Source organism: Achromobacter sp. UBA2119 (assembly GCF_002331005.1).
GTDB lineage: Bacteria > Pseudomonadota > Gammaproteobacteria > Burkholderiales > Burkholderiaceae_B > Achromobacter > Achromobacter animicus.
Window position 1 is genome coordinate 54,537 of sequence record NZ_DCYD01000002.1, and the last position, 55,683, is coordinate 110,219.

Annotated in this window: 51 protein-coding genes (2 of these 51 running past the window's edge); 29 read left to right on the forward strand and 22 right to left on the reverse strand. The window is 67.0% G+C overall.

The genetic code is table 11. The features are described 5' to 3' along the window. From B3098_RS00515 to B3098_RS00525, 3 genes are all read left to right on the forward strand, one after another. Positions 1-566: the 3' portion of a Bug family tripartite tricarboxylate transporter substrate binding protein gene (locus tag B3098_RS00515; RefSeq protein WP_286890055.1), read on the forward strand. 424 nt of this gene lie to the left of the window's left edge; 566 of the gene's 990 nt are visible here — the last part of the coding sequence; its start codon lies beyond the left edge, outside the window; it ends in the stop codon at positions 564-566. A gap of 2 nt (positions 567-568) precedes the next feature. Beyond that, on the forward strand, positions 569-1,447 hold the full coding sequence (locus B3098_RS00520) for an N-formylglutamate amidohydrolase (protein ID WP_279973403.1): 879 nt from the start codon (positions 569-571) through the stop codon (positions 1,445-1,447). Between the two features lie 122 nt (positions 1,448-1,569). Next, entirely contained in the window at positions 1,570-1,896 is a 327-nt protein-coding gene (locus B3098_RS00525) for a hypothetical protein (protein WP_175138530.1), read from the forward strand. 109 nt (positions 1,897-2,005) lie between these two features. Here the strand turns inward: B3098_RS00525 and B3098_RS00530 are convergent, their stop codons facing one another. Continuing rightward, positions 2,006-2,848, reverse strand: a complete 843-nt coding sequence (locus tag B3098_RS00530) for a LysR substrate-binding domain-containing protein (RefSeq protein ID WP_175124042.1) — start codon at positions 2,846-2,848, stop codon at positions 2,006-2,008. A 111-nt stretch (positions 2,849-2,959) separates the two neighbouring features. Here B3098_RS00530 and B3098_RS00535 point away from each other — a divergent pair, with 111 nt between their 5' ends. After that, the gene (locus tag B3098_RS00535; RefSeq protein WP_286890056.1) at positions 2,960-3,943 is read left to right on the forward strand and encodes a bile acid:sodium symporter family protein; all 984 of its coding nucleotides are present in this window, start codon (positions 2,960-2,962) and stop codon (positions 3,941-3,943) included. Positions 3,944-4,033: 90 nt separating this feature from the next. Here B3098_RS00535 and B3098_RS00540 read toward each other — a convergent pair whose 3' ends face one another. Together B3098_RS00540 and B3098_RS00545 are read right to left on the reverse strand one after the other, a co-directional pair. Then, on the reverse strand, positions 4,034-4,420 hold the full coding sequence (locus B3098_RS00540; protein WP_175124044.1) for a Rieske (2Fe-2S) protein: 387 nt from the start codon (positions 4,418-4,420) through the stop codon (positions 4,034-4,036). Between the two features lie 51 nt (positions 4,421-4,471). Next, positions 4,472-6,277, reverse strand: coding sequence for an ABCB family ABC transporter ATP-binding protein/permease (locus B3098_RS00545; RefSeq protein WP_286890058.1), 1,806 nt, complete (start codon positions 6,275-6,277; stop codon positions 4,472-4,474). Positions 6,278-6,547: 270 nt separating this feature from the next. Here B3098_RS00545 and B3098_RS00550 point away from each other — a divergent pair, with 270 nt between their 5' ends. After that, positions 6,548-7,372, forward strand: a complete 825-nt coding sequence (locus B3098_RS00550) for an aldo/keto reductase (protein ID WP_175124046.1) — start codon at positions 6,548-6,550, stop codon at positions 7,370-7,372. A gap of 164 nt (positions 7,373-7,536) precedes the next feature. On the opposite strand, the gene B3098_RS00555 is transcribed toward B3098_RS00550, so the two are convergent. Together B3098_RS00555 and B3098_RS00560 are read right to left on the reverse strand one after the other, a co-directional pair. Then, complete coding sequence (locus B3098_RS00555) at positions 7,537-7,734, reverse strand: hypothetical protein (protein ID WP_175138522.1); 198 nt, start codon at positions 7,732-7,734, stop codon at positions 7,537-7,539. Continuing rightward, on the reverse strand, positions 7,731-8,903 hold the full coding sequence (locus tag B3098_RS00560; RefSeq protein ID WP_286890061.1) for a PepSY-associated TM helix domain-containing protein: 1,173 nt from the start codon (positions 8,901-8,903) through the stop codon (positions 7,731-7,733). The genes B3098_RS00555 and B3098_RS00560 overlap by 4 nt, the downstream gene beginning before the upstream one ends. 191 nt (positions 8,904-9,094) lie before the next feature. On the opposite strand from B3098_RS00560, the gene B3098_RS00565 reads away from it, so the two are divergent. After that, positions 9,095-9,808: a metallophosphoesterase gene (locus tag B3098_RS00565; RefSeq protein ID WP_286890062.1), complete on the forward strand. Its 714-nt coding sequence runs from the start codon at positions 9,095-9,097 to the stop codon at positions 9,806-9,808. 58 nt (positions 9,809-9,866) lie between these two features. Here B3098_RS00565 and B3098_RS00570 read toward each other — a convergent pair whose 3' ends face one another. Both B3098_RS00570 and B3098_RS00575 read right to left on the reverse strand, forming a co-directional pair. Next, complete coding sequence (locus tag B3098_RS00570; protein WP_286890063.1) at positions 9,867-12,485, reverse strand: penicillin-binding protein 1A; 2,619 nt, start codon at positions 12,483-12,485, stop codon at positions 9,867-9,869. A gap of 97 nt (positions 12,486-12,582) precedes the next feature. Next, a complete protein-coding gene (locus tag B3098_RS00575) occupies positions 12,583-13,398 on the reverse strand; it encodes an AraC family transcriptional regulator (RefSeq protein WP_286890065.1) in 816 nt (271 codons plus the stop codon). A 184-nt stretch (positions 13,399-13,582) separates the two neighbouring features. Between B3098_RS00575 and B3098_RS00580 the strand changes: the two genes are divergently transcribed. Then, a complete protein-coding gene (locus tag B3098_RS00580) occupies positions 13,583-14,839 on the forward strand; it encodes an MFS transporter (RefSeq protein WP_286890067.1) in 1,257 nt (418 codons plus the stop codon). A gap of 13 nt (positions 14,840-14,852) precedes the next feature. Here B3098_RS00580 and pgaD read toward each other — a convergent pair whose 3' ends face one another. Genes pgaD through pgaA form a run of 4 tightly spaced genes read right to left on the reverse strand, consistent with a single transcriptional unit; the run spans position 14,853 to position 21,102 of the window. Beyond that, positions 14,853-15,299: a poly-beta-1,6-N-acetyl-D-glucosamine biosynthesis protein PgaD gene (gene pgaD, locus B3098_RS00585; RefSeq protein ID WP_286890069.1), complete on the reverse strand. Its 447-nt coding sequence runs from the start codon at positions 15,297-15,299 to the stop codon at positions 14,853-14,855. Further along, positions 15,296-16,633 carry a poly-beta-1,6-N-acetyl-D-glucosamine synthase gene (pgaC, locus tag B3098_RS00590; RefSeq protein WP_286890071.1) on the reverse strand — a complete coding sequence of 446 codons (1,338 nt, stop codon included), beginning with the start codon at positions 16,631-16,633 and terminating at the stop codon, positions 15,296-15,298. Before pgaC ends, pgaD begins: the two co-directional genes overlap by 4 nt. After that, entirely contained in the window at positions 16,630-18,663 is a 2,034-nt protein-coding gene (gene pgaB / locus B3098_RS00595; RefSeq protein WP_286890072.1) for a poly-beta-1,6-N-acetyl-D-glucosamine N-deacetylase PgaB, read from the reverse strand. Before pgaB ends, pgaC begins: the two co-directional genes overlap by 4 nt. Positions 18,664-18,684: 21 nt before the next feature. Further along, the gene (pgaA, locus tag B3098_RS00600; protein ID WP_286890074.1) at positions 18,685-21,102 is read right to left on the reverse strand and encodes a poly-beta-1,6 N-acetyl-D-glucosamine export porin PgaA; all 2,418 of its coding nucleotides are present in this window, start codon (positions 21,100-21,102) and stop codon (positions 18,685-18,687) included. 598 nt (positions 21,103-21,700) lie between these two features. Between pgaA and B3098_RS00605 the strand changes: the two genes are divergently transcribed. Further along, positions 21,701-22,930, forward strand: coding sequence for a GGDEF domain-containing protein (locus B3098_RS00605; RefSeq protein ID WP_175124057.1), 1,230 nt, complete (start codon positions 21,701-21,703; stop codon positions 22,928-22,930). On the opposite strand, the gene B3098_RS00610 is transcribed toward B3098_RS00605, so the two are convergent. Beyond that, positions 22,920-24,836: a S9 family peptidase gene (locus tag B3098_RS00610; RefSeq protein ID WP_175124058.1), complete on the reverse strand. Its 1,917-nt coding sequence runs from the start codon at positions 24,834-24,836 to the stop codon at positions 22,920-22,922. The two genes, B3098_RS00605 and B3098_RS00610, sit on opposite strands and share 11 nt — an antisense overlap. A 155-nt stretch (positions 24,837-24,991) precedes the next feature. Here B3098_RS00610 and B3098_RS00615 point away from each other — a divergent pair, with 155 nt between their 5' ends. Beyond that, complete coding sequence (locus B3098_RS00615) at positions 24,992-25,447, forward strand: BPTD_2524 family lipoprotein (RefSeq protein ID WP_175124059.1); 456 nt, start codon at positions 24,992-24,994, stop codon at positions 25,445-25,447. A gap of 17 nt (positions 25,448-25,464) precedes the next feature. On the opposite strand, the gene B3098_RS00620 is transcribed toward B3098_RS00615, so the two are convergent. Beyond that, positions 25,465-25,887 carry a PaaI family thioesterase gene (locus tag B3098_RS00620; RefSeq protein WP_175124060.1) on the reverse strand — a complete coding sequence of 141 codons (423 nt, stop codon included), beginning with the start codon at positions 25,885-25,887 and terminating at the stop codon, positions 25,465-25,467. A 75-nt stretch (positions 25,888-25,962) separates the two neighbouring features. Here B3098_RS00620 and dinB point away from each other — a divergent pair, with 75 nt between their 5' ends. Continuing rightward, entirely contained in the window at positions 25,963-27,060 is a 1,098-nt protein-coding gene (gene dinB, locus B3098_RS00625; RefSeq protein ID WP_286890078.1) for a DNA polymerase IV, read from the forward strand. A 39-nt stretch (positions 27,061-27,099) separates the two neighbouring features. On the opposite strand, the gene B3098_RS00630 is transcribed toward dinB, so the two are convergent. Then, complete coding sequence (locus B3098_RS00630; protein ID WP_286890080.1) at positions 27,100-27,558, reverse strand: GatB/YqeY domain-containing protein; 459 nt, start codon at positions 27,556-27,558, stop codon at positions 27,100-27,102. 148 nt (positions 27,559-27,706) lie between these two features. Between B3098_RS00630 and hmpA the strand changes: the two genes are divergently transcribed. From hmpA to B3098_RS00660, 6 genes are all read left to right on the forward strand, one after another. Further along, positions 27,707-28,924: an NO-inducible flavohemoprotein gene (gene hmpA, locus B3098_RS00635; protein WP_286890083.1), complete on the forward strand. Its 1,218-nt coding sequence runs from the start codon at positions 27,707-27,709 to the stop codon at positions 28,922-28,924. A 59-nt stretch (positions 28,925-28,983) separates the two neighbouring features. After that, positions 28,984-29,421: an Rrf2 family transcriptional regulator gene (locus B3098_RS00640; RefSeq protein WP_175185039.1), complete on the forward strand. Its 438-nt coding sequence runs from the start codon at positions 28,984-28,986 to the stop codon at positions 29,419-29,421. A 107-nt stretch (positions 29,422-29,528) separates the two neighbouring features. Then, a complete protein-coding gene (locus B3098_RS00645) occupies positions 29,529-30,776 on the forward strand; it encodes a D-amino acid dehydrogenase (protein WP_239213870.1) in 1,248 nt (415 codons plus the stop codon). 206 nt (positions 30,777-30,982) lie between these two features. Further along, entirely contained in the window at positions 30,983-31,891 is a 909-nt protein-coding gene (locus tag B3098_RS00650; RefSeq protein ID WP_286890085.1) for a DMT family transporter, read from the forward strand. Positions 31,892-32,021: 130 nt separating this feature from the next. Further along, positions 32,022-32,981, forward strand: a complete 960-nt coding sequence (locus B3098_RS00655) for a proline dehydrogenase family protein (RefSeq protein WP_286890086.1) — start codon at positions 32,022-32,024, stop codon at positions 32,979-32,981. Positions 32,982-33,001: 20 nt separating this feature from the next. Then, positions 33,002-33,823, forward strand: a complete 822-nt coding sequence (locus B3098_RS00660) for a helix-turn-helix transcriptional regulator (protein WP_286890089.1) — start codon at positions 33,002-33,004, stop codon at positions 33,821-33,823. Here the strand turns inward: B3098_RS00660 and B3098_RS00665 are convergent. After that, positions 33,763-34,437, reverse strand: a complete 675-nt coding sequence (locus B3098_RS00665) for a flavodoxin family protein (protein WP_286890091.1) — start codon at positions 34,435-34,437, stop codon at positions 33,763-33,765. The genes B3098_RS00660 and B3098_RS00665 overlap by 61 nt on opposite strands. 116 nt (positions 34,438-34,553) lie before the next feature. Here B3098_RS00665 and B3098_RS00670 point away from each other — a divergent pair, with 116 nt between their 5' ends. After that, positions 34,554-35,438, forward strand: coding sequence for a LysR substrate-binding domain-containing protein (locus B3098_RS00670; protein ID WP_286890093.1), 885 nt, complete (start codon positions 34,554-34,556; stop codon positions 35,436-35,438). Here the strand turns inward: B3098_RS00670 and B3098_RS00675 are convergent. Then, positions 35,395-36,738 carry an MFS transporter gene (locus tag B3098_RS00675; protein ID WP_286890094.1) on the reverse strand — a complete coding sequence of 448 codons (1,344 nt, stop codon included), beginning with the start codon at positions 36,736-36,738 and terminating at the stop codon, positions 35,395-35,397. The genes B3098_RS00670 and B3098_RS00675 overlap by 44 nt on opposite strands. Positions 36,739-36,842: 104 nt before the next feature. On the opposite strand from B3098_RS00675, the gene B3098_RS00680 reads away from it, so the two are divergent. From B3098_RS00680 to B3098_RS00695, 4 genes are all read left to right on the forward strand, one after another. Then, on the forward strand, positions 36,843-37,760 hold the full coding sequence (locus B3098_RS00680) for a LysR substrate-binding domain-containing protein (protein ID WP_286890096.1): 918 nt from the start codon (positions 36,843-36,845) through the stop codon (positions 37,758-37,760). Further along, complete coding sequence (locus B3098_RS00685) at positions 37,757-38,662, forward strand: LysR family transcriptional regulator (RefSeq protein ID WP_286890098.1); 906 nt, start codon at positions 37,757-37,759, stop codon at positions 38,660-38,662. Before B3098_RS00680 ends, B3098_RS00685 begins: the two co-directional genes overlap by 4 nt. A gap of 105 nt (positions 38,663-38,767) precedes the next feature. Continuing rightward, positions 38,768-39,421 (forward strand): glutathione S-transferase family protein, encoded by a 654-nt coding sequence (locus B3098_RS00690; protein WP_286890100.1) that lies wholly within the window; start codon positions 38,768-38,770, stop codon positions 39,419-39,421. A gap of 29 nt (positions 39,422-39,450) precedes the next feature. Beyond that, positions 39,451-40,401 carry a pyridoxamine 5'-phosphate oxidase family protein gene (locus tag B3098_RS00695; protein WP_286890102.1) on the forward strand — a complete coding sequence of 317 codons (951 nt, stop codon included), beginning with the start codon at positions 39,451-39,453 and terminating at the stop codon, positions 40,399-40,401. Positions 40,402-40,403: 2 nt separating this feature from the next. Here the strand turns inward: B3098_RS00695 and B3098_RS00700 are convergent, their stop codons facing one another. Continuing rightward, positions 40,404-40,856, reverse strand: coding sequence for a winged helix-turn-helix transcriptional regulator (locus tag B3098_RS00700; RefSeq protein WP_286890104.1), 453 nt, complete (start codon positions 40,854-40,856; stop codon positions 40,404-40,406). Between the two features lie 92 nt (positions 40,857-40,948). Here B3098_RS00700 and B3098_RS00705 point away from each other — a divergent pair, with 92 nt between their 5' ends. After that, on the forward strand, positions 40,949-42,184 hold the full coding sequence (locus B3098_RS00705) for an MFS transporter (protein ID WP_286890106.1): 1,236 nt from the start codon (positions 40,949-40,951) through the stop codon (positions 42,182-42,184). A gap of 19 nt (positions 42,185-42,203) precedes the next feature. On the opposite strand, the gene B3098_RS00710 is transcribed toward B3098_RS00705, so the two are convergent. Further along, positions 42,204-43,973 (reverse strand): acyl-CoA dehydrogenase, encoded by a 1,770-nt coding sequence (locus tag B3098_RS00710; protein WP_286890108.1) that lies wholly within the window; start codon positions 43,971-43,973, stop codon positions 42,204-42,206. 26 nt (positions 43,974-43,999) lie between these two features. Then, positions 44,000-45,664, reverse strand: coding sequence for an acyl-CoA synthetase (locus B3098_RS00715; protein ID WP_286890110.1), 1,665 nt, complete (start codon positions 45,662-45,664; stop codon positions 44,000-44,002). A 160-nt stretch (positions 45,665-45,824) separates the two neighbouring features. Between B3098_RS00715 and B3098_RS00720 the strand changes: the two genes are divergently transcribed. The 3 genes from B3098_RS00720 to B3098_RS00730 all read left to right on the forward strand — a co-directional run bounded on the left by B3098_RS00720 (position 45,825) and on the right by B3098_RS00730 (position 49,975). After that, positions 45,825-46,535 carry a Crp/Fnr family transcriptional regulator gene (locus tag B3098_RS00720; RefSeq protein ID WP_175124084.1) on the forward strand — a complete coding sequence of 237 codons (711 nt, stop codon included), beginning with the start codon at positions 45,825-45,827 and terminating at the stop codon, positions 46,533-46,535. A gap of 203 nt (positions 46,536-46,738) precedes the next feature. After that, a complete protein-coding gene (locus B3098_RS00725) occupies positions 46,739-49,024 on the forward strand; it encodes a nitric-oxide reductase large subunit (RefSeq protein ID WP_286890373.1) in 2,286 nt (761 codons plus the stop codon). A 111-nt stretch (positions 49,025-49,135) separates the two neighbouring features. Continuing rightward, entirely contained in the window at positions 49,136-49,975 is an 840-nt protein-coding gene (locus tag B3098_RS00730) for an SUMF1/EgtB/PvdO family nonheme iron enzyme (RefSeq protein WP_286890113.1), read from the forward strand. On the opposite strand, the gene B3098_RS00735 is transcribed toward B3098_RS00730, so the two are convergent. Beyond that, positions 49,972-50,721, reverse strand: a complete 750-nt coding sequence (locus B3098_RS00735) for a Crp/Fnr family transcriptional regulator (RefSeq protein ID WP_175138490.1) — start codon at positions 50,719-50,721, stop codon at positions 49,972-49,974. The genes B3098_RS00730 and B3098_RS00735 overlap by 4 nt on opposite strands. Positions 50,722-50,912: 191 nt before the next feature. Between B3098_RS00735 and nirK the strand changes: the two genes are divergently transcribed. Both nirK and B3098_RS00745 read left to right on the forward strand, forming a co-directional pair. After that, a complete protein-coding gene (nirK, locus tag B3098_RS00740) occupies positions 50,913-51,995 on the forward strand; it encodes a copper-containing nitrite reductase (protein ID WP_175124087.1) in 1,083 nt (360 codons plus the stop codon). A gap of 71 nt (positions 51,996-52,066) precedes the next feature. Further along, positions 52,067-52,393, forward strand: a complete 327-nt coding sequence (locus tag B3098_RS00745) for a c-type cytochrome (protein ID WP_349677707.1) — start codon at positions 52,067-52,069, stop codon at positions 52,391-52,393. A gap of 73 nt (positions 52,394-52,466) precedes the next feature. Here the strand turns inward: B3098_RS00745 and B3098_RS00750 are convergent, their stop codons facing one another. Beyond that, positions 52,467-53,090 (reverse strand): LysE family translocator, encoded by a 624-nt coding sequence (locus B3098_RS00750; protein ID WP_175124089.1) that lies wholly within the window; start codon positions 53,088-53,090, stop codon positions 52,467-52,469. A 126-nt stretch (positions 53,091-53,216) separates the two neighbouring features. Here B3098_RS00750 and gorA point away from each other — a divergent pair, with 126 nt between their 5' ends. Further along, complete coding sequence (gorA, locus tag B3098_RS00755; protein WP_286890116.1) at positions 53,217-54,575, forward strand: glutathione-disulfide reductase; 1,359 nt, start codon at positions 53,217-53,219, stop codon at positions 54,573-54,575. A 57-nt stretch (positions 54,576-54,632) separates the two neighbouring features. On the opposite strand, the gene B3098_RS00760 is transcribed toward gorA, so the two are convergent. Next, a complete protein-coding gene (locus B3098_RS00760) occupies positions 54,633-55,454 on the reverse strand; it encodes a DUF72 domain-containing protein (protein WP_286890117.1) in 822 nt (273 codons plus the stop codon). Between the two features lie 153 nt (positions 55,455-55,607). Here B3098_RS00760 and B3098_RS00765 point away from each other — a divergent pair, with 153 nt between their 5' ends. After that, positions 55,608-55,683 carry the beginning of a LysE family translocator gene (locus B3098_RS00765; RefSeq protein WP_056569853.1) on the forward strand. It continues 557 nt past the right edge of the window, so 76 of the gene's 633 nt are visible here — the first part of the coding sequence; it begins with the start codon at positions 55,608-55,610; its stop codon lies beyond the right edge, outside the window.

Here is a 55,683-nt window from a genome sequence, read left to right on the forward strand (position 1 = left end):
CCAGGAACATGGCCGAATTCGTGGCGCTGGCCAAAGGCGCGCCCGAGCGCTACAGCTTCGCGTCGCCGGGCGTGGGCTCGCTGGGACACGTGAACATCGAGAATTTCATGATGCTGTCCGGCATCAAGTTGCTGCACGTGCCTTATCGGGGCGCGGGTCCGGCGTTGAACGACGTGATGGGCGGACAAGTGGATGCGATCACGGACAATCTGTCGTCGACGTTGCCGCAGGTGCTGGGCGGCAAGCTGCGTCCGCTGGCCGTGCTAGGCGCCGAACGTTCGCCCTTGCTGCCCGACGTGCCCACGTATATCGAACTTGGCTATCCCGACATGGGCACGGGCGGCTGGTTCGGTCTGGTGGCGCCCGCCGGCACTCCGCAAGCGGTGGTGGAGCGTCTGAACAAGGCCGTTCGCGTGGCGATGGAAAACCCGGAATTCCGCAAGAAGGCCGAAGAGGTGGGTGGTACGCTGATGCCCACGACGCCGCAAGAATTCCAGGTGCAGATCGACCAGGCTTTGGCCCGTTATGCAAAAGTGGCCAAGACCGCCAACATCCAGGCTGATTGACGATGACGACCGCCGACTTCCCCGCTGTTTCCGTTCATGAACCCATCGGGCCCGCGTTGCCGTTGGTCTGTGATTCGCCGCATAGCGGCGAGCGTTATCCCGACGATTTCGGGGCCTCGGCCACGCTGGCGCAATTGCGCCAGGGCGAGGACACGCACGTGGACGCGTTGTGGTCGGCGGCGCCCGCACTGGGCGCCACGCTGGTGGCTGCCAATTTTCCGCGCGTCTACATCGACCCGAATCGCACGTTGCAGGATCTGGATCCGGAACTGCTGGCCGAGCCCTGGCCCGAGCCGCTGGATCCTGGCGAGAAGACGCGGTTGGGCAAGGGACTGATCTGGCGGCGCATGGACAAGGCCACGCCGATCTATGACCGCAAGCTGACGCTGGCGCAGGTGCGCCATCGGATCCAGGCGTACTACGAGCCTTATCACGGGGCGCTGGCCAAGGCGATCCGGCACGTCGAGGAACGTTTTGGTGCCGTGTGGCACCTCAATCTGCATTCGATGCCGAACGATGCCTACGAGCGGCTTGGACGTCACAGCGAGCATCCCCTGGCGGACTTCGTGCTGGGCGATCGGGACGGCACGACGTGCGAGCCCGAGTTCATCGCATTGATCGAGACGGCGCTGCGCGACAAGGGCTACACCGTGGCGCGCAACGATCCGTACAAGGGCGTGCAGCTCATCGCGCAGATCGGCCAGCCCGCGTTGAACCGGCACAGCCTGCAAGTCGAGATCCGGCGTCCGCTCTACATGGACGAGGCAACGCGCGAACGCAATGCCGGCTTCGATTCGCTGCGCGCCGATCTGTCGCACGTGCTGGAACAGGTGGCGGCCTTCGTACGGGTACGCGCACAGGCGATCGCGTCGACAAAATAGAGTCGCTTGCATAACGGCGCGCGGACCGGCATTTTGCGGACGTTGCCCCCTTAAGTTTCCTTGCCGCAGGCCGTTGTGCAACGTGTCGGTGCGCTTGCATGAACGCGCTCAAGGAAACCGCAATGTCCGAGAAGATCATCAATGGATTTTCAGTGGTCGCGTATGCGACCCAGCCCGAGGGGCGCATCCCGCCGCGTGCGTTTCTGGAGACGCGGCGTCTGCCTGTAAAAGCCGCCGCGCCTGCGAACACTTCCGTAACTGCGACGACCGCCGAAGACGCGGATCCCACCGCGGAGCAGGCTGCGCCGGAACCCGAAAGCCTGGCGTTCGAGATTTTCGTGAGCCGGCGTTTTCGCAGCACGATCGAAGCGATGTCGGCTGCGCGCAACGCGCTGGACCGCGTGAAATCCGTTGATGCGGACGGCGTTCCGGAGCCGTTGCCGGAGTAGTTTCTCGACCGCGGCAAGCCGGGGTACTAGGCGGTGCCGTTGCTCAAGCAGCCGCAGGCATTGCACGGCAGCGTCGAGCACACGCGGTCGGCACCGCAATAAGGGTCGGTCAGGTCAGGGTGCTGCGCATCAGGATCTCGGTCAGCGCGCGGGTGGGTTTGCCTGGCGAGGGGGCTGAGATGACGATGAATTCCACGGGCGGCAGCGTGGGCAGATTGGCCGCGCCCGCGGGCGCCGACAGGCCTGCGGTGGACAGGTGCGAGGGCTGCACGGTGATGCCCAGTCCCGCGCGGGCTGCTGCCTGGCAGCCCGCGTAGCTGGTGCTGGTGCAGACGATCTGCCAGCTCCGGCCCGCGCGGGCCAACGCGTCGAGCGCCAGCGTGCGCGTCACGCTGGGCTCGCGCAACAGGATCAACGGCAGGGGCTCGTCGGGATCCACGCGCAGACCTTCCTTCGCGCGCCACAGCAGCGCCTCCTTGTGCAACGTCTGGCCGCGCCGGTCGCCGCGCCGGCGCTTGCCGATCATCACGTCCAGGCGGTTGTCGTCCAGCAGCTTGTAGAGGTCGGTGGTGACGCCGATGGTCAAGTCCAGCTCGACTTCGGGATGCGCCAGGCGAAACGCCGCCAGCACATCGGGCAGGGGACCCATCGCCAGATCGTCGGAAGTGCCCAGCCGGATCCGTCCGCGCAGGCGGGGCGCATCGAAGAGGCGCTCGGCCTTTTCGTGCGCGGCCAGGATGATCTCGGCATGCACGAGCAGGCTGCGGCCGTCGCTGGTCAGCGCGAGTGAATGGGTGTCGCGCTGGAACAGGCGGCGATTCACGGCCTGTTCGAGCTGGCGGATGTGCTCGCTGACGGTGGGCTGGGTCAGGCCCAGCCGGCGCGCGGCTTCGGTGAAGCTGGGCGCGCCTGCGGCGGCGGCGAAGGTCTTGAGCCAGAGCGGGTTCAGCATGGGCGGAATGCGGTCATAGGGATTTCCAATGACAGTTAAAGTACCCAGTGGCCTTCACGATGGCAAGGGCCGCGCCTATAGTGGGCGCAACTTTCTGAACACGCCTTTGCCATGCGCCGCTTCCTGCCCGACCAATTCACCCTCATCCTGATCGCCACGGTGGCGTTCGCCAGCTTTTTTCCGGCGGTGGGCAAGGGCGCCACGTTCATGATGGTGGCGAGCAACGTGGCGATCTCGCTCCTGTTCTTCCTGCATGGTGCGCGGCTGTCCACCGATGCCATCGTGTCCGGCGTGAAGGACGTGCGCCTGCATGGGCTGATCCTAACCTGCACCTTTTTGCTGTTTCCCGCGCTGGGCCTGGGACTGCGCGCGCTGTTTCCCGGGCTGCTGACGCCGTCGCTGTGGATCGGCGTGCTGTTCGTCTGCACGCTGTCGTCCACCGTGCAGTCGTCGATCGCCTTCACGTCGATGGCGCGCGGCAACGTGCCGGGTGCGATCTGCGCGGCGACGGCCTCCAATCTGCTGGGCACCGTGCTGACGCCGCTGCTGGTGGCGGTGCTGCTGCATCGCCAGGGCGGCGGGCATGGCTTGGCCGACGCTGGCCGCATCCTGCTGCAACTGCTGCTGCCGTTCGCGGTGGGCAGCCTGCTGCGGCCTTGGATCGGGGCGTGGGCGCTGCGCAATAGCCGCACGCTGTCCAAGGTGGATCGCAGCTCGATCCTGCTGGCGGTCTACACCGCGTTCAGCGAGGCGGTCGCCCAGGGCATCTGGCATGCGTTCCCGGCCATCGACCTTGCCACGATGGTGCTGGTGAACGCCTTATTGCTGGGATCGGTGCTGTTGATCACGACGTGGGGCAGCCGCAAGCTGGGGCTGAGCAAGGAGAACGAGATCACGCTGGTGTTCTGCGGATCGAAGAAGTCGCTGGCGTCCGGAATTCCGCTTGCGACCGTGCTGTTCGGCACGTCGCAAATGGGCGTGGTGGTGTTGCCGCTGATGATCTTTCACCAGATGCAGCTCATGGTCTGCGCGGTGCTGGCGCGGCGTTATGCCGAGCGGGCGGAGCCGGTGCAGGCGGTGGCGGCGCGGGCGTAAAGCTGGGCGCAAATCGGGGCGCAAATCGGGCCGCAATCCCGGGCGAAAAGCCGGGCGCAATTCCGAACCATTGCGCCGCCCCGAAATCGATCAGGCGGCCGCGTCCGCAGGAAGGATCTTGCCCGCCGGCTGCCAGTAGACGCTGCCGTCGCGCTCGGACACGTCCAGCGCGGTCAGGCGACCGTTTCGACAGGGGCCGCCCACACACAGGCCCGTGTCCGGCTGGTAGGTGGCGCCGTGGCGGGCGCACATGATGAGGTCGCCGGCGCGGGTGAAGAAGCTGCCTTCCCAGTCCAGTTCGACGCCGACGTGGGCGCAGCGGTTCAGGTAGCCATGCACCCGGTCCTGGTAGCGCACAAAGAAGGCGGTGGTGCGGCCCGCGCCATCGGTCACGGGCACCTTCACGCCGAGGCCGCCGTTGACCAGATCGCCGGCGGCGCAGACGCGGACTTCAGGGAGGGTGGGGGAATCCTGCATGGGAGGCCTGGCAATCAAAGGGTGCGATGTTCGGACAGGGGGCGCGGCTTGTCAATCCGCCGGCGCCGACCGGGCGCTTTCCTGCTGGCGGGTCCACATGCCGGCGTAGATGCCGCCTAGGGCCAGCAGTTGCGGATGGCGGCCGCGTTCGACGATGCGGCCATCGGCCAGCACGATGATTTCGTCCGCGTCCGCCACCGTGGACAGGCGGTGCGCGATGATCAGCGTACTACGGCCCTGGCTGACCTCGCGCAGGTTGGCCTGGATCTCGCGTTCGGTATGGGTGTCGAGCGCGCTGGTGGCCTCATCGAAAAGGAAGATGGCCGGATTCTTGAGGATGGTGCGGGCAATCGCCACGCGCTGCTTTTCGCCGCCCGACAGCTTCAGGCCGCGCTCGCCCACCATCGTGCCGTAGCCGTCCGGCATGGTCAGGATCAGGTCGTGGATGTGAGCAAGGCGCGCGGCGGCCTCGATTTCAGCGTCCGTGGCGCCCGGCCGGCCGTAGCCGATGTTGTAGCGGATGGTGTCGTTGAACAGCACGGTGTCCTGCGGCACGACGCCGATGGCCGCGCGCACGCTGGCCTGCGTGACGTCGCGCACGTCCTGGCCGTCGATCAGGATGGCGCCGCTGTCGGTGTCATAGAAACGGAACAGCAGCCGCGCGATCGTGGACTTGCCCGCGCCGGACGTGCCTACCACGGCCACCGTCTTGCCGGCGGGAATCGAGAAACTGACGCCCTTCAGGATGGCGCGACGCGGGTCATAGCCGAAGTGCACGTCGCGGAACTCCACCGCGCCGCCAGAGACTTGGAGCGGCGTGGCTTCGGGGCGGTCCGCCACTTCGCGGTCCTGGCCCAGCAGCTCGAACATGCGCTCCATGTCGATCAGCGCCTGCTTGATTTCGCGGTAGATGAACCCGAAGAAGCTGAGCGGCGTGTAGAGCTGCAAGAGGTACGTGTTGACCAGCACGAAATCGCCCAGGGTATAGCGGCCTTCGGCGATGCCGTTGGCCGCCATCCACATCACCAGCGTCAGTCCGGTGGAAATGATGAGGGCCTGGCCGACGTTCAGGATCGACAGGCTGACCTGGCTGCGCACGGCGGCGCGTTCGTAGCGGGTGAGCGAGGCGTCGTAGCGCCGGGCCTCGTGTTCTTCGTTGCCGAAATACTTGACGGTCTCGTAGTTCAGCAGGCTCTCGATGGCCTTGGTGTTGGCCTCGGAGTCGGTTTCGTTCATCTGGCGCCGGAACTTGGCGCGCCATTCCGTCACGGCAAGCGTGTACGCCATGTACAGCACGACGGTGGCGCCGGTGGCCAGCGCCAGCCAGCCGTCGAACATCTTCCACAGCACGATGCAGACTAGGCTGATTTCGAAGAAGGTCGGCAGAATGTTGAAGAGCAGGAACGACAGCAGGGTCTGGATGCCCTTGGTGCCGCGTTCGATGGCGCGATTCAGCCCGCCGGTCTGGCGCGCCAGGTGAAAGCGCAGCGCCAGCCCATGCAGGTGGCGGAAGATCTGCATGCCGACCGAGCGGATCGCATGCTGGCCGACGCGCGCGAAGATGGCGTCGCGCAGTTCCGAGAACAGCAGCGACAGGACGCGGGCCGTGCCGTAGGCCAGGATCAGGCCGAGCGGCACCGTCACCGTGCCGGGCGCGCCCTTGCCCAGTTCGTCGACCGCCTGCTTGTACAGCAGCGGCACGTAGACGGTTGCGGCCTTGGCGGCGAACAGGCACAGCAGCGCCGCCACGACGCGGACCTTCAAGCCAGTCCTGCCGGGCGGCCACAGGTAGGGAAACAGCGTGCGAAGCGTGGCAAGTCCGCCGCCCTTGGCGGGCCGCGTTTCAGGAGAATTCATGATCGGGATGCTGGGTTTGGGGCCGCCTCCGACAGGGGAGTTAGGCCGTTTGCAGGGCATTATGAGGCACCAGCGGTAATATTTGAGGGATAACCCCTGGTACGGAAGCACCAGCATCGGGGGATTGAAGGCTGTATTGCGACACGGGCGCAGCACGTCGGGCCCGTTTCTTTCTCTTCCAACCGGGGGTCCGGCCGGCTGCTCCCCTGGTTGCGCGACCGGGCGCGTTTTCGCCGCGCCTGGGTCGCGTCGCTTGCTACGGAGGGTCTTATGGCGAAGGTACCCGCAGTGAAATTGAACGACGGAGGCAAGATTCCGCAGTTGGGCCTGGGCGTCTGGCAGGTGCCGGACGATCAGGCAGCCTCCAGCGTGAAGGAAGCGCTGGCGGCAGGTTACCGGTCGGTGGACACGGCGGCGATCTACGGCAACGAGGCGGGCGTGGGCGCGGGCCTGCGGTCGGCCGGCGTGGCGCGCAAGGACCTGTTCATCACCACCAAGCTCTGGAACGACAAGCACGGCTACGACGACGCGCACAAGGCGATGGACGAAAGCCTGGAGAAGCTGGGGCTGGCGTACGTGGACCTGTACCTCATCCACTGGCCGGTCGCGGGCAGCGAGAAGTTCCTGGACGCCTGGCGCGCCATGATCGAGATGAAGGAAGACGGCCGCGCGCGCGCGATCGGCGTGTCGAACTTCACGCAAGCCAATCTGGAACGCCTGATCGACGCGTCCGGCGTCACCCCCGCCGTCAACCAGATCGAGCTGCATCCGGGGTTCACGCAGAATGCGCTGCGGGCCTTTCATGCGCGGCATGGCATCGTGACCGAGTCCTGGAGCCCGCTGGCGCAGGGCAACATCACGAAGGAAAAGGTGATCCTGGACCTGGCGCAAAAGCACGGCAAGTCGCCCGCGCAGGTGACGCTGCGCTGGCACCTGCAGCACAACCTGGTCGTGATACCGAAGTCCGTCACGCCGGAGCGCATCCGCGAGAACATCGACGTGTTCGACTTCGAGCTGTCGGCGGCGGACATGGCGGCCATCGACGGCATCAAGGAAGGTCCGCGCCTGGGCCCGGATCCCGAGAAGTTCGCGTAGGGGAAGCCGCCCCGGCGGGTGGCGCGGCGAGCGGGACCGCGCAGCCGGCCGGGGTAGTGTCCGGGCCTTGATCGGCGGGGCCGTCATTGGCCGAGCCGCGATTGGCGGGGCCGCCATCGGCTAGGCGGCGGTCTGCGGGACCGCCATCGTCGCGATGTGTTCGGCTAGTGCTTGAGCGGGAACACCCAGTACCGCACGATGACCACGAGCAGGATGCTCAGCGCGGTCCAGGACGCCCAATGCCAGGCGCCGGTGCCCAGCAGGGCCGCCAGCAAGCCAAAGATGCTGAGCGCACCCAGCAGGATCGGCACGCCCCACACGAACAGGAAGCCCCGGCTGCCTTTACTCGTTGAGCGGCTCATGCGGGCGTCCTTTGCGGGGCCGCAGCCTGGTGTTTCTTGATGAGTTCGTTGATGCGCGCTTCGGTGGCGCGGCGCCGGGCCAGCCACAGATACAGTCCGCTCACCAGCACCACGATGGTGACGAGATCCAGCAGCGCCCAGATGATCTTGAGCGGCAGGCCGCCGTAGTCGCCGAAATGCAGCGGACGCGAGACTTCCAGCGCGGTCAGATACCACGGCATTTTCGCCACGGTCGTCAGCGCGCCGGTCCGGCCGTCGATCAGTACGGGCGTGTTCAGCTTGGACGTCAGCGGCGAGTCGCCGCGCATCCAGGCGATGAAGTGCTGCGGGCTGCCGAAGGCGTTGCCGGGGAAGGAGATGAAAGATACTTCGTTGCCCGGCATGGCCCTGCGCGCGGTGTCGGCCACCAACTGCGCCGACGCGAGCTGCGTGGGGATGGGCTGACCCTTGTAGGGTTCCAGCACGCGGGGCAGTTCGGTGGATTGCCACAGGCGGAAGAGCGGCGTGGACAGTTCGTTGATGACGCCGGTCAAGCCCACCACCAGCGCCCACACCAGCGTCACGATGCCCAGCAGGTTGTGCAGGTCCAGCCATTTCAGGCGCGTCGAGCGCGTGGCGCGTACCGTACCGAATTCCAGCTTCTTCATGAAGGGGCCGTACAGCACGACGCCGGACACGATGGCCACGCAAAACAGCAGTCCCATGAAGCCGAGGAACAACTCGCCGGTCAGGCCGGCGAACAGGTCCACGTGCAGCGCGAGCATGATGCCCATGAACGAAAACTTGTCTTCGGTATAAAGCGGGCCGTCGAGCAGCACGTCGCCCGTGCGGGCGTCCATGCGGATCGCATGGCCCGAGGCCAGCCCGTCGCCGGGCGTCTTGGCCATGCCGACAAAGACCTGCGGCTCGTCGGGGTCGAAGGACAGGTAGTCGACGACTTCATCCGGGTACATGGCTCGCGCGTTGGCCACGAGCTTGTCGAGGTTGGCGGACGGGGTGTCCGCGGGTACGGCAGACAAGGGCTTGCCGTCGTCGAGCCAATGCTCGATCTCGTGATGGAACACGAGCGGCAAGCCGGTCAGACAGATGATGAGCAGGAAGATCGTGCAAACCAGGCTGGTCCATTTATGGACGAGATACCAGGTTTTGATGGTGGACGCGGCGGTCATGGCGACGGCGGGAAGCGGCTTGGCGCCACTCCTTTTCAGGGCAGTACGGGAAAGGAGAAAACATTATCACGAACAAGTTCGATTCTCGTAACGCTATTTGACCCTTTCGGCGACGAGGCTGGCTGTGGGGACGGACCAAAGCGGGTTAAAAAGAAGGGTCAGATTTTTCCTTGCGGTATTCCCGAATCATCATGGAGCAGCGTTTTCTCAAGGTCCCGCGCAACGAGTCCGGCCGCGATTTCGCGGTGGGCGATGTGCATGGACATTTTTCGCGCCTGCAACAGGCGCTGGATGAATTGGGGTTCGACCCCACCCGCGACCGGCTTTTTTCCGTGGGCGATCTGGTTGACCGCGGACCCGAGAACGAGGCCGCGCTGGACTGGCTGGCCAAGCCCTGGTTCTACGCGGTGCAAGGCAACCACGAGGACTACGCGATTCGGCACGTGCGCACCGGCAAGGTGGATGTGACGAACTGGCGCGGTTATGGCGGCGGATGGTTTCTGGATCTGCCCGCCGAGCGGCAGCAGGTGTTCGCCGAAGCCTTCGCCCAACTGCCGATTGCCATCGAAGTGGAAACGTCGTCCGGCGCGGTCGGACTGCTGCATGCCGACTGTCCGGTGTTGTTCTGGCCCCGGCTGGAGTCCGCGTTGCAGGACCGCTACAAGCGCACCAGCGCGGCGTGCCAGTGGTCGCGCGACCGTCTGCGCCAGATGGATCGGACCGGCATCCTGGGCGTGCGCGCGGTGGTGGCGGGGCACACCCCGGTGGCATCGCCGCTGGCGCTGGGCAACGTGTATCACATCGATACCGAAGGCTGGAACGGCGGCTATTTCACGTTTCTGAATCTTGAATCCCTGCAGGCGTGGCCCCGCGAGGTCGTGACCGAGGCCGCGGCCGCCGAGTAGGACGGACGGCACAAGAAAAACGGGCGCCGAGGCGCCCGTTTTGCGTGATGCGCAGCTTTTACAGCGGCCGGGCGGTCACCGCGCCGGGGGCGGTCACGGCGCTGGCGCTTACGCCGGCCGAGTCGGCTGGCGCGGCTGCGGCAGGGACGGCTGGCGTCTGCACGCCGCCCGCAGCGGGCATGGCCTGCGCCTGCGGGACGGGGACGGCGTCTGCGCGTGGCACGGGGATCGGCATCAGCGGCGGCTGGATCGGACTGCCTTCGGGAGCCGCGGCGCCGCCGGGAGGCAGCGGCTTGACCGAGGTGTCGACGCCGTCGGTCGAGCGGTTGTTGTTCAGGAAGTCGGTCAGCGCGTCGCCGGAAGACAGGTCCAGCGAGGCCACCGCCTGGCCGGGCGGGAATTCGGAGAAATAGTATTCGCCGTTGTCCACCAGCAGGCCGTCCGGGCGCGGCGCCGGCTTGGCTTGCGGCACGTCTTTGAGTACCGGCTGCATGTAGTCGAGCCAGGTGGAGAGTGCCAGGCCGCTGCCGAACTCGTTGGTGCCCAGCGACTTGGGTTGGTCAAAGCCCATCCAGACGGTGGTGGCCAGCGTCTGCGTGAAACCCGAGAACCAGACGTCGACGGCATCGTTCGTGGTGCCGGTCTTGCCGCCGATGTCGTTGCGCTTGAGCACCTGATGCGCGCGGGCGGCGGTGCCGTTGACCGTGACGTCGCGCAGGATGTCGTCCATGACCCAGGCCGTGCGCGGGTCGATGGCGCGCGCCTGCGCGTCGCCGGCCACGACGGGCTGGGTCTTCATCAGCACGTTGCCGGAGCGGTCCGTGACGTGGTCGATGAGGTAGGGCGTGACACGGTAGCCGCCGTTGGCAAACACGCTGTAGCCATTGACAACCTGCAGCGGCGTCGCGCCGCCCGCACCCAGCGCAAGCGGCAACACGGCCGGCCAGCGGGATTTATCGAAGCCGAAGCGCGTCAGGTAGTCCTGCGCGTACTGCGGCGAAATCGCCTGCAGGATGCGGATCGACACCATGTTCTTGGAGCGCATCAACCCCTGGCGCAGGGTCAGCATGGGTTCGTACTTGTTGCCGTCGTTCTTGGGCTGCCAAGCCTTGGAACCGGTCTGCTCGGCCGTCAGCATGAAGGGCTGATCGGAGATCTGCGTGGCGGGCGTCAAGCCCCGCTCCAGGGCGGCCGCATAGACGAACGGCTTGATGTTCGAGCCCGGCTGGCGCCATGCCTGCGTGACGCGGTTGAAGTGGCCGCGGTTGAAGTCGAAGCCGCCGATCATGGCGCGGATGGCGCCATCCTGCGGCACCATCGACACCAGCGCGGCCTGCAGCGCCGGCATGTTGATGATTTCCCAGTTGTCGCCGTTCTTGTGGATGTAGACGACCGAACCGCGGCGGATGCGCTGGGCGTCGCTGGCCTTGGGATTGAGCGCGCGGGCGACCACCGCCAGCGCCTTCTTGTCCGAAATGGTGATGATGTCGCGCCCGCTGCGCGCCACGGTGACTTCGGTGGGGCTGGCGGCCAGCACGACGGCGGCAAGCAGGTCTTCGCTGTCAGGCGACTTTTCCTGCACGCCGTCCAGGATCTCGTCGAGCGCCTGGGGGTCCTGTTCCACGCCGTCGGGCAGCTCGACCTGGTCTTCCGGGCCCGGATAAACGGCGCGGCGGGTGTAGTCGATGATGCCGTCGCGCACGGCGCGGTAAGCCGCTTCCTGCGCTTTGGAATCGATCGTGGTGTAGACGTCGATGCCCGACGAGTAGGTGTTCTCCTGGAACACGCCATACATCAGCTGGCGGGCCAGTTCTGCCGGATAGTCGCCGTGCACCGCAAAGCCGCGCGTGCTGCTGCCGTCCGCGCCGCGGATCGTGATGCGCTGTTGCAGGGCTTCGTCGGTCTGCTCCGGCGTCAGGTAGCCCAGCGTCTTCATGCGGCCCAGCACGTAATGCTGGCGGATCTCGGCGCGCGGGTAATTGGTGATCGGATTGAAACGCGAGGGCGCCTTCGGAATGCCGGCCAGCATGGCGGCTTCGGCGGGCGTGACCTCCGACAGCGGCTTCCCCAGGTACGTGCGCGAGGCGGCCGCGAAACCATAGGCGCGATGGCCCAGGTAGATCTGGTTCATGTAGAGCTCGAGGATCTGGTCCTTGGTGAGCTCGGATTCGATCTTGAACGTCAGCAGCAGTTCATAGAACTTGCGCGAATACGTCTTTTCCGACGACAGATAGAAATTGCGCGCGACCTGCATGGTGATCGTGCTGCCGCCCTGGGACTTGGAACCCTTGACGATGTTGGTCAGCACGGCGCGTGCGACGCCCATCCAGTCGACGCCGCCGTGGCTGTAGAAACGGTCGTCCTCGGCCGCCAGAACGGCCTGCCGCATGACCGGGGGGATCTCGTCGAAACGCAGCACGTTGCGGTGCTCTTCGCCGTATTCGCCGATGAGCACCTTGTCCGCGGTGTAGATGCGCAGGGGCACGCGTGGCCGGTAATCGGTCATCGCGTGCAGGTCGGGCAGGCTGGGCCACGCCAGGGCCAGTGCGAGGCCAAGCACGACGGCGCCGCACACGGCTGCGCCGGCGGCGGCGATGCCCGCTTTGACCAGGAGAGGTTTCCAGGGGAGGCCCGATTTGCCGCCCGGGTTGGCGGAGGATTGCTGGGGATTGCTCATTGCAGGCGATTCTAGGGCAGAACGCTATAGACCGCCCAGGGCGCAATAAGGTTTCGGTAACGAAATCTGCCCATGTGAGCGGATATTCAGCTTTTGTTCAGGTTGGCGAGGCCCCGGGGACGGATTGCAGATAACGCTGGGGTGGGGCGCCCAGTGCCCGATGAAACATGGCGGAGAAGGCGCTGGCGCTGCGGTAGCCGAGGTCCGCCGCAATGCGCGCCACTGGCACGCCCATCGACAGCCGGCACACCGCATCAGCCAGCCGCACCTGCTGCACCCACTGTCTGTAATTCAGTCCAAGTTCGGATTGAAACAATCGGATCAGCGTGCGCGCACTGGCGCCGACTTCGCTGCCCCAGTCCTCGATGCCGCGTTGCAGGCCGGGCTGGTCCAGAATGGCCGCGCAGATGGCTTGCAGGCGCCGGTCGCGCGGCCACGGGATCTGAATGGGCACGATGCGCGCGGCGGCCAGCTCAGCCAGGATCAACCCCGCGATCTGTTCGACCCGTCCCCCGAGCGGGTAGTCGATGGGCTCGGCCGTCAACGCCAGAATCAATTCCCGCAGCAGGCCGCTGACCTCGATCACCTGGCACTCGGGCCAGTAGTCCCGGGCCGCGTCGGCCTGAATGTAAAGGGAACGCATCGAGACCGCGCCAACCATGTCGACGCCGTGCGGCACGCCCGCCGGCACCCATAGCGCGCGCAACGGCGGCAGGGCCCAGAAGCCGCTGGGCGTGGTGACGCGCATCACGCCATCGACGGCATAGATGAGCTGGGCGCGGGGGTGCGTATGGGGACCGGTCTGCGCGCCGGGGGAAAATTCCTTGGCCATCGCCGTGACGACGCGCGGACGATGCTGGTAGTCCTGCGCGTTGATGCTGCGGGCCGGATCGGGGGGAGGGCGGACGACCATGGTGTCACTTCCGACAAAAGGATGAGGAGGCGCCCGGAAGCGCATGGCGCCTATTCTGCCATCGGGTTGGCATAGCGGTTGTCACTTTCTCGACGAAAAATGGCAGATCACGCCGGCGCCGGATTTCTACACTGATGCCTGGTTCCGGCGAGTGGCCGGCTTGTCCATTTTCTTCGTGCGACTCATGAACTCCGCCCAGAATCCCGCTGCCGGCCTGTCTGCCTCGACCTCTGCCGCACCCGCCCCTCCCGCCGCGGGGTCGCCCGCCGCCTCCGATCCCTCCACCGCCTTCAAGGTGCTGGGCGCGATCAGCGTGGCGCACCTGATGAACGACATGATCCAGTCGATCCTGCTCGCCATCTATCCCATGCTCAAGGACTCGTTCAGCCTGACGTTCACGCAGATCGGGCTGATCACGTTGGTCTACCAGCTTGCCGCGTCGCTGCTTCAGCCGTTCATCGGTTTCTATACCGACCGGAACCCCAAGCCGTACTCGCTGCCCGTGGGCATGGGCTTCACGCTGGTGGGCTTGTTGATGCTGTCGATGGCGCCGTCGTTTGGCTGGCTGCTGGTGGCGGCGGTGTTGGTGGGCACGGGCTCGTCGGTGTTCCACCCCGAATCGTCGCGCGTGGCGCGCATGGCGTCGGGCGGGCGGCACGGGCTGGCGCAGTCGCTGTTCCAGGTGGGCGGCAATGTGGGATCGGCGCTGGGGCCCCTCTTGGCCGCGCTGTTCATCATTCCGCACGGGCAGGGCAGCGTGGCGTGGTTCTCGCTGGCGGCGCTGTTCGGCATCGTGGTGCTGATGTGGATCGGGCGCTGGTATGGCGCCAACCGCGTGCTGCTCAAGCCGCGCGCGCGGCGCGAGGGCGCGGGCAACGGCTTGACGCGCAATCAGGTGCTGGGCGCGTTGGGGGTGCTGGGCGTGCTGGTGTTCTCGAAATACTTCTACCTGGCCAGTCTGAACAGCTACTTCACCTTCTACCTGATCGACAAGTTTGCGCTGTCGGTGCGCGAGGCGCAGTTGTATCTCTTCCTGTTCCTGGCCGCCGTCGCGGTGGGCACCGTGGTGGGCGGACCGGTCGGCGACCGGATCGGCCGCAAGATCGTGATCTGGGTGTCGATCCTGGGCGTGGCGCCTTTCACGCTGATGCTGCCGCACGCGAATCTCTTCTGGACGGGCGTGCTCGTCGTCATCATCGGCGTGGTGCTGGCGTCGGCCTTCTCCGCGATCGTGGTCTATGCCCAGGAGCTGGTGCCGGGCAAGGTGGGCATGATCGCGGGCCTGTTCTTCGGCTTTGCCTTCGGCATGGGCGGCCTGGGCGCTGCGGTGCTGGGCAGGGTGGCCGATGCCACCAGCATCGGCTACGTCTATCAGTTGTGTGCGTATCTGCCGCTGCTGGGCGTGGTGGCGATTCTGTTGCCGAAGATGCGGCGGGTGTAGGCCCGCCGTTCCGTCAGCCCGCCCGCAGCGATTGCAGGCGCGGCAGGCGGTGCTCGATGCCGTCGATCTGCCCCGCGCTGCCGTGGTGGATCACGGCGACGCGGGTGGCGCGCAGTTGCGTCAACTGGTCGGCGCTGACTTCAAAGCTCTTGGCCAGGCGCTGGTCGGTCAGCGGGCGGATCGGCTTGCGGCGGTCCTTGCCGCCAAAGCGGCGGTGGTTGTACACGGCCCACGCCACCAGCACCGCCGCGTTGACCACGGCCAGCACGGCGTAGCCCCACAAGGTCTGCACCGTCGGCAGAAAGACGGGCAGCAGCGGCGCGTCCGGGCCGCTGGCGGCCCCGCGCAGAATGGCCAGGATGCCGGCGCCAAACAGGTAGAGGAACGCGAACCAGCCAAAGGCGGTCAGCGCAAAGTCGAACAGATAGCCCGCGCGCGAGCGTTGCGTGGTGATGATCATGATGCCTCCGGTGATTTGATGCCGCGGTCGGGACTGGTCCAGCGGGCGCGCTGGGCCTGCTTGCGCAGCATGACCTTGGGGAAACTGACGAGCGTGGTGAAGAGACTCACCATCCAGTAGGCCAGCGGATACCAGATGACCCAGTAGAGCGCGCGCGCCAGGCCCGGCTCATAGCGGCGGTCGATCAGGATGCTGACGGCGAACTGCAGCAGGCACACGACCGCCAGCATCATGCCGGTGAAGGCTGGCGGCAGCAGGCTGGCGATCTGCATGTTGTTGGGCAGCGCGACGACCTGGCTGACCAGCCACAGCACCACCGACAGCCCGAACGCGAATGCCCAGGCGGTCGACAGGCAGAACTCGGCCATCAGCGGCCACAGCCGGCGGTGGCGCCAGTTCCAGATCGACCGCAGGTTCTTCAGGAACACCTCCGCGCCGCCCTGCGCCCAGCGCAGCCGCTGCTTCCACAATCCGCGCAGGGTCTCGGGCATCAGGATCCAGCACAGCCCGCGCGGCTCGTAGAAGATGGACCAGTGGTCGCGCTGAAGCTTCCAGCTGATGTCGATGTCCTCGGTGATCATGTCCAGGCTCCAGTAGCCCGCGCGGTCCAGCGCCACGCGGCGGAACGCGGCGACGACGCCCGACACCGTGAAGACCTGCCCGTACACGCGCTGCGTGCGCTTGATGAGTCCGATGATCGAAGAGAACTCGCCAACCTGGATGCGCCCGATCAGTGTGGAACGGGTGCGGATGCGCGGGTTGCCGGTGACGGCGCCGACGCGCGGGTTGTCGATCAGCGGCGCCACCAGATAGGCGGCGGCATCGGGATCGAGCAGGGCGTCGCCGTCGATGCACACCAGGTATTCACTGCGGGCCGCCAGTGCGCCCATGCGCAGCGCCATGGCCTTGCCCTGGTTCTGCGCCAGATGCACGACGCGCAGGCGCGCGTGTTCGGCGGCCATGCGGTCCAGCAGCGCGGCCGTGCCGTCGGTCGACCCGTCGTTGATGGCGATGACTTCGATGTGCGGATAGTTCTGGTTCAGCGCCGCAAGCAGGGTTTCTTCGCCGTTGTCGGCTTCGTTGAAGCACGGCACCAGAATCGACACCAGCGGCGAGCCGGCCAGTTCGGGCGGGGTGCGTTCAGCCCCCCATGCCCAGTGGCGCTCCCAGTGCCACCAGAAGTAGATGCCGCCCGCCATCCACATGCCGGACATGAACAGCGGATAGAAGAACACGAAGCCCAGCAGCGCTTCGCCGGTCAGCATCAGGGTGAATCCAAACGGCGCGCCGAGCACCGCGCAAAGAATCAGCAGGGCAATCAATCGATCAGTCATTGGAGGGGATACCAGGCTTCGGAGATGGCGGGCCGGATGCCTTGCAACCGGGGCTGGTCTTGCGAGAAGTCGTCGGGGTAGTAGCCGAAGCTGCGGGCGCCGCGCAGTTGCAGGCGGCGCATCCAGCCGGCCAGCACGTCGGTGTCCACCGGTGTGGCGTCGGGCCGGCCGGGGCCGGTGCGCCAGTCGCGGCTTTGCAGTTCGAACACGGTCCTGGACAGCGCGCCGGGCCGGCGGGCGACGGTGTCGACCAGCGCGTCCAGCCACGCGTTTTCCTTGCCGGGCGCCACGTTTTCCATCAGCGGCATCGCCATCGGCGCGGTCCAGTCGTAGGCGGCCAGAAAGTCGTCCAGGTTCTGCGCGAACCAGGTTTCGCTTTCCGGATTCAGGATGGGCTGCGCGTAGATGTTCCGGGCCGTCTTGATCTGCGGTCCACGCACGGCGCGCACCTTCTCGGCGAGCGCCATGGTGAAGTCCACCAGATGGCGGCTTTTGTAGCGGGTCCAGCGCTGCATCGTTTCCGGATCCGCACGAAGTTCCGCGATGCTGCCCGGCAACCCCGCCGCGCGGTACGCGGCCAGCGCGCCGGGGCTGGCGTCCTCGAAGTCCGACAGCAGCGCGTCGTCGTGGAACAGGATGCCATCGAAGATCGCCTGGCGCGCCAGGTCTTCGTACAGATCGCCGATGCGCGCGCGCACGGTGGCGTCAAAGGGCGACAGGCGGCGGTACTGGTCCGGGTCGGGCGCCACCTGTCCGGTGTCCAGATCCCAGCGCTCGACGCGCGGCAAGGCCGGGTCCATGTCGAAGGCCAGCACGGGCATCCAGGCGTAGACCATCACGTTGGCGCGGTTGTGCAGTTGCCAGGCGGCACGGTTGAAGAGGTCTGCGCGCATCGGCAACCAGCGGTTCGGGAAGTACAGCGACTTCACCAGCCCATCGCCCTGCGGGTCGGAATAGGCCTGCAGGAACACCGTGTTGATCTGCATGTCCAGGATGCGCTGCACCAGCACGCCCAGGTTGCGGTCGGTCTGTTCCGGGTCCGGGTCGTAGACGTAGTCCAGGTCGATGTGCGCGACGCGCATGAAGGGGTCGGCCTCCATGCCCACCACGCTGTTGGCAAAGGACTTGAGCGCCGGATCGCTGGCCAGCAGCATGCGCGGCGTGGACATCAGGCGGGACAGGCGCCCGGGTCCGTCTTCCAGTGTCAGCGCCATCTCGTAGCCGTTCTCGGCGGTGATGCGCAGCGTGGAGCCGCCTTCCGCGCCATAGGGCCAGACCCATACGCGGGGCTTCTTGCCGGTGGCCGCGCGGATCTTTTCCGTGATGGCGGCCACGTCGCGGCCCATGCGGGCGTCAAACTGCGCCTCGGTCTCGTACTGGCCGGTGCGCGCATCAAAGGCGCGGATGGCGGCGGCCGGCTCAGTGTTGCCCTGCGGGTTGGCCAGCGCGCCGTAGTGCGAGGCGTCCGTGTGCGCGGCAATCTCCACCAACCCGGAGCGCGAGATCTCGCGGATCTCGTCCCAGTTCAAAAAGCGGTTGCGGGCCTCGGGCGTGCCGCCGAAATCCACCGGGCGGTCGGACGGGGTGTCCATCCAGACGCCCACGGGCGCCAGCAGCGCCGGCCATCCGTAGGCTTTCAGGATGGGCAGCACGCGGGTATGGAAGCTGCGATAGCCGTCGTCGAACGACAGCAGGACGGCGCGGTCGGGCAGCGGCTTGCCGCCTTGCCGGGCGGCCAGGATCTGATCCACCGACACGGCCTCATAGCCGTTGGCGCGCAGCCAGGCCAGCTGTTCAGCAAGCCGGTCCGTGCGCACGCTGAGAAAGGCCTGATCGGGGTCGTCGTCTTCAACGTCGTGATAGGCCAGGGCCAGGAACTGGCCATTGACCCACGGTTTGTCGATGGCCGCGACCGGGCGTTCGGCGGGCGGCGTATAGACGGGGATGTCCTTGGCGCAGGCGGTCAGCGCCAGGATCATGAGGAACAGGATGCCGGCCAGGAGCAGCCGGGTATGCAGTTTGAGCATCATGTCGTTTCCGGAAAAACCAGGTCAGAAGCGGTAGGCAAGGTCGAAGACGACGCGCAGTTCACGCTCGCGCTCGCCGTCGTAGGGCCGGCTGGTGCCGGTGACCATGAAGCCCATGTCCAGCACGTCGTTCGCGCGGTAGCGCTGGCCGTAGCCCAGCGCGACGACGCCGCCCGTGCCGTAGCCCTGCTGGCTGTAAGTGCCGGCGCCCAGCGTGCCGATCTGTTCCCATGCGGTTTCGTAGCGGCGATGCAGCGTGTGCGTCAGCCGCACGCCGGGCAGGGCCAGGAAATCGGCGCTGGGGTTGAAGTAGGGCGCGTCGTCGCGGTTGTTGTGCTGGGTGGACAGGCCCAATTCCAGGTCGGCCTTCAGGTGCGGCGCGGTGTAGACGCGCTCGCGGCCAGTCAGTCCGAATGCCCAACGGGTGTTGCCGTCGCTGAAACGGGACGGGGCGGCCGACAGGGTCCATTCGCGCCGCTCGTCGGCGCGCCAGCGCACGTACACCGACAGGCCGTTGGACGAGACATCGTTGGTCAGCGCGCGCAGCGGCGTGTCGCGCGACAGGATTTCGGCCGAGCCGCCCACCTGCCAGTGGTCGTTCAGGTCGTAGGCGGCGGACAAGCGCGCACCGGGCTTGACGCCGTGGCCGTAGTCGTTGGTGGAGACTTCGCCTTCCACCGTCAGATCGCGCACGCGCCACTCCACGCCGGTGCGCAGCCAGCGGTAGATGCCGCGGCCTTCCTCGAAGTCACCCGATGCGTAGCCGCCGCCGCCAAAGACGCGCCAGTCGTAGCCCATGGGCGGGGAATACAGCACGGCGTCGATGCCGAAATCGCCATTGCCGGTGACCGGACTGTCCGAGGCCAGGCCGCGGTAGCCGGTGATGCGCAGTTCGGCCTTGCGGTGGACCTCCCACTCGCGGGCCAGCCGCCGGCTGGTCAGGTTTTCGGGCGAGCGGGTCAGCGTGTCGGCGGATAGCGCTTCGGCCTGACGCCATTCCTGCAGGTCCATCGCCGTGAAGCCCTGGCCGTTCTCCACCGCCAGGTCGCGCGGCGCCAGCGTCTCCGCCAGCTTCAGTTCGATTTCCGAGGCTCGTGGTTGCGAGCGGGCGCGATGGACGGTGGCCAGATCGCTGCGCAGCGCGGAATTGTTGGGCGCCTGCTGCACCATCTGCGCCAGGCGCTGGTGGGCCTCGATGGTGTCGTCGGCCTGAAGGTGCGTGGCGGCCAGCGTTTGGCGGCTTTCCAGGTTCAGGTCGTTGGGCATGCGCGTGGCCTGGCCCTTGTAGTAAAGCCAGGGGGCGTAGCCGGCCTGGACGGCGTCCGTGATCGGGGGCGTTTCGTCGAACTGTTCGCCTTCGGCCAGCGCGTAGTACAGGCCGGTCTGCGTGGCCAGACGCTGCGCCGGATCGTCGCCGGGCGCGCTGTCGCTGTTGGCCACCTGCCGGTACAGGTCGCGGGCGCGCTCGGGCTGGCGCAGGTACAGATAGGCGGAGGCCACGTCGCTCAGCGCGTAGCGCGGTACGTCGACGCCTCCGGCCAGGAGCGCCTCGTATTCCTGGATCAGCGTCTGCATCTGCACCCGCGCGTGCAGGGCGTGCAGGCGGTCGATGCGGGCGCGCAGCACGTCGGCGCGGGCGTCTTCGCCCAGTTTGCGCCAATCGGCAATCGCGGCGTCGTAGCCGGCCAGCGCGCGGTCGGCGATGGCAAACCGTTCGGCCTCGCCGCGTGCGGGCATGGCCGCCAGCCGCGCCTCCTGCGCCAGTGCGTCGGCCTGCAGCGTGCGCATCTGGGCCGCGGTAAACAGCGTTTCATGGCGACGCGCCCAGTCCAGCGCCACGTCGGCCATGCGGGCGCCCTGAAGCGCCCGGATGTATTCGCGCAGCACGTAGGGCGTGGCGGGCGCCAGCGCCAGTGCCTGGTCGGCCTGATGCAGGGCTTCAAATGGTTGGGACTGGCGCGCGTAGACGTAGCTGAGGGCCAGCCGGGCGTCGGCGTCGCGCGGCTGACGGGCGATGCGTTTCTCACCTGCGGCGATCGCGGCTGGGAATTGTCCGGCGTCCGCCAGCGTCATGATCTCGCCCGCCGCGAAGGCGGCTTCGCCCGGATGGCGGCGCATCCCCTGGCGGTAGGCGTCGAGCGCCTGCGGCCAGCGCTGCTGGTCGCGGTAAGCCCGCGCCACGGCCAATTGGACGTTGGCCGGCGGCACTGCGCCGGCCGGCAGCGTCTCGTACGCGACGATGGCTTCGTCAGGCTTGCCCGCCCAGCCGGCGATGACGATCCGGTCGTAAACGGGCCGCACGCCCGCGGCGCTGCCCTGCGCGCGCAGCATTTCCAGCGCAGGTTCGTAGTCGCCGGCGCGAGCGCGCTCGATCAGCGCGTCGTAGTGGCTTGACGGGGCGGCCAGCGTCAGCACGGGCGCGAGCATTGCGCTGGCCGCCATCAAGTTCAGTCTGGGTCCAACGGCGTTTGACCGCCTGGTTCGTTCGATTGGCATCTGTATGACATCCGCAGTGGCAATTCGGGGCGTCCATGGCTCCGCCACGCCGGACGGGCGCGAGCACCCGGCAAGGGCGGCCACAGGCGAACCAGGCGCCTGCAGCGCGGAAATGAACGTTTGATTGGGACTTGCGCGGCGCCCGCTACGGGGACCTTCGCACTCGCGCTATCGGAGTGCATGGCTAGTACGCGCCACGCCCGTGGGGCGTGATCGCGGCGCTTGTGCTGCGCCGTCGACGGATGGAACTTTACGGAAAATTGCGCGGGTTAACTGTCAATTACTGCAAAGGGGGCGTCACGGCGAAGGCGCCTTGGCGTATTCTCTCGTCGCAGGCCGTGCAATCGTCTTGGCGCGGCGGTAAAGGTTCTGGTCGGACGGACGCGCGTTGCCCAGCAGGGCAAACGTCATGCGCGTCCTTTCGCCATTCTCGTAACAAAAAGCATCAAGAATGCTGACGTGTAACGCGCTTTGCTTGCGCGAACCCAGTGCAACTGCAGTCCCAACGGCGGGGCGGGCCGACGAGCCTGAGCCCGAGCGAACCATGACGACTAGCTTGTTTTTCCTGATGTGGGGCCTGGCCACGGCGCTGGCGTTGCCGTTGCTGCTGCCCTTTCACGTCCGCGGCGTCGAAGGCGTGCCTGCGTTCATGGCGGCCAACGCGCTGGCCGTGCTGTCCCTGCTGGCCTACGCGTCGGCCGAGATGATCCCGCCCGCCGCCTATGTGATGGTGTCCAACGCCGCTTGGGCCTGTTCCGCCGCGCTGGTGTACATCGGCGTGCGCCAGTTCTTCGGCATGCATCCGCATATCCTGCGCACCACCTTGTTGTGCTCGCTCTGCACCTTCGGCTTTGCCCTGCTGCTGTACCGCAGCGACAGCCTGGTGTGGCGCATGGTGCTGTATTCCGTCTACACCTGCGTGCTGATGGCAGCGACCGGCGCCGTCATCTTCCGGCAGCGCAGGCGCATCAAAACAAAAGGCGTCGTGCTGTATCTGCTGCTGGCATTTTTTGGGGTGGTAGCGTTGCACGCGCTGCGCGGATATGTCTACGGCGCGGGCGTGGAGACGCCGGTGTCGCTGCTGCAGCCCTCGGCCTGGAGCCTCTTTTTCATTGTGTGCGGCTCGGTCACGGTGCCCGGACTCTTCCTGGCGCTGCTCTTCATGATCCAGACCAGCCAGGCCGAAAAGATGCAGGCCGCGCTGACGTTCGACAGCCTGACGCAAGCCTATTCGCGGCGCAGCATCATGGACGAGCTTGAACACGAGCTGCTGCGCTGTGAGCGCACGGGCGGCAAGCTGGCGGTGCTGGTGCTGGACATCGATCACTTCAAATCCATCAACGACCGCTACGGCCACGCGGGCGGCGACACCGCGCTGCGTCACTTCGCGCGCGTGGTGCAGAATGCGGTCCGTTCGAGCGATCGCTTCGGCCGCCTGGGCGGCGAGGAGTTCGTGCTGCTGATGTACGACTGCGATCCGGCGAGCGCGCTGGTGCAGGCGCAGCGCGTCTGCGACGCCTTGCGCGACATGCCGCTCTATCTGCAGGGGTTGGAAGTGCAGCTGACCACCAGCGGCGGGCTGGCGTCCTACCAGCCGGGCGACAGCGCCGACGTCATCCTGGCGCGGGCCGACGTGGCGTTGTACCGGGCCAAGGAGCAGGGGCGGGACCGCGTGGAAATGGCCTGGAGCGGCCGCGGCGTCGTCAAGACAAGCGGCGGCCTGCCGGCCGCCGCGAATGCCCTGGAAGCGGAAACCGCAGGGACTACGGCTTGAGGTGTTCCGTCAGGAACTTCTCCATGGCCTCGTAGAACTCGAACTTGTTCTCGTCGTTGTGAAAGCCATGGCCTTCGTTGTCCTTGACCATGTATTCCACGTCCACACCGCGGGCCTTGAGCGCCGAGACCATCTGGTCGCTCTCGTCCTTGTTCACGCGTGGATCCTTGGCGCCCTGCGCGACGAACAGCGGCGTCTTGATCTTGTCCGCGTGCAGCGCCGGTGAAGTCGCGGTCAGGCGGTCGCGGTCGCGCACCGGGTCGCCCACCATGTCCTGCATTTTGTCCAGCATGGGTTTCCAGTACGGCGGAATGGACTTCATGAACGTGAAGAGGTTCGATACGCCCACGTAGTCCACGGCCGCGGCGTACAGGTCCGGCGTGAAGGCCACGCCGGCCAGCGTGGCGTAGCCGCCGTAGCTGGCGCCATAGATGCCGATGCGCTTGGGGTCGGCGATGCCTTGCTCGACCAGCCATTGCACGCCGTCGGTGATGTCGTCCTGCATCTTCAGGCCCCATTCCCCGAAGCCGGCTTCCCAGAAGTCGCGGCCGTATCCGGTGGAGCCGCGGAAGTTCATCTGCAGCACGCAGAAACCGCGGTTGGCCAGGAATTGCACTTCGGGGTTGTAGCCCCAGCCGTCGCGGGCCCACGGGCCGCCGTGCGGATTGACGACGCAGGCCAGGTTCTTGGGTTCGCGGCCGGCGGGCAGCGTGAGGTAACCGTGGATGGTCCGGCCGTCGCGGCTCTGATAGCTGATGGGCTGCACCCGCGACATGTCAGCCTCGGGGATGGCCGGGTTCAGGTCCGCCAGCTTGGTCAGCGTGCCGGCCACGGCGTCGTAGATGTAGCGCGCGCCGGGCGTGCGGTCGTTGTAGGCCGCCACGATGAATTTGTTCTCGTCGCGGTTGCCGCCCTGGATGACGACGTCGTAGCCCGGCAGGAGATCGGCAAGCGTCTTGTACAGCGCTTCGGTTTCCGCGTCGAAGAACTTGTATTGCGGCTTGTCGGTCTGGTAGGACGCCACGGTCAGCACGCGGCGCTTGCGCGAGAACGCGGCGCCGTCCAGGTCGACGGCCTCGGGCGTGAAGATGACATCCTCGGCGTCCGGCGTGGCCGGGTCGATGACGACCAGCGAGAGCTTGTCGCGATTGCGGTTGCTCAGCGCGTAGAACTTCTTGTCGTCGAACGTGAAGAATGCGGGGCTGACGCTGGTGCGGTAGTCGGTGGTGATGAGCGGGCGGAAGTCGGACGCTTCGTCGTCGCGGTAGAGCAGGGTGGTGTTCAGCCCGTCGCTGGCGACGGCGGCGCGCACCTTGCCCGCGTGGTCGGTCTGCCAGCCGACGATGTTGCCCGGATTCTGCGCCACCAGCACGGCCGCGCCGGTGTGGACGTTGACGCGGTAGACGTCGAAGACCTCGGGGTTGCGCTGGTTGTGGCTGATCAGCACGTGGTCGGGGTCGTCTTCGAGGTCGTCCTCGATGCCGGCGCGCACGCCCTCGTACGGGGTCAGGTCCGTGATCTTGCCGGTCTTGGCGTTGACGGCCAGGACGTGGAAGTTTTCGTCGCCGCCAAAGTCCTTCTGGTACAGCACCACGTCCGGGCCTTTCCAGAAATAGCCGCTGATGTCGCGCGCGGTCTCGCTGGTCAGCTGGCGCGGCTCGCCAACGAGCTGGCTGCCTTGCAGCGGCTGCACGTAGATGTTCATGCGGGCGGGGTTGCCGTCCACGCTGGTCGGCTGCATGAACGATAGCGTCTGGCCGTCGTCGGACAGCCGGAAATAGCCGCGCTCAGGATTGCGGAAGAAATCTTTCAGGGGATAGGCGCGGGGAGGCGGCTGCGTGGCGCAGGCACCCAGGGAGGCGCCGACGATGCCGGCAGCCAGGACGGTGCGCAGAAATGAGAACAAGGGGAAACCTCCGTGATGTCGATCCGCGTTGCAAATAGGCTGGTCGATAATGCCATAGCCGCGCAAGGGGTGTCGAACCGGCCCCGCCGATCCGGCGCCACTTATGCCGCCAGGCGGTTTGCGGGATAATCGCGGCACTTCTTCTGGAGATTTACATGTACAGGAATCTGGTCGCGGCCTCGGCGCTGGCCCTGGGGCTGGCCGGCTGCTCGCTCGGCATTTCGCCGGACAGCGCGTCGCCGCACAGCGAATTCAAGGCGCCAGTGGCCTTCAAGGACGCCTACGATGCGGTCATCCGCCAGTCCAACGCGTGCCTGCGCAGCACCGACAACGCCTACCGCGTCGTTTCCGACCTGAACGAAAGCGCGCAATCCGGTGTGGTGCGTGTGCTGGCGCCGTATTCCGATCGCGAGATGTCGCGCGTTGACCTGAAGTCCGAGGGGCCGAAGTCCACGGACGTGCGCATCGTGATGTGGGGCAAGGGCACGTGGGACCCCGCTGCCATGCGCGCGATGCAGGACGCGGTGTATTACGGGTTGGTGTCGTGCAGCACGTACATGCCGCTGGATCCGCGCCCGCCCGTCAAGCCGACGCGCGATCTGCCGAAGTAAGGCAGAACGAAAATAGATCAGTCGCCGCCCGGACGGCGGCGGATGATCTTGAAGGTGGCGGTGGCGCGCGCCACCAGTTCACCGTCGGCACGGCGGATGTCGCCCTCACAGAAGGCGATGGACGCGCCGCGGCGCAGGCAGCGCGCTTCGATGACCAGATCGCCCGTGCCGGGAGACAGGAACGTAGTGTTCATGTCGATGGTGGCCATGCCCTCGGTGGCGTCCGCGGAGCCGCGCGCGGCGGCGCTCAAGGTGAAGTCCAGCACGCTCATCAACGTGCCGCCGTGCACGTCGCCGCGGCTGTTGGTCAGGTCTTCGCGCCACGGCAGCGTCGTGCGGGCATAGGCGGGCGCAATGCTTTCCGGCACCAGGCCGATGAAACTCATGAAGGGAATGGTCAGGCCGAAGTAGTCGGTTTTGGCGGAGGCGGGTGCAGTCATGGAACCGTCGTGGGCGAGAAGGGATAGCGGATTGCCGCCGGTCATAATATATGTTTTTGCCACGGGATTGAGGTCATGACGGGGCAGGCTTCAGCGCAGTCTGCGCGCAAAATCGTGCATGTGGACATGGATGCGTTTTACGCGTCCGTGGAGCAGCGCGACAATCCCGACCTGCGCGGCAAGCCGGTGGTGGTGGCCTGGACCGGACCGCGCTCGGTCGTGTGCGCGGCGTCCTACGAAGCGCGGCGCTACGGCATCCATTCCGCCATGTCGGCCATCAAGGCCGAACGCCTCTGTCCGCACGCGATCTACGTGCCGCCCGATTTCAACCGCTACCGCGACGTGTCGCGACAGGTGCGGCAGATCTGCGCCCGCCATACCGACCTGATCGAACCCTTGTCGCTCGACGAGGCCTACCTGGATGTGACGGTCAACAAATGCGGGCTGCCATCGGCCACCGAGGTGGCGCAGGTGATTCGCCAGCAGATCCGCGAGGAAACCGGACTGACCGCGTCGGCCGGTGTGGCCCCGAACAAATTCCTGGCCAAGATCGCGTCGGACTGGAACAAGCCCGACGGCATTTTTGTGGTGCGGCCCAGCAAGGTGCTGGCATTCCTGGAACCCTTGCCCGTGCGCAAGGTGCCGGGCGTGGGCAAGGTCACGCAGGCGCGCCTGGAGCAGCTTGGCATCCAGACCGTGGGCGACCTGGCCACGCACAGCGCTCAGGAGCTGGAGCACTACTTTGGCCGCTATGGCCGGCGGCTGTACGAGCTGGCGCGCGGCATCGACGAACGCGAGGTCCAGACCGACCAGCCGTTGCAACAGGTGTCGGCCGAAACCACGTTTTCCAACGACGTCCGGCTGGAGGCCGTGGGCGACGCCCTGGACCGCATGGCGGAAAAAGTGTGGGATCAGGCGCTGAAGAAGGGCGCCTTGGGACGCACGGTGGTGCTCAAGCTGAAGACCGACCGCTTCCGCATCCTGACGCGCAGCCAGACCTGCGCCCAGCCGCCAACGTCGGCCATGGAGCTGGCCGCGCTGGCGCGGCTGCTGTGCGAACGCGTGGAACTGCCGCCGGACACGCTGTACCGGCTGGCGGGGGTGGGGATGAGCAACTTCGCAGATCCGGGCGAGCAGTCGCGCCAGCCGGATCTGTTCGGAGGGGCCTTCTAAAGCCGGGCCCTATGGGATGCGGGCCCGACAATGCGACCTTTACAGGCGGGCCTTCACTTGTTGCGACAGCGCCGTCATGTCGGCGCGGCCGGCCAGCTTCTGCTTCAGGATAGCCATCACCTTGCCCATCGCGGGCGCGCCCGTCACGCCTTGCGCGGCGACTTCAGCCAGCGCGGCGTCGATGGCGGCGGCCACTTCCTCGGGGGTGGCGGCCTGGGGCAGGAATTCCTGCAGCACGGCCAGTTCGCCTTTTTCCTGCTCGGCGGTTTCCGTGCGGCCGGCCTGCTCGAACGCGGCGATCGACTCGCGGCGCTGCTTGACCTGCTTTTCGATGATGGTGGTGATTTCAGCGTCGGACAGGTCGCGGCGTTCGTCAACTTCTTTCTGCTTGACGGCGGCCAGCAGGAAACGCAGCGTGGTCAGTCGCTCGCTGGCCTTGGCGCGCATCGCGTCCTTGACGGCGTCGGACAGGCGGGTCTTGAGCGTAGCAGTGCTCATCGGTAAACCTTTGTGGTGTTGCGGTAACCGGGAAGTGTAAACCGGGCCGGGGCACGACGTCGCCAAGCCGATTTCGCCATTCGGATTTAAAGATGTATTATAAATATATGTTTAAAGGCGAGCCCGTTCGCCATTCAAGGAGCAGTTGATGTTGAGCCCCCAAATCCGCGAGCTGGTCAAGGCCACGGCCCCTGTCCTGAAAGTTCATGGCGTCGCCCTGACCAAGCATTTCTACGCGCGCATGTTCCAGCACAATCCGGAACTCAAGCACGTGTTCAACCAGGCCCACCAGGCGGGCGGCGCGCAGCAGCATGCGCTGGCCGGCGCGGTGACCGCGTATGCCGAGCACATCGACGATCCCTCGGTGCTGATGCCGGTGGTGACGCGCATCGTGCACAAGCACGTCAGCCTGGGCATCCGGCCCGAACACTACGCCATCGTGGGCAAGCATCTGCTGGCTTCCATCCGTGAAGTGCTGGGCGATGCCGCCACCGACGAACTCGTCGATGCCTGGGGCGCGGCCTATGGCCAGCTGGCGGACCTGCTAATCGCCGAAGAGGCGCGTCTGTATGCGGAATCGGCCAACAAGCCGGGCGGCTGGACGGGCTGGCGCGCGTTCCGCGTCGTGGGCAAGCAGCCCGAAAGCGCCGAAATCACTTCTTTCTACCTGGCCCCTGCAGACGGCGGCACCGTGCCGGCATACCGCCCGGGTCAATACGTGTCCGTGCGCGTGTTCGTGCCGGAACTGGGCTTGATGCAACCGCGCCAATACAGCCTGTCGGACGCGCCGGGCCACGATCGCCTGCGCATCTCGGTCAAGCGCGAGCCGGCCGGCGATCAGACGCCGGCGGGCCGCGTGTCCAACGCGCTGCACGACCGTCTGGAAGAGGGCGGCGTGCTGGACGTGGCGCCGCCGCAAGGTGATTTCCACCTGCGCGAAGACGGCGATGCCCCCGTCGTGCTGCTGAGCGGTGGCGTGGGCCTGACGCCCATGGTGTCGATCCTGAACCACCTGGTGCGGGCCAACGACGAACGCCAGATCCGCTTCGTGCACGGCTGCCGCAACCGCGCGGTCCACGCCATGCGCGAGCACGTGAACGACATTACGGCGTCCCGCGCCAACGTGCGCAAGGCGGTGTTCTACGAAGAGGTGGGCCACGGCGACCAGGCCGGCCGCGACTACGACCACACGGGGCGCGTCGACCTGCACGCCATTCGCGATGAGGCCATCGTCCCCGGGGCCGATTACTACCTGTGTGGACCGGCGGCCTTCATGCGTGCCCAGCGTGAAGCGTTGCTGGGGCTGGGCGTGGCCGAAGACCGCATCCACGCCGAGGCGTTCGGCACTGGCGGCCCCGGCGCCTGAGCGGTGTATCCTGGCCGCCTGATGTTTCCGGGCCGCCCGGGCCACGCTCCCCACCCATCATGCAACTGAACCGATTCACCGACTTCGGCCTGCGCGTCCTGATGTATCTGACGCAATGCCGCGACCGGCCCGTCGCCGTCACGATTCCCGAGATCGCGGATCGCTTCGGCCTGTCCCGCAATCATCTGGTGAAGGTGGTGCACTTCATGTCGCAGCGCGGCTGGGTCAGCACCACGCGCGGCAAGGGCGGCGGGCTCAGCCTCGCCCGCCCCGCCACGGAGTACCGGGTGGGCGATTTGGTGCGGGAACTCGAACAGCAGGGCCCCCTGATCGATTGCCGCGAACCGCCCTGTGCCCTGGATGGCGTGTGCCGGCTGTCCGGCGTGCTGGCGAAGACCCTGCAGGCGTTCTACGACACGCTCAATGGCTACACGCTGGCCGATCTGGTCCGCGAACCCACCGCCGCCGCCATCATCAAGCTGCATCGGGTGGCCTGAAGCCCCGGGCATGATGTTTGGTTATGGCCCCTGCGGCGTTTGGCATTTGCCGGCGCGGGGGCGGCCGTTACAGAATGGGCCCGTTCGCGGTCTTCTTGGATAACGGTATGCGCGTTTGTGTGATCGGCGCCGGCGTGGTCGGTGTGACGTCGGCCTATTTCCTGGCGCGCCAGGGACATGAGGTGGTGCTGGTCGACAGCCAGCCCCGCCCGGCGGAAGTCTCCAGCTATGCCAACGGCGGCCAGCTCAGCTACAGCTATGTGGCGCCGCTTGCCGGGCCTGGCGTGCTGCCCAGCGTGCCGGGATGGCTGCTGCGCCATGACTCGCCGCTGCGATTCCGGCCCCGGCTGGACCCGCATCAATGGCGCTGGTGCCTGCAGTTCGCGCTGGCCTGCCGCGCATCGGTGGCCAAGGCGTCCACCGCGCAGATGCTGACGCTGTCCTACCTTAGCCGCGACGTCATGCATTCGCTGCTGGAACAGGAAGACCTGGCGTTCGGCCACCTGAAGAACGGCAAGCTCATTGCGTACCGCAGCCCCGATCTGCTGGAAAAGGCGCGCGCGCTGGTGGCCTACCAGGCGGCGCACGGCGCAGACCAGCAGGTGCTGGACGCCGCGCAGGCCGTGGCGCGCGAACCCGCGCTGGCCGGCATGGGCGCCAGCCTGGCGGGCGCCATCTATACCCCCAGCGAAGAAGCCGGCGACTGCCGGCAGTTCACCGAAGCGCTGTTCGACCGCCTGCAAACGATGGGTAACGTGCAGTGCGCCATGTCCAACCCCGTTTCCGGCCTGCAGCGCGAAGGCCGCCGCATCGTCGCGGTCAATACGCGCGACGGCGACATCGGCGCGGACGCCGTGGTGCTGGCCACCGGCATCGGCACGCGGGCGTTGCTCGGTCCGCTGGGTCACGACGTGCCGCTCTATCCCTTGAAGGGCTACAGCCTGACCGTGCCGCTGGCGCCGGACGACACCGTGGCGCCCCGCATCAGCGTCACCGATTACGAACGGCGCATCGTCTACGCCCGCGTGGGCGGCGTGCTGCGGATCGCGGCCATGGTGGACATCGGCAGCAACAACGCCGACATCGACCCGGCGCGCATCAGTCTGCTCAAGCAGCAGGTGCTCGAAGCTTTCCCGCAGCTCGACCTGCGTCAGGCCATTCCGTGGGCGGGTCTGCGCCCGGCCACGCCGACCGGCAAGCCGCTGATCGGTCGCAGCCCCGCGGCGGACAATCTGTGGTTGAACGTGGGGCAGGGGGCGTTGGGCTTCACCTTGTCCTGCGGCAGCGCGGCGTTGCTGACCGCGCAGATGGGGGGAATGGAGTTGCCGCTGGACCCGGCGCCGTTCAAGCCCTGACCGCTAAGCCCGAACCTGGAGCCTGGCGCCTGAGCCCTGCCTCTGTCGCCCTGCGCGCCGCAACAGGCAATGTCCATTTCGCAATAGCCGATGCCATTTCATCGGCAGACGGGCTGATGCCGGCTCAATAGGATAGCGATCATTCTTTGCACGCCGCCGCAATCGGCGGCAGCGAAGGAGCCGATCCATCCTTCGAGTTCATCGCCATGTCCTTTCTCTTTCCGTTGTTCGCCATCCTGTTCTGGGCGGGCAACGTCATCGTCTCCAAGATGGCCGCCAGCGCCATTTCGCCTACCGCCATCACCTTCTACCGCCTGCTGCTGGCGCTGTTCCTGATGGGGCTGTTCACGGCCCGTCCGGCGTGGCGCAACCGGCGGGTCATCCTGCGGCACTGGCCCAAGCTGGCGCTGTACGGCGCGCTGTCGGCGGCCGTGTTCCAGGCGCTGTCCTACCGGGCGGCAGAGACCACCACCGCCACCAACATGGCCATCCTGACCGCGCTGATTCCGCTGCTCAGCATGTTGCTCAGCGTGGTGATCCTGCGCGATCCGCTGACGCTCGGCATGGCCGCCGGCGGCGCGTTGTCGTTCCTGGGCCTTTTGTATCTGGTGGGGCAGGGCGACATGCTCAGCGTGTTCCAGCACGGTGTGCACGTGGGCGACGGCCTGATGCTGCTGGCCGCCTTGTCGTATGCGCTGTACGGCGTGCTGCTGCGCCACTGGAAAGTGCCGGTGCCCGCCTGGCAGTCCACCTTCGTGCAATCCATCTTCGCGCTGATCTACATGTTCCCGCTCTACCTGCGCGTGCCGGCAGCGCAAGCGGCGCTGGACGTCAATACGGTGCCGCTCATTCTGTATGCCGGCATCTTCTCGTCGGTGTTGCTGTCGTATCTGTGGATCGAAGGCGTGCAGCGCTTGGGGCCCAACCGCTGCAGCATTTTCATCAACCTGCTGCCGCTGTTTACGGCGCTGGCCGCCTTCGTGATGCTGCGCGAACGCCTGCACAGCTATCACGTGCTGGGTGGCGCGGTCACCCTGGCGGGCGTGCTGCTGGCGCAGACCGTGCAGCGGCCGCTGTTCGGCGCCGGACGCGCGCTGGCGGCAGGCAAGGCCTAGCCGGCAATCACGGTCGTTCGAGCTTGTCGCACTCGCCGCGCTCGTGACGGCAAACTCAGCCACGCATTCACGGGCGTTCAAGACAGGCGCCCGCAGCCGCCGCATAGTGGCCGCTTTGCGCGGTGAGGCAATGAGCATTTTCCAGAAGACCACGATTGCGCTGGCCCGCAGCCCGGCGGTCGGCCACATGATGCGGGCGATGGCCGCCCGGACGTCGCTGGCGCGCCGTTTCGTCGGCGGCGCCGATGTGGACGAGGCCGTGCGGACCGCCGAGAAGCTGCGCGAGGCGCACGGCATCCGCGCCTCGCTCTTCTATCTGGGCGAATATGTGGCGGACCGCGCTGCAATCGACCATAACGTCAATCAGGCCGTCGACGCGTGCCGGGCGCTGGCCGAGGCCGGCCTGGACGTGCACGTCTCCGTCGATCCGACTGCCATCGGCTACATGCGCGATGACACGCTGGGCGAGGAAAACGCGCGGCGCATCGGCACGGCGGTGCAGCGGTTTGGCGGCCAAGGCTGCGACTGGCTGGTGCTGGACATGGAAGATTCCAGCATCCGCGACCGCACCTGCACGCTGCATCGCACGCTGTTGGAAGCGGGCATCCCCGCCGGCCTCACGCTGCAGGCGCGGCGGCGCCGCACGCCGGAGGACCTGGCCTGGGCGATCCGGCAGCGCACCTCGCTGCGGCTGGTAAAGGGTGCGTTCCCCGAGCGTGAGCTTGACCACGCCGGGCGCGCGCGCATCGACCAGGCCTATCTGGACGCCGCGTCCATCATGCTGTCGCGCGAGGCGCGGGACTCCGGCTTTTACCCGGTCTTCGGCACGCACGACGACCGGCTGGCCGGCGCCATCATCGACCTGGCGCGGGAGCGCGGCTGGCCTGCCGGCAGTTTCGAATTTGAGATGCTTTACGGCGTGCGGCCGGACTGGCAGATCGCGCTGCGCCGGTTGGGCTATAACGTCAGGGTCTATCTCCCGTTTGGCGCGGACTGGTGGCCGTATGCCATCCGCCGCGTGGGGGAAAATCCTCGCAACGCGTGGCTCCTGGCCCGTTCGCTGAAAGCGGACGGGCAATACTTCGGGTAGCCGCGAATGGCTGGCAATTCATGGCGGTTTCTCAACATATCTGGCATTGCGGCGCGGGACTGCCCGGCGACGTACTGATCGCGGATCTGCGCGCATATCGCTACGCGCCGCATTTCCACGACGCCTGGTCCATCGGCGCCATTGAACACGGCCGCTGCGATTTCACCGTGCAGGGCGTGGCCCATGCCGCCCGCGCCGGCGAGCTGGTGGTCATCGCGCCCGGGCAGGTGCATACCGGCGGCACAGCGGCGGGGGCGCTCGCCTATCGGATGGTCTACATCGATCCCGAGTGGTTCCGGGACCATGAACGGACGTTGCACGCACATGGTGCGCGGCTGGCGGGGCCGGTGATCGCGGATGCCGCGCTTTGCGCGCAATGGCTGGACGCGCTGGCGCCCGGCGAGATCGCGCCGGCTGAGCGCAGCGCACGCATTTCGGCGGCCCTGTTCGGGACGCTGGCCGCGCATGGAGAGGCGGTGGAGGGCGGTGCTGCGCCGGCCGCCGGCCTCGCCGATGTATGCGCCTTGCTGCGCGAGCGCATGGCGGCGGATCCCGCCTGCGCACCCGACCTGGACGCCTTGGCGCAAGCGCAAAACCGCCATCGCACGACGCTGGTCAAGCAGTTTGCCCGGCGCTATGGATTGCCGCCCCAGGCGTGGCTTCGCAGTTGGCGGGTGGCGCGCGCACGGGTGCTGTTGCGCGGCGGCCTGCCGTTGGCCGATGCGGCGCAGGCCGTCGGGTTTGCTGATCAGGCGCACCTGACGCGGGTGTTCAAGCAAATCTACGGCAGCCCGCCGGGCGTGCTGCTCAAGGCCGGCGCGGGCGGTTCCCACACGTTGTGACTGCGGGGCGTCTCAAGCCGGTAGTCCGAGTATTTCCGCGTGAAGAATTCCGCGCCCAGCGACTGCGCCGCGGCAAGCGGCCGCCGCGGATCGAGCGCCACCTCGCCGCGCCGGTTGCCGGCGCCATGCACGTAGCCCACGAAATCCGAATGCGTATACCGCGCATATTCCTGCACCTGATGCACGATGCCTAGCGCCGCGCCGGGATAGGTTTCTTCCGAGGCCACGGCCAGTCCCAGCCGCTTGCCGGCCATGCCGGCCTTGACGCGTTCCGGCTCTGGCCCGGATCCCGCGTAATGGCTGAATGACCGGTCGAAGAACGCCTTGGTCTGCGCGGACATGCCATACCAGTAGATGGGCGTGCAGAACAGCACGCCATCGGCGGGCAGGAAGTGTTCAAGGAAGAGTTCGGCGTAACGGTCGGCGGGCGGCTTGGTGTGGCGCAAGTCCGGCAGCAGACCCTGGATGTAGTCGTCCAGGAAATGCACCGACGCCAACGTGCCGGCCGTTTCCGCGCCCTGGCGGGCGGATGCGGCCAGCGCGGCGCTATTGCCATCGCGGCGGGGACTACCGACCAAGATCAACAAGCGTTTGGGTCGATGAGTTGAATTCATGTCTGGCTCCTATCAAAGATAACGATCTGAAGCCGCATGGTCGCGCCGGCAGGCTTGAGGCGACAACTGATCATTCCTTCACTAAGATGAACGCAATTCATCCCAGGATTCCCGCGATGTTTGCCACGCTTCCCGTCACAGCGCTGCGTACGTTCGAGGCCGCGGCGCGGTTGCGCAGTTTCAAGCTGGCCGCGGCCGAGTTGTCGGTCACGCCCACCGCGGTGTCGCATCAGGTCAAGGCACTGGAGCGGCATGTGGGCTGCGCGCTGTTCGAGCGCGTGCCGCGCGGCGTGCGGCTGACCGACAAGGGGGCGCGTCTGTTTGCCGGCGTACATGGCGCGCTGCTGGACGTCGCGCAGACGCTGGACGCCTTGCGGCCCGCGCCCGAGTTTGGCGCGCTGACCGTGTCCACGACGCATTCCTTTGCCGCTTTGTGGCTGGTGCCGCGGCTGGGGCGCTTTCACGAGGCCTATCCGCAGTACCAGTTGCGCCTGGACACGTCGCCCGACCCCGTGGACCTGCTGCAGGACGCCAGCGTGGACGTCGCCATCCGCTACAGCCGCCGGCGCTATCCCGGGTTGCACGCAGCCTGCACGCTGCCCGAGTGGTTCGGGGTGCACGGGGCGCCGGCGCAGGTCGCGCACGCCGGCCGCCGCGCGCCCGCGCTGGTGACGGTGCGCTGGCGCGATTCGGAACTGTATGATGAAGGCTGGCAGGCGTGGTGTGAAGCCGCCGGCTTGCCCGCCTGGCGACGACCTGCGGCGGAACATGCCTATACCGAGGAACACTACGCATTGCAGGCCGCGATTGCAGGGCAGGGGCTGGTGCTGGCCAGTTCGGTGATGGTGTCGGACAGCGTGGCCGCGGGGACGCTGGTTCCCTATCGGCCGGAGATACGCGTCGCGGGTTCGGCCTACACGGCGCTATGCGCGCCGGGACGCGAACGTCATCCGCCCGTCAAGGCTTTCCTGTCGTGGCTGCGCAAGGAATTCCGCGCGTAGCGGCATCCGTGGCCGGACGTGCGGCGGCGCGCGGCAGCAGCGGCAGCGCGGCCAGCATGCAGGAGCCCGCAATCAGCCAGGCGACAGGCCACGAGCTTGCGGCGACGATATGCGCGATGGCCAGCGGCGTGGCAAACAGCACCAGATAGACGCAGCTGTTGGCCATGCCGAGCGCCGTGCCGGCGCGCGAGGCGCCTGCCAGCGTCGCAAGTTCGGTGTAGGCGACGCCATGCCAGGCAGAGGCGCAGATGCCGGCGGCGGTCAGCAGCATGGCCAAGACGAATACATGCCACCCGGTCGGGTCGGCGCCCGCCATCCACGCGGCGCCGGCCAGCACCGAATACAACGCAAAGCTCAGCAGCGCGCAGCCACGCAAGTACGCGCGGCGGTTGCCGCGGCGATCGGTCCACCTTCCGCTCGCGATGCGCGCGGCCATGGCGCCCAGTTGAACGGCCACCATCACCGCCGTGAGCACCCCGATACCCGCATGCAGGGCATCGTGCAGAAAGACGGTGGCAAAGGTCAAAACCGCGAATTGCGGGCCGCACATGATGCCGATGGCGAACGCCGCGCGCCAAACGCGGGTGTCGGTCATGGGGCTGTTGCCGGCTGGGCGAGCCGGGGCGGGCGCAGATGGAACTGTCGGTGCGCCTGATACACGCTGCACATTCGTCACCCCCGCCACACTCCGCTCGTCCGGCTCCCGCAGCCAGCACGCCGCAAGCATCGCTGCGGTGCCGCACATCACAGCCAGTACGCCAAACACCATCCCAAACCCGGCATGTGCCGCCAGCCAAGGCAACAGCAGTGCGCCCAGGCCGCCGCCCAGCGGCACGGCGGTCTGGCGGATGCTCATTGCCAGTCCGCGCTCGCCGTCGTCGAACCACGCCATCACGGCGCGGCCGCTGGCGCCATTGACGCTGCCGCCCAGCATGCCGACCAGCACCAGCCCCACGGCCAGCAGCCAGAGGCTGGGCACGAAGCCGCCCACCGGCGCCACCCAGCCGCTCATCCAGGCCAGCGCCGCCGCGGTCGAGCCTAAACCGCCGAGCAGCACGGGACGGTCGCCCCACCGATCGGTCAGCAATCCCCAAGGCAGCTCGAAGAGTGCCACGCCCAACCCCAACAAGCCCAGCGCCAGCGCCAATTGATCGATGTCGAGCCGGTAGCCAGCCCGCATGAAGACAGCGGTGGTGGGCAGGCCGGCCGCGACGGCGGAAAACGCGGTGTTGGCGGCGACGCCCACGCCCAGCACCTTCCAGCGGTGAGGTGGGCGGACGAGGGTAGGGCGATCGGACATGGCAGGCGCCTGCAGAAACATTGACGGCGCCAGTGTGCGCGCCTAGCATATTTCTGAAAATCAGGAAGTTTTGTACCAATGCTTTTGAAAATCGGGATTATTGAATGAGACCGAGCACGTTCGACCTTGAGGTGCTGCGCAGCTTCGTCGCGGGCGTCGACCTGGGCAGCTTCGGGCGGGCGGCCGATCGCCTGGGCCGGTCGACGTCGGCCGTCAGCGCGCAGCTGAAAAAGCTGGAAGAGCAGGCCGGCGTGCCGCTGCTGCGCAAGGACGGGCGGGGCTTGGCGCTGACCGATGCCGGCGAGACCATGCTGGCCTACGCCCGCCGGCTGCTCGACCTGAACGATCAGGCCGCGCGCGCCGTGCGCGGCACGCAATTGCACGGCCGCGTGCGTCTCGGCCTGCAAGAGGATTTTGCCGAGATGCTGCTGCCGCGCGTGCTCGGCCGCTTTGCGCGCGCCCATCCCAAGGTCCGGATCGAGGCGCGCGTCGCCCGCAACACGGACCTTCTGGAACGCGTCGCGCTGGGCCAGCTTGATTTGGCGCTGGCCTGGGACCACGACGCCCGCCAGCCGCAGGCACAGCGGCTGGCCGAGCTGCCCATGTGCTGGATCGGGCCCGCGCACCCTGCGCCGGTGCCGGATGCGGACGGCGCGCTGCCGCTGGCGGCCTTCGAGTCGCCCTGCCTGTTCCGCGGCTGCGCCACCGACGCGCTGGACCGCGCCGGCATCCCCTGGCTGGCTGCCTTCACCAGCCCGAGTCTTTCGGGCCTGTGGGCGGCAGTCTCCGCGGGTCTGGGAGTGGCCGTGCGCACGCCCCTTGGCCTGCCGTCCACCGTTCGCGTGATGAAGCCGGGCGAACACGGGTTGCCCGACTTGCCGGTCATCGCGTTGTCGCTGTACCGCGCGCAGGCGCAGCCCGATCCGGTCTGCGCCGCGCTGGACGAAATCCTGGTGCAATGCGTCAATGACAGCGTCGCCGTGTTGGCGGCCACGCGTTTTCAGGAGCGGGCCTCGCTGTGAACCAATTCCATGAAATGACGGTATTTCTGGCCGTGGCGGACGCGGGCAGTTTTTCCGGTGGAGCCCGGCGCCTGGAAATGTCCGCGCCCACCGTCACGCGCAGCGTGGCGGCGCTGGAACGTCGTCTGGGTGCCTTGCTGCTGGTGCGCACCACGCGCAGTCTGCGCCTGACCGAAGCCGGCCAGCGCTATGCCGCCGATTGCCGCCGTATCCTGGAAGACGTCGAACGCGCCGACGACGCCGCCGCCGGTGCTATGGCGGTCCCGCGCGGCGCGCTGGCGATCACCGCGCCCGCGCTGTTTGGCGAGATGCATGTGATGCCGGCAGTGTTGGGATACTTGCGCGCGCATCGCCAGGTGTCGGTGCGGGCGCTGCTGGTGGATCGCGTCGTCAATCTGGTGGACGAGGACATCGATGTCGCCGTGCGGATCGGCGCGCTGCCCGATTCCTCGTTGACGGCGGTGCCCGTGGGACACGTGCGCCGCGTGGTGTGCGCCGCGCCCGGCTTTCTGCGCGACCATGGCGAGCCGGCCGACCCCGAGTCGCTGCATCGCTTCTGCACCATCACGGCTGCCATGGAAGGCCGCGCGCCGCAGTGGCGTTTTGCGCAGGCCGGCCAGACCGTGCGCCTGAACCTGCAATCGCAGTTGACCGTGACGTCGTTCCAGGCGGCGGTGGCGGCCGCGCGCGAAGGCTGGGGCCTGACGCAGGTGATGTCCTATCAGGTGGCGCCGCACCTGGCCAGCGGCGCCTTGCAGGTGGTGCTGCGCGGCTTCGAGATGCCGCCCGTGCCCGTGCATCTGGTGTATCCGGAAGGGCGCAAAAGCTCGGCCAAGGTGCGCAGCTTTGTGGATTTCTGCGTGGATGCGCTACGCGCGGACCTTGCGGCGCTGCCCGCCTGACGGGTTTATTTCATTTACCGCAAGAGTGTCTTGCCGGCGCCGGCCGTTCCGGATTTGCGTCGCGGGTCCCAACATGGAGTCTCGAATCCACCAGGGAGATCCCCGATGCAAACCAACCCCGCCCCGGCGCAGGCTGCCGCTCCGCTGAAGTTCTACAGTTTCCCGCTGTCCGGCCACGCGCATCGCGTCGCGCTGATGCTGTCACTGCTGGATGTCGCGCACGAACGCATCGACGTCGACCTGCGACAGCGCGAACAAAAGCGGCCTGATTTCCTGGCGCTCAATGCCTTCGGCCAGGTGCCCGTCATTGACGACAACGGCGTCGTGGTGGCCGACTCGACCGCCATCCTGGTGTACCTGGCCAAGCAATACGGCGGCCGCGCCTGGCTGCCGGACGATCCGGTTGGCGCGGCCGCCGTGCAGCGCTGGCTGTCGGTGGCATCGGGGCCGCTGGCCGGCGGGCCCGCGTCGGCGCGGCTGGTGACGCTGTTCGGCGCGCCGCTGGATGTGGACGCCACGCTGGCGCGGGCCCATGCGCTGCTTGGGGTGATGGAGGGAGAACTCACGCACCGCGAGTTCCTGGCCGGCAGCGCGCCGACCATCGCCGACGTCGCCTGCTACGCCTATGTGGCGCATGCGCCCGAAGGCAACGTGTCGCTGGCCGATTACCCGCGCATCCGTGCGTGGCTCACGCGCATCGAAAACCTGCCGCGCTTCGTTCCCATGGAATCGTCGCCCGTGGGCCTGCTGGCCGCCTGAAGACCCGCGCACACTGCAAGGACACCGTCATGAATCTGCCCGAACACACCGCACCGTCGCCCTGGCATGCAGGCGAACTGCACCTGCAGGAACACGCGGGCGTGGCCGCGCGCATGGACATGGTGGGCCGCAAGGTCATCCGCGACTACATGCCGGATCAGCATCGCGAATTCTTCGCGCAGTTGCCGTTCGTGGTGGCCGGCGCCGTGGACCCGCAGGGCGACCCGTGGACCGGCATTCTGGAAGGGCAGCCGGGCTTTGCCGTGTCGCCGGACCCGCATACGCTGCGCATCGCGGCCATGCCTGACGAGGACGATCCGCTGCGCGCCGGGTTGGGATTGGGCCAGCCCGTCGGCTTGCTGGGCATCGAGCTGCACACGCGCCGGCGCAACCGCATGAACGGCCGCATCGCCGCCTGGGATGGCAAGCGCTTCGACGCGGCGGTGGCGCAATCATTCGGCAATTGTCCGCAGTACATCCAGTCGCGCGACTTCTTCTTCTCGCGCTCGCCGTCGATGCGCTTTGCCGCCGCATTGCCGGAGCGCGCTGGACTGGATGACGCGGCGCGCGCGCTGATCTCGGCGTCCGACACCTTCTTTGTCGCCAGTTATGCCGGGCACGCCGTCGATGTGTCGCACCGGGGCGGCAAGCCCGGCTTCGTGCGGGTGGACGGCGACGTGCTGACCATTCCGGACTTTTCCGGCAACCGCTTTTTCAACACCCTGGGCAACCTGGCCGCGAATCCCGTTGCCGGTCTGCTGTTCATCGACTTTGAACGCGGCGACCTGCTGCAACTGACGGGGCGCGCCGAGGTGATTCTGGACAGCCCCGAAATCGCCGTGTTCGAGGGCGCCGAACGTTTGTGGCGCGTGCACGTGCGCCGCGTGGTCCGCCGGCCGGGTGCGCTGGCCCTGCGCTGGCGCTTCGATGCGTGGTCGCCCACTGCACTGGCGACCGGGCGGTGGCCGGCAGCCGCCTAGTCTCAGGCGTCCGCCACCTTGCGCACGACAGTGTCGTCGGGGTGCAGCAGGCGGCCGTCCTGCGCGCGGATCTCCATCCGTTGCACCGGCTGCCCGCGCTGGCGGTCGATCAGGCTGGAATGCGCCTCATCGGGGCCGTAGTAGTGGTCCTCGCCCCACTGGCGCAGTCCGACGATCACCGGAAACAGCGCCTTGCCTTTATCCGTGAGCACGTATTCCTGGTAGGCGCTGCCGTCGGACGCCGGCGCGACGGCAAGAATGCCGTGCGCGACCAGCGTGCGCAGCCGGTCGCTCAGGATGTTCTTGGCCATGCCCAGGCTTTTCTGAAACTCGCCAAACCGGCGCAGGCCGTCAAAGGCATCCCTCACGATAAGCAGCGACCACCAGTCGCCGATGGCGTCGAGCGAGCGCGCGACCGGGCAGGCGGCGCCTTCAAGGCTGGTGCGTTTGACCATGCGGGCTCCTTGCGGTTTTTCAGAACGAAGTTAGTTGCATTATAAAACCTGGAGGTCTAGCATTCTGGTTTTGTAATAAAACCAGATTAATCATGAACCCGACCGCCCGATCCGACCCGCCCGAAGGCGATGCGACCCCCTCGATGCCGCCCGCGCTGGTTTTCCTGCTGGCAGCGGCGTGCGCGCTCAGCGTCGCCAACGTGTATTACGCGCAGCCGTTGCTCGACGCCATCGGCCGCGAATTCCGCCTGGACCAGGCGGCCGTGGGCATCGTTATCACCGCCACCCAACTGGGCTGCGCGCTGGCGCTGTTCTTCGTGGTGCCGCTGGGCGACCTGCTGGATCGGCGGCGGCTGATGCTGGGGCAGTTGGGACTTCTGGTGCTGGCCTTGGCCGCGGTGGCGGCGTCTGTGAACGCGCCGTGGCTGCTGGCTGGAATGGTGGCGTTGGGATTGCTGGGCACGGCGATGACGCAGGGCCTGCTTGCGCTGTCCGCGGCGCTGGCGGCGCCGGCTGAGCGCGGACGCGTCGTAGGCGCGGCGCAGGGCGGGGTCGTGATCGGCCTGTTGCTGGCGCGCACCTTGGCCGGCGCGCTGGCGGACTTGTGGGGCTGGCGCGCGGTGTATGTGGCGTCGGCCATTCTGTCGGCGGTGCTGGCGCTGGTGCTGGTCCGCTGGCTGCCGCGGCGGCAGCTGCCGGTGGCCGGGCTGGGCTACGGCGCGCTGCTGCGTTCCGTCTTCACGCTGCTGGTCACGGAACGCGTGCTGCGCGTGCGCGGCATGATCGCGCTGTTGATGTTCGCCGCGTTCAGCGCGTTCTGGACCGCGCTGGTGCTGCCGCTGAGCGCGCCGCCGCATTCGCTGTCGCACACGGCGGTGGGGGCGTTCGGACTGGTCGGGGTGGTGGGCGTGCTGATGGCGGCGCGCGCCGGCCGTCAGGCCGACGCCGGGCATGGCCAGCGCACCACCGCGATCGGCCTGGCGCTGCTGTGCATGGCGTGGGCGCCGATCGCCTTGCTGGACCACAGCCTGTGGCTGCTGGCGCTGGGCGTGCTGGCGCTGGACCTGGCGCTGCAGGCGCTGCACGTGACCAATCAGGCGATGATCTTCAGCATCAGCGCGCAGGCGCACAGCCGGCTGGTGGCCGGCTACATGATGTTCTACGCGGTGGGCAGCGGCCTGGGGTCGATTGCCGCGACCGCCGTGTACGCCCGCGCGGGCTGGCTGGGCGTGTGTGTGCTGGGCGCGGGCATCAGCGTGGCGGCGTTGGGGTTCTGGGCGGCGACGGTGCCGCGGCTACGGTCAAACGCTAAATGCCCGACCCGCTGAAGCAGGCCGGGCCTTCGCGCTAAGGCTGCACGTCGTACTCGGCCGTGCCCAGCACGACCGCCGCCAGGCCCGGCGCCTGCGTCAGCTTATGCAGCGCAAAGGCTTGCGCGGTGGCGATCTTGGCGTTGTGGAAGTCCGGGTCTTCAGCCTGCAGGTCCAGGCTGGCAAGCAGGGCGCGGGCCATCTGCCAGCCGGCGAACGTCGTGCCCGCCAGCAGCAGGTAAGGCACCGCGGCGCCAAAGACCGCATTGGGATTGCCGGCCGCGTTGGCAAGAATGAACTCGACCGCGCTGGCCAGCGCTTCGCGGGCCTCGCGCAGCGGCTTGAGCATGCGGCCGGCGGCCGGCTCGGTGCGGGCCTGAAGGTCGGCTTCGGTCTGGCGCACCGCGTCCAGCAGCGCGCGCGCCACGGTGCCGCCGTCGCGCAGCGTCTTGCGGCCAACGAGGTCGTTGGCCTGGATGGCGGTCGTGCCTTCGTAGATGGTCAGGATGCGCGCGTCGCGGTAGAACTGCGCGGCGCCGGTCTCTTCGATGAAGCCCATGCCGCCATGGACCTGCACGCCCAGGCTCGCGACATCGATCGACATCTCGGTGCACCAGCCCTTGACGATCGGCACCAGGTATTCCTGAATCGCCAGGTGGCGCTTGCGCGTGTCGGCGTCGGGGCTGGCATGGGCCAGGTCGGCATGACCTTCAGTCACATAAGCCAGCGCGCGTCCCGCTTCGGTCAGGGCGCGCATGGTGCCCAGCATGCGGCGCACGTCCGGGTGCTGAATGATGGGCACGGCGTCGCGCGACGAGCCGTCCACCGGGCGGCTCTGCACCCGCTCGGCGGCGTAGGCCAGCGCGTGCTGATACGCGCGGTCGGCGATGGCGATGCCCTGCACGCCCACCGCGTAGCGGGCGGCGTTCATCATGATGAACATGGCGTCCAGGCCACGGTTTTCCTGGCCGACCAGGTAACCCAGCGCGCCGCCGGCGTCGCCGAACTGCAGCGTGCAGGTGGGGCTGGCCTTGATGCCCAGCTTGTGCTCGATGGACACGCAGGTCACATCGTTGCGCGCGCCCAGCGAGCCGTCGTCATTGACCAGAAACTTGGGCACCAAAAAGAGCGAAATGCCCTTCACGCCCTCGGGCGCATCAGGCAGGCGGGCCAGCACCAGATGCAGGATGTTCTCGGCAAGGTCGTGCTCGCCATAGGTGATGAAGATCTTGGTGCCGGACAGGCGGTAGGTGCCGTCGCCCACCGGTTGGGCGCGCGTGCGGACCATGGCAAGGTCCGAGCCGGCCTGCGGCTCGGTCAGGTTCATGGTGCCGGTCCATCGGCCGGAGATCATGGGGCCGATGAAGCGCTCGCGCAGCTCGGGCGAGCCAGCCGTCATCAGGGCTTCGATGGCGCCGTTGGTCAGCAGCGGGCACAGCGCGAACGACAGGTTCGCGGCGTTCAGCATTTCAGAGCACGGCGAGCCGATCAGCCCGGGCAGCCCCTGGCCGCCGTATTCGGCAGGGTGGGACAGGCCCTGCCAACCGGCGTCTGCATATTGGCGGAAGGCCTGTTTGAAGCCGGGGGCGGTGGTCACCGCGCCGTCCTGCCAGGTGCTGGGCGCCTTGTCCGCCGGGTGGTTCAGCGGCGCCAGGACTTCGGCGGCGAAGTGGGCGGATTCTTCCAGCACGGCTTGCGCGGTGTCGGGCGTGGCCTCCTCGAAACCGGGCAGGGCGGCCACCTGCGGCAGACCGGCCAGATGGTTCAACACGAACAGCATGTCTTTCACGGGGGCTTGGTACGTCATGGCGTAGGCGCTCCTGGTTTTATGGGTTAAGCGGATCGGGCCGGCTTGCCGGGGTCGGCCACGTCGATCGCGGACGTGGCGCCGACCGCGGCGCGCAGCTCGAATTTCTGAATCTTGCCGGTGGAGGTCTTGGGCAGGTCTCCGAAGCGTACCGCGCGCGGCACCTTGAAGCCGGACAACAGCAGCTTGCAGTGCGCGATGATTTCCTCGGCGGTGGCGGTGCAGCCGGGCTTGAGCTCGACGAAGGCGCAGGGCGTTTCGCCCCATTTGGGATCGGGCATGGCCACCACGGCTACCGCCGCCACGGCGGGATGCCGGTACAGCGCGTCCTCGACTTCGATGCTGGAGATGTTCTCGCCGCCCGAGATGATGATGTCCTTGCTGCGGTCCTTGATGCGGACATAGCCGTCGGCCGTCATCACGCCCAGGTCGCCGGTGTGGAACCAGCCCCCGGCAAAGGCGTCCTCGGTCGCGCGCGCGTTCTTCAGGTAACCCTTCATGCAGATGTTGCCGCGGAACATGACCTCGCCGATGGTTTCCTCATCGCGCGGCACTTCGGCCATCGTTTCCGGGTTGCGCACCGACACGCCGGCCTGCAGGTGATAGCGCACGCCCTGGCGCGCGGTCAGCAGGGCGCGGCGCTCGGGGTCCAGCGCGTCCCAGGCGTCCTGGTGCGCGCAGACGGCGGCCGGTCCATACACTTCGGTAAGGCCATACACGTGCGTCAGGTCAAAGCCGATCTCCCGCATCTTGTCGATGACGGCTGGCGCGGGCGCGGCGCCCGCCACCATGGTGCGCACGGTATGCGTGATGCCCGCGCGCAACTCGGCCGGCGCGTTGGCCAGCGCGCTCTGCACGATGGGCGCGCCGCAGTAATGGGTGACGCCTTCATCGCGGATCAGGTCGAACACCGTCTTCGGATCGAACTTGCGCAGGCACACGTTCACGCCCGCACGCGCCGCGATGGTCCAGGCGAAGCACCAGCCGTTGCAATGAAAGAGCGGCAGCGTCCACAGGTAGACGGGATGCTTGGGCATGTCCCATTCGAGGATGTTGCTGACCGCGTTCAGGTAGGCGCCGCGGTAGTGATAGACCACGCCCTTCGGGTCGCCCGTGGTGCCGGACGTGTAGTTCAGCGCGATGGCGTCCCATTCGTCGGCGGGCGGCTTCCAGTCGTAGGTGGCGGGCGCGGCAGCCAGGAAATCCTCGTAGTCGGCGGCGCCCGGCAACGTGGCGGCGGCGCCTTCCAGGTCGTGCACCGAGATGATTTTCAGGTGCGGGAATTCGGCGCGGGCGCGCTGCGCGACATCGGCGTATTCGGTGTCGATGATGAGCGCGCGGGCCTCGCCGTGGCCCAGCATGAACAACACGCTGGGCGCGTCCAGCCGCGTGTTCAACGTGTTCAGCACGGCGCCCAGCATGGGCACGCCGAAGTGCGCTTCCACCATGGCGGGGATGTTGGGCAGCATGACGGCAACCGTGTCGCCGCGCTGGATGCCGGCCTGCGCCAGCGCGCCGGCCAGGCGCTGGGCGCGCTCATACGTTTGCGCCCAGGTGCGGCGGATCTTGCCGTGGACGACGGCCAGCTTCTGGCCATAGACCTGCGCCGCGCGGGCGATGAAATCCACCGGGGTCAGGGCTTCGTGATTGGCTTCGCGGCGCGCGAGGCCGTGATCGAACATGCCGGTCATGCTTGTCTCCAATGGGGCAGGGTGGCCCCTTATCCAGGTCTGCGGGGTTTGATCCCCGTCGCTTGCCCTAGCTTATGGCCGGCCGGAAAATGGCGTCTGTCGCCTGCATGACAGACCCCCGGCCGGCGGCGCAATCCCCAAGTTTTACACGGTTCTTCCCATGTCCGATGTTTCAAACACAGTTTCCCCCGACGAACTGCCGGCGCTGTTCCGGGCCTGTCCGTGGTTCGGTGCGCTGGAGGCACGGCACCAGGACCTGGTGCTGGCGACCTCGCGCGCGGAACTCGTCGGCAGCGGGGCGTGGATTGCGCGGCGTAATGCGCCGTCAGACTACTGGCTGGGGGTGAGCCGCGGGCTGCTCAAGCTGGCGATCTACAACGAGTCCGGCCGCAGTTGCACGTTCTCGGGCGTGCCGCCGGGCGGCTGGTTCGGAGAGGGCAGCGTCATCAAACGCGAGCTGCGCAAGTACGACGTGGTCGCCATCCAGCCGTCGCTGGTGATGCTGGTGCCCGCCGCAACCTTCCATGCGCTGCTGTCGGCGAGCCTGCCGTTTTCGCACTTTGTCATCGGCCAGTTGAATGACCGCATGGGCGAGTTCATCGCGTCCATCCAGAACCACCGTTTGCTCGATGCCGACGCGCGCGTGGCGCAATCGCTGGCGCAGCTCTTCAATCCGCAGCTGTATCCGTCCACCGACCTGACCTTGGCCATATCGCAGGAAGAATTGGGATATCTGACCGGCCTGTCGCGCCAGCGGGTCAACCAGGCGTTGCAGACGCTGGCCGACCAGGGAATGTTGGCGCTGGCGTACAACCAGATCAAGGTGCTGGATCTGGGCCGGTTGCGGCAGTACGGGCTGGATCAGCTCTGAAGGCCCGCTTGCCATCGTGCTGGCCGCAGCACCGGGTTTGCAGGGTCATATTCACCCTGTGGCGGTTATTTGTACCCACCTAGCCAACAGTAAAAAACACCACGCCGAATCCAAGCTGTTGATTCGGCGTGGTTTTTTTCTGGCATGGATTTCGCATGAGGACACGTACCCAACCAACCGCAACACAGGAGGGCGTTCCCATCATGGGTCCGTATCGGAAATTATGGTTCACGTTGATCGCCGTGGTGGCGATCACATTTGCGCTGCTCGGCTTCTACGGCGGCGAGGTCTACCGCCAGGCGCCGCCCATTCCCGGGCAGGTGGTGACGTCCGATGGCCGCGCGCTGTTCGGCCGCGAAGACATCCTGGACGGGCAGACCGCCTGGCAATCCGTCGGCGGCATGCAGCTTGGCTCGATCTGGGGCCACGGCGCGTACCAGGCGCCTGACTGGACGGCCGACTGGCTGCATCGCGAACTGACCGCCTGGCTGGACCTGGCCGCGCGTGACGAGCACGGCCAGGCCTACGCCCAACTGCCCGCGCCGCAGCAGGCCGCGCTGCGCGAAGCGCTCAAGGCCGAGTACCGCGCCAATCGCAGCGACGCAGCCACCGACACGCTGACCATCACGCCGCGCCGCGCGAAGGCCATCGAACAGACGGCCGCTTACTACGAGCAGCTGTTCTCCGATGCGCCCGCCCTGCAAGGCAGCCGCGAGAGCTTCGCCATGAAGGAAAACACGCTGCCCGACGCCAAGCGCCGCACGCAGCTGACGCATTTCTTCTTCTGGACGGCCTGGGCGGCAGCCACCGAACGCGAAGGCATGTCGGTCACCTATACCAACAACTGGCCGCACGAACCGCTGATCGGCAACCAGCCCAGCGCTGAAAACGTCATGTGGTCGATCATCAGCGTGGTTGTGCTGCTGGCGGGCATCGGCTTCCTGGTCTGGGCCTGGGCCTTCATGCGTGGCCAGGAAGAAGAAGAGCCGCAAGCGCCCGCGCGCGATCCGCTCACCGCCTTTGCCCTGACGCCCTCGCAGCGCGCCCTGGGCAAGTATTTGTTCCTGGTCGTGGCGCTGTTCGGCTTTCAGGTGCTGCTGGGCGGTTTCACCGCGCACTACACCGTTGAAGGGCAGAAGTTCTATGGCATCGGCGTCTCGCAGTGGTTCCCGTATTCGCTGGTGCGCACCTGGCACATCCAGAGCGCCCTGTTCTGGATCGCAACCGGCTTCCTGGCCGCCGGCCTGTTCCTGGCCCCGCTGATCAACGGCGGACGCGATCCCAAGTTCCAGAAGGTCGGCGTCGACATCCTGTTCTGGGCGCTGGTGCTGGTCGTGGTCGGCTCGTTTGCCGGCAACTATCTGGCCATTGCGCAGATCATGCCGCCCGAGCTGAATTTCTGGCTGGGTCACCAAGGCTATGAATACGTCGACCTGGGCCGTCTGTGGCAGATCGGCAAGTTTGCCGGCATCTGCTTCTGGCTGGTGCTGATGCTGCGCGGCATTGTGCCCGCGCTGCGCACGCCGGGCGGCGACAAGAACCTGCTGGCGCTGCTGACGGCCTCCGTCGGCGCCATTGGTCTCTTCTACGGCGCCGGCTTCTTCTACGGCGAACGCACCCACCTGACCATCATGGAGTACTGGCGCTGGTGGATCGTCCACCTGTGGGTCGAAGGCTTCTTTGAAGTGTTCGCCACCACGGCGCTGGCCTTCATCTTTTCCACCCTGGGTCTGGTGTCGCGCCGCATGGCAACGACCGCCAGCCTGGCCTCGGCCTCGCTCTTCATGTTGGGCGGCATTCCCGGCACGTTCCACCACCTGTACTTCGCGGGCACGACCACGCCCGTGATGGCCGTCGGCGCCAGCTTCTCGGCGTTGGAAGTCGTGCCGCTGATCGTGCTGGGCTACGAAGCCTGGGAAAACTGGCGCCTGAAGACCCGCGCCGCGTGGATGGACAACCTGAAGTGGCCGCTGATGTGCTTCGTGGCCGTGGCCTTCTGGAACATGCTGGGCGCCGGTGTGTTCGGCTTCATGATCAACCCGCCGATCTCGTTGTATTACATCCAGGGCCTGAACACCACGCCGGTGCACGCGCACGCCGCGCTGTTCGGGGTGTACGGCTTCCTGGCGCTGGGCTTCACGCTGCTGGTGCTGCGCTACATCCGTCCGCAGTATGCGTTGAACCCGGGCCTCATGAAGCTGGCGTTCTGGGGCATGAACATCGGTCTTGTACTGATGATCTTCACCAGCCTGTTGCCGGTGGGCCTGATCCAGTTCCATGCCAGCGTCAGCGAAGGCATGTGGTACGCCCGCAGCGAAGCCTTCATGCAGCAGGATCTGCTCAAGACCCTGCGCTGGGGCCGTACGTTCGGCGACGTGGTGTTCCTGCTGGGCGCGCTGGCGATGGTGATGCAGGTGATCCTGGGCCTGCTCAGCAGCAAGCCTGCGCTGGTCGAGCCGCGGCTCACGCCCAAGGCCGCGCGCGGCTGATCCCGGCACCTTCGCGACTTTGCGCCAGCGCAACGTTGCGAAGGCGGCCTCCCGGTCCAATGGAAGCCAAGCCTGCGCCGGTTCGGCGCGGGCGCTTCGGAGAAACTCCGCATGCGCTTCCTGCCGATCGCCGCCGCCCTTTCATTGTTGTTGACCGCTTGCGGGCCCGCAGACCGGGCCCGCTTTGCATTGCCGGAACTGACGCGGCTGCCGCCCGGCGAGGTCACCCATCAGCCACCCGGTGATGCCCTGCGTAACGGTTATCCCGTCACGCCCGCGCCGGTCACCACGCGGCATTCACGCGGTGTCGCCATCATGACGCGTCAGGTCAGCCAGGCGGAATACTCGGCGTGCGTGGCCGCCGGCGCTTGCAAACCGCTGGACGCGGAACACCGCAAGGACAATTCTCCGGATCTGCCCGCCACGGGCATCAGCTGGTCGGACGCCTCGGCCTACGCGGCGTGGTTGTCCGGGTCGACGGGTCAGCGCTATCGCTTGCCGCGCTACGCGGAATGGATCTATGCGGCGGGCGAGGCCTATCGCGAAGAAGCACCGCCCGCGGCCTTGCAGGACAACAACCAGGATCCCAACGACCCCGCACAGCGCTGGCTGGCCGAATACGAACAGGAAAGCCGCCGCAGCGGGCAGGGCGCCGAAACCGCGGTGCGGCCGTTCGGCCATTACGGCGCCAACGCGGCGGGCGTCAAGGACATGGCGGGCAGCGTGTGGGATTGGACTTCGGACTGTCACTCACGCCGCTTGCTGGACGCGGGAACGGGAGCGGAGTCGCCGGAAGACGCCGACCTGAGCCGAAACTGCGGCATCCGCGTCGCGGCGGGGCGGCACATCGCGTATCTGCCGGATTTCATCCGCGACCCCAAGAGCGGCGCCTGTTCAGTCGGCGTGCCGCCCGCGAACCTGGGGGTGCGGCTGGTGCTCGAAGAGGGCTAGGCCGGCGAGCCGCTGCGGCACGACAGGCACGACGCGCAGTCCATGGCGGGCTGCGCGTTTTCGGACAGCCGGGTCAGCGCCGCGGGCGACCGCAGCACGATGCGCTTGCGGCCGCTGCTGACGATGCCGCGCTGCTTCCAGTCGCTGAGCAGGCGGCTGACCGTATGCAGCGTGGTGCCGGTCATCTCGGCCACGTCCTGGCGCGTGATGGGAAAGCTGATGCCGATACCGTCGTGCGTGGGCTGCCCGGATTGCTGGACCAGTCGCAGGATGGCGCGCGCGACGCGTTGCTCGACTTCGTCGGTGGACAATTCCTGGATGCGGATGTGCGCGTCCTGCAGGCGTTGCCCCATGGTCTGCAGCGCGATCGCACCCAATTGCGGGTGGCTGGCCATGAAGCTTTCCCAGGCTTCTGCCGGCCACGCCAGGCAGACGCTTTCCTGCACGGCCAGCACGCTGGCTGGATAACAGGACTGCCGCATGGCGCAAGCCAGGCCAAACATATCGCCCGGATTGACATATCTCACGACAACTTGGTCGCCTTCCGATGTAATTTGTGTGACCTTGAGGCAGCCGTGCAGCAGCACGAAGAAATGGGCGCCTTCCGCACCCTGGCGGTAGGCGGCTTCGCCGGCTTCAAGACGGCATGGAACGGCGTCTTTCAGTGCGGCATCAAGCTGCGTATCGGACAACGGCCTGAACAGGTCCAGGTTGCGCAGCAAGGCATGGCATAAGGGCGATGGCATGGCGGTCCGCTTATGGGCGTGGTGAAATTTTCCACGCGTCGATGGTGACAGCTGGGGGTCACCCTGACAACGTGTGGGCGCTCGCAGGGTTATCCCGAATTTGCGCTACAGCAAAGAACGCGATCGCTCGCGGTTCTTCAATGGAGGTGCCGACAGACTCGGCTTTGAAGAAACCGAAAGAGGAGTAGCACATGAACGCGTTGCGCCCCACCTTGCTTGCCGCCGCCCTGATGTTCTCGATGGCAGGCGGTCTGGCTTCCGCCCAGAATGCGGACACGCTGCCGCGCGCCAAGGTCACGCTGGTTGCCCCGCCGATGGTCCATCCGCATGAGCAGGTGGCCAAGTCGGGACCCAAGGTTGTCGAATTCACCATGACCATCGAAGAAAAGAAGATGGTCATCGACGGTAAGGGCACCACGCTGCAGGCCATGACTTTCAACGGATCCATGCCCGGCCCCACGATGGTCGTGCACGAGGGCGACTACGTGGAGCTGACCCTGGTCAATCCCAAGACCAACGCCATGCCGCACAACGTCGACTTCCACGCCGCGACGGGCGCGCTGGGCGGCGCCAAGCTCACCAACGTGAACCCCGGCGAACAGGCCACGCTGCGCTTCAAGGCCGACCGCGCCGGCACCTTCGTCTATCACTGTGCCCCTGAAGGCATGGTGCCGTGGCACGTCGTGGCCGGCATGAGCGGCACGATCATGGTGCTGCCGCGCGATGGCCTGAAGGATCCGCAGGGCAAGTCGCTGAAGTACGACCGCGTCTACACGATCGGCGAGTTTGACCTCTACATCCCCAAGGACGCCAACGGCAAGTACAAGGACTACGCGACCCTCGCCGAAAGCTACGGCGACACGGTGGAAGTCATGCGCAAGCTGACCCCGTCGCACATCGTCTTTAACGGCAAGGTCGGCGCACTGACGGGCGACAACGCCCTCACCGCCAAGGTCGGCGAAACCGTGCTGCTGATCCATTCGCAAGCCAACCGCGACACGCGCCCGCACCTGATCGGCGGCCACGGCGACTGGGTCTGGGAAACCGGCAAATTCAACAACCCGCCCGAAAAGGACCTGGAAACCTGGTTCATTCGCGGCGGTTCCGCCGGGGCGGCGCTGTACACGTTCAAGCAGCCTGGCGTGTACGCCTACCTGAACCACAACCTGATCGAAGCCTTTGAACTGGGCGCGGCCGGGCACATCAAGGTCGAGGGCAAGTGGAACGACGACCTGATGAAGCAGATCAAGGCGCCGGGTCCCATCCCGCAGTAATGGCCGGCCGGCAAGGTGCGCGCGGCGCGTCTTGCCGGGTTGTTCCCCTTCTAAAGCCTGGAATCTCCGCCATGCCCAAATTTGCTCGACTCTTTTTTGCCCTTGCGCTGACGGGCCTGCCCGTCCAGCATGCCGCGGCTGACACCGTTGCCGCCGTCAATCCCGCTGGCGAAGAACTCTACAAGTCCGCCTGTGTCGTCTGCCATGCCAGCGGCGTGGCCAATGCCCCCAAGCTGGGCGACAAGCAGGCCTGGACGCCTTTCCTGGCGCAGGGCACGGACGCGCTGATGCTTACCGTGCTCAAAGGCAAGGGCGCCATGCCGCCGCGCGGCGGCTCGGCCGCCGACGACGCCACGCTGCGTGCCGCGGTGGAATACATGATGGCCGCGGCAAAGTAACGCGCAACCTGACGCGGCGCGGATTGAAACGCGCGGGATGCCGGCCGCGCGTTTCGCCGTGCTTTTCGCCACGCTAAGCGCGGCGGGCCAGCAAGGCCCACACGCCGGCGGCCGACAGCAGCGCGCCGCCACCCAGGTTGAAGCCGCGCTGCGCGCGCGGCGACGCCAGCATGCGCCGGGCCGAGCCGGCAAAGATCGCATAGGCCGCGGCATTGATGCCGGCGCAGGCGACAAACGTCGCCGACAACACCCACAGCTGCTGCGTCACGTCTCGTGCCGGATCGATGAACTGCGGCAGGAAGGCCACGAAGAAGATCATGCCCTTCGGATTCAGCGCGGTCACCAGGTAAGTGTTGGCAAACAGCTTCCAACGCGAACCCGCCGCCGTCGCAACGGGCAGTGTGGCGGGAGACACGCCGGCGCGCAGCAGCCGGTAGCCGAGATACAGCAGGTACAGGCCGCCAATGGTCTTGACCACGGTGAACCAGAACGCGGATGCGGCAAGCAGCGCGCCCAGGCCCAGCAGCGACAGCACCAGGGCGGTGGAATCGCCCAGCGCCACGGCCAGCACCAGCGGCAGGCGGGCGCGCTTGCCGTGCGTAAGCGAATAGCTGATGACGGTAAGAATGGTAGGGCCGGGCAGCATGACGAGCAGGGCGGAAGCGCCCAGGAAGGCCAGCCAGGTTTCGAGCGACATGGAAGGAACTCCGTAGGAAGGGCCGGCGCGCGGGGCCGGCTGCGGCCAATGTATTCCAACCGTGGTGTTAAATACAGCTTTCCCGGACAGTGAACGCCGGCCCCCTGGCCGCGCGAAGGAAACCCCATGGCATTTGACTTTGACCTGTTTGTGATCGGCGCGGGCTCGGGCGGCGTACGCGCGGCCCGCTTTTCCGCCAGTTTCGGTGCGCGCGTGGCGGTGGCGGAAAGCCGCTACCTGGGAGGCACGTGTGTGAACGTGGGCTGCGTGCCCAAGAAACTGCTGGTCTACGGCGCGCACTACAGCGAAGACTTCGAGCAGGCGCACGGTTTTGGCTGGAGCGCGGACGCGCCCAAATTCGACTGGGCCACGCTGATCGCCAACAAGAACCGCGAGATCGAGCGCCTGAACGGCATCTACCGCAACCTGCTGGTCAACAGCGGCGTGACGCTGCTGGAAGGCCACGCGCGCATCGTCGATCCGCACAAGGTCGAAATCAACGGCAAGACCTATAGCGCCGAACACATTCTGGTGGCAACGGGCGGCTGGCCGCAGGTGCCCGACATTCCCGGCAAGGAACTCGCCATCACCTCCAACGAGGCCTTCTTCCTGAAGGACCTGCCGCGCCGCGTGCTGGTCGTGGGCGGCGGCTACATCGCCGTGGAGTTCGCGTCCATCTTCAACGGCATGGGCGCGCAGACCGTCCAGTCGTATCGCGGCCCGCTCTTCCTGCGCGGCTTTGACCTGGGCGTGCGCGAGCACCTGCGCGACGAACTGGTCAAGAAGGGCATCGACCTGCGCATGAACACCGAGGTCGCGCGCATCGACAAGCGCGCCGACGGATCGCTGGCAGCCACCTGCAAGGATGGTTCCGTCATCGAGACCGATTGCGTGTTCTACGCTACGGGCCGCCGTCCGATGCTGGACAACCTGGGGCTGGAAAACACCGGCGTGAAGCTGCGCGAAGATGGCTTCATCGAGGTCGATGACGAATACCGCACCGCGGAGCCGTCCATCCTGGCTATCGGCGACGTGATCGGCCGCGTGCCGCTGACGCCCGTGGCGCTGGCCGAAGGCATGGCGGTGGCGCGGCGCCTGTTCCGCCCGCACGAATACCGCAAGGTCGACTACAAGCTGATCCCCACTGCGGTATTCAGCCTGCCCAACATCGGGACGGTGGGCCTGACCACCGAAGAGGCGCGCGAAGCCGGCTACGAGGTCCGGCTGTTCGAAAGCCGCTTCCGCCCCATGAAGCTGACGCTGACCGAATCGCAGGAACGCACGCTGATGAAGGTGATCGTCGACGCGCAGACCGATCGCGTGCTGGGCGTGCACATGGTGGGTCCGGAGGCCGGCGAGATCGTGCAGGGACTGGCCGTGGCGCTGAAGGCGGGGGCGACCAAGGCGGTGTTCGACGACACCATCGGCATCCATCCCACGGCAGCCGAAGAGTTCGTGACGATGCGCACGCCCGTCGCGGAATAAAGCCTGTGAACCGGCGGGGCCGCAACCGCCGGATGGCGCGAGCGGCGTGCGCCGGCGCTACAGGCGTTGAATCATCGCGCGCGCCGCTGCCGGCGCGCGTTCTTTTGCGCCATTGATGAAGTACGCGAAGACGTCCTGCGATTTTTTCCCGGAGGTCGCTTTGCCGATAAGCGGCAGGTCCTCCGGGTCCGCGCCGCGTGACCAGATGCGGAATCGCTCCGCCCAGGCGTCCAGCGCCTTGGGCGCGTAACCGGCCTTGTAGGCCGTGCTGGCGCGCATCAGCCGCGCGTAGACAAAGTCCGCCGTCCGGTCGGCGATGGCGGGAAACTCTTCGCTGTCGGTGTACACGGTCGCCGCGCGATGGCGGCGTGCAAGGGCCACATATTCCTCGCAGGCAAAGCTGGGATGGCGCACGTCCAGCGCGTGCCGCAGCGGCAAACCGTCCACCTTGTCCGGCAGCAATTCCAGGAAAGCGCCAAAATCCTGCGGGTCGAACTGTTTGGTCGGCGCGAACTGCCACACGATGGGCCCCAGCTTCGGTCCCAGTTCGGCGATGCCGCTGTTCACGAACTTGGCAATCGAGTCCTTGGCGCCCGCCAGTTCGCGCCGGTTGGTCGAATACCGCGATGCCTTCAGCGAAAAGACGAAGTCGTCGGGCGTTTCATTGCGCCACTTGGCGAAGGTGGCGGGCTTCTGGGTGCCGTAGTAGGTGCCGTTGATCTCGATGGCCGTGACCTGCCGGCTGGCGTATTCCAGCTCGCGCGCATGGGGCAGGTCGTCGGGATAGAAGACGCCGCGCCACGGTTCGAAGGTCCAGCCGCCAATGCCGACTCGGATCGCGGCGGGGCTGTCTGCCGGGGACGGATGACGTTTCGGCATGGGCTGCGCTCCGCAGGAAGGGGTCGAGCGGTCCACTGTATCGCCGGCGCGACGAGCCGCCAACCCCGCCCGAAAATTCCGCTGTTCCGATACAGTTTTCGGCTAAGGTGTGCAGTCACGACCCGACTTCTGACCGGCGCGCGCCGGCACTCCATGCCTGACCTGACACATCTGCTGACTTTCGCCCTGGTAGCGCTGGGCATGGTGCTCACGCCCGGGCCCAACATGA

What these genes read in the sequence shown, in the direction of transcription:
- B3098_RS00520 (WP_279973403.1), top strand. Translation starts at nt 569, where the DNA reads ATGACGACCGCCGACTTCCCCGCTGTTTCCGTTCATGAACCCATCGGG.
- pgaC (WP_286890071.1), bottom strand. Translation starts at nt 16,633, where the DNA reads ATGACTGATCGATTGATTGCCCTGCTGATTCTTTGCGCGGTGCTCGGC.
- B3098_RS00645 (WP_239213870.1), top strand. Translation starts at nt 29,529, where the DNA reads ATGCGCGTTTGTGTGATCGGCGCCGGCGTGGTCGGTGTGACGTCGGCC.
- B3098_RS00760 (WP_286890117.1), bottom strand. Translation starts at nt 55,454, where the DNA reads ATGCCGAAACGTCATCCGTCCCCGGCAGACAGCCCCGCCGCGATCCGA.
- B3098_RS00710 (WP_286890108.1), bottom strand. Translation starts at nt 43,973, where the DNA reads ATGACGTACCAAGCCCCCGTGAAAGACATGCTGTTCGTGTTGAACCAT.
- B3098_RS00615 (WP_175124059.1), top strand. Translation starts at nt 24,992, where the DNA reads ATGTACAGGAATCTGGTCGCGGCCTCGGCGCTGGCCCTGGGGCTGGCC.
- B3098_RS00675 (WP_286890094.1), bottom strand. Translation starts at nt 36,738, where the DNA reads ATGTCCGATCGCCCTACCCTCGTCCGCCCACCTCACCGCTGGAAGGTG.
- B3098_RS00535 (WP_286890056.1), top strand. Translation starts at nt 2,960, where the DNA reads ATGCGCCGCTTCCTGCCCGACCAATTCACCCTCATCCTGATCGCCACG.
- B3098_RS00725 (WP_286890373.1), top strand. Translation starts at nt 46,739, where the DNA reads ATGGGTCCGTATCGGAAATTATGGTTCACGTTGATCGCCGTGGTGGCG.
- B3098_RS00550 (WP_175124046.1), top strand. Translation starts at nt 6,548, where the DNA reads ATGGCGAAGGTACCCGCAGTGAAATTGAACGACGGAGGCAAGATTCCG.
- B3098_RS00730 (WP_286890113.1), top strand. Translation starts at nt 49,136, where the DNA reads ATGCGCTTCCTGCCGATCGCCGCCGCCCTTTCATTGTTGTTGACCGCT.
- B3098_RS00650 (WP_286890085.1), top strand. Translation starts at nt 30,983, where the DNA reads ATGTCCTTTCTCTTTCCGTTGTTCGCCATCCTGTTCTGGGCGGGCAAC.
- pgaD (WP_286890069.1), bottom strand. Translation starts at nt 15,299, where the DNA reads ATGATCATCACCACGCAACGCTCGCGCGCGGGCTATCTGTTCGACTTT.
- B3098_RS00695 (WP_286890102.1), top strand. Translation starts at nt 39,451, where the DNA reads ATGAATCTGCCCGAACACACCGCACCGTCGCCCTGGCATGCAGGCGAA.
- pgaB (WP_286890072.1), bottom strand. Translation starts at nt 18,663, where the DNA reads ATGATGCTCAAACTGCATACCCGGCTGCTCCTGGCCGGCATCCTGTTC.
- B3098_RS00660 (WP_286890089.1), top strand. Translation starts at nt 33,002, where the DNA reads ATGGCGGTTTCTCAACATATCTGGCATTGCGGCGCGGGACTGCCCGGC.
- B3098_RS00565 (WP_286890062.1), top strand. Translation starts at nt 9,095, where the DNA reads ATGGAGCAGCGTTTTCTCAAGGTCCCGCGCAACGAGTCCGGCCGCGAT.
- B3098_RS00700 (WP_286890104.1), bottom strand. Translation starts at nt 40,856, where the DNA reads ATGGTCAAACGCACCAGCCTTGAAGGCGCCGCCTGCCCGGTCGCGCGC.
- B3098_RS00715 (WP_286890110.1), bottom strand. Translation starts at nt 45,664, where the DNA reads ATGACCGGCATGTTCGATCACGGCCTCGCGCGCCGCGAAGCCAATCAC.
- B3098_RS00720 (WP_175124084.1), top strand. Translation starts at nt 45,825, where the DNA reads ATGTCCGATGTTTCAAACACAGTTTCCCCCGACGAACTGCCGGCGCTG.
- B3098_RS00690 (WP_286890100.1), top strand. Translation starts at nt 38,768, where the DNA reads ATGCAAACCAACCCCGCCCCGGCGCAGGCTGCCGCTCCGCTGAAGTTC.
- B3098_RS00735 (WP_175138490.1), bottom strand. Translation starts at nt 50,721, where the DNA reads ATGCCATCGCCCTTATGCCATGCCTTGCTGCGCAACCTGGACCTGTTC.
- B3098_RS00705 (WP_286890106.1), top strand. Translation starts at nt 40,949, where the DNA reads ATGAACCCGACCGCCCGATCCGACCCGCCCGAAGGCGATGCGACCCCC.
- B3098_RS00665 (WP_286890091.1), bottom strand. Translation starts at nt 34,437, where the DNA reads ATGAATTCAACTCATCGACCCAAACGCTTGTTGATCTTGGTCGGTAGT.
- pgaA (WP_286890074.1), bottom strand. Translation starts at nt 21,102, where the DNA reads ATGGCGGCCAGCGCAATGCTCGCGCCCGTGCTGACGCTGGCCGCCCCG.
- nirK (WP_175124087.1), top strand. Translation starts at nt 50,913, where the DNA reads ATGAACGCGTTGCGCCCCACCTTGCTTGCCGCCGCCCTGATGTTCTCG.
- B3098_RS00555 (WP_175138522.1), bottom strand. Translation starts at nt 7,734, where the DNA reads ATGAGCCGCTCAACGAGTAAAGGCAGCCGGGGCTTCCTGTTCGTGTGG.
- B3098_RS00605 (WP_175124057.1), top strand. Translation starts at nt 21,701, where the DNA reads ATGACGACTAGCTTGTTTTTCCTGATGTGGGGCCTGGCCACGGCGCTG.
- B3098_RS00540 (WP_175124044.1), bottom strand. Translation starts at nt 4,420, where the DNA reads ATGCAGGATTCCCCCACCCTCCCTGAAGTCCGCGTCTGCGCCGCCGGC.
- B3098_RS00570 (WP_286890063.1), bottom strand. Translation starts at nt 12,485, where the DNA reads ATGAGCAATCCCCAGCAATCCTCCGCCAACCCGGGCGGCAAATCGGGC.
- B3098_RS00750 (WP_175124089.1), bottom strand. Translation starts at nt 53,090, where the DNA reads ATGTCGCTCGAAACCTGGCTGGCCTTCCTGGGCGCTTCCGCCCTGCTC.
- B3098_RS00640 (WP_175185039.1), top strand. Translation starts at nt 28,984, where the DNA reads ATGCAACTGAACCGATTCACCGACTTCGGCCTGCGCGTCCTGATGTAT.
- B3098_RS00655 (WP_286890086.1), top strand. Translation starts at nt 32,022, where the DNA reads ATGAGCATTTTCCAGAAGACCACGATTGCGCTGGCCCGCAGCCCGGCG.
- gorA (WP_286890116.1), top strand. Translation starts at nt 53,217, where the DNA reads ATGGCATTTGACTTTGACCTGTTTGTGATCGGCGCGGGCTCGGGCGGC.
- dinB (WP_286890078.1), top strand. Translation starts at nt 25,963, where the DNA reads ATGACGGGGCAGGCTTCAGCGCAGTCTGCGCGCAAAATCGTGCATGTG.
- hmpA (WP_286890083.1), top strand. Translation starts at nt 27,707, where the DNA reads ATGTTGAGCCCCCAAATCCGCGAGCTGGTCAAGGCCACGGCCCCTGTC.
- B3098_RS00580 (WP_286890067.1), top strand. Translation starts at nt 13,583, where the DNA reads ATGAACTCCGCCCAGAATCCCGCTGCCGGCCTGTCTGCCTCGACCTCT.
- B3098_RS00620 (WP_175124060.1), bottom strand. Translation starts at nt 25,887, where the DNA reads ATGACTGCACCCGCCTCCGCCAAAACCGACTACTTCGGCCTGACCATT.
- B3098_RS00680 (WP_286890096.1), top strand. Translation starts at nt 36,843, where the DNA reads ATGAGACCGAGCACGTTCGACCTTGAGGTGCTGCGCAGCTTCGTCGCG.
- B3098_RS00630 (WP_286890080.1), bottom strand. Translation starts at nt 27,558, where the DNA reads ATGAGCACTGCTACGCTCAAGACCCGCCTGTCCGACGCCGTCAAGGAC.
- B3098_RS00525 (WP_175138530.1), top strand. Translation starts at nt 1,570, where the DNA reads ATGTCCGAGAAGATCATCAATGGATTTTCAGTGGTCGCGTATGCGACC.
- B3098_RS00545 (WP_286890058.1), bottom strand. Translation starts at nt 6,277, where the DNA reads ATGAATTCTCCTGAAACGCGGCCCGCCAAGGGCGGCGGACTTGCCACG.
- B3098_RS00560 (WP_286890061.1), bottom strand. Translation starts at nt 8,903, where the DNA reads ATGACCGCCGCGTCCACCATCAAAACCTGGTATCTCGTCCATAAATGG.
- B3098_RS00745 (WP_349677707.1), top strand. Translation starts at nt 52,067, where the DNA reads ATGCCCAAATTTGCTCGACTCTTTTTTGCCCTTGCGCTGACGGGCCTG.
- B3098_RS00530 (WP_175124042.1), bottom strand. Translation starts at nt 2,848, where the DNA reads ATGCTGAACCCGCTCTGGCTCAAGACCTTCGCCGCCGCCGCAGGCGCG.
- B3098_RS00670 (WP_286890093.1), top strand. Translation starts at nt 34,554, where the DNA reads ATGTTTGCCACGCTTCCCGTCACAGCGCTGCGTACGTTCGAGGCCGCG.
- B3098_RS00575 (WP_286890065.1), bottom strand. Translation starts at nt 13,398, where the DNA reads ATGGTCGTCCGCCCTCCCCCCGATCCGGCCCGCAGCATCAACGCGCAG.